56 protein-coding genes (1 of these 56 running past the window's edge) are annotated in these 56,448 nt (G+C 64.2%); 24 read left to right on the forward strand and 32 right to left on the reverse strand.

What is annotated here, in order from left to right; genetic code table 11:
• Positions 1-24 precede the first annotated feature (24 nt).
• The 5 genes from K408_RS0109275 to K408_RS0109295 are packed head-to-tail and all read left to right on the forward strand — an operon-like array spanning position 25 to position 4,235.
• A complete protein-coding gene (locus tag K408_RS0109275) occupies positions 25-312 on the forward strand; it encodes an acyl carrier protein (RefSeq protein WP_007592476.1) in 288 nt (95 codons plus the stop codon).
• A 10-nt stretch (positions 313-322) separates the two neighbouring features.
• The gene (locus tag K408_RS0109280) at positions 323-793 is read left to right on the forward strand and encodes a 3-hydroxyacyl-ACP dehydratase FabZ family protein (RefSeq protein WP_024338322.1); all 471 of its coding nucleotides are present in this window, start codon (positions 323-325) and stop codon (positions 791-793) included.
• Positions 790-1,995: a beta-ketoacyl-ACP synthase gene (locus K408_RS0109285; RefSeq protein WP_024338323.1), complete on the forward strand. Its 1,206-nt coding sequence runs from the start codon at positions 790-792 to the stop codon at positions 1,993-1,995. The genes K408_RS0109280 and K408_RS0109285 overlap by 4 nt, the downstream gene beginning before the upstream one ends.
• A gap of 21 nt (positions 1,996-2,016) precedes the next feature.
• Positions 2,017-3,294 carry a beta-ketoacyl-ACP synthase gene (locus K408_RS0109290; protein WP_024338324.1) on the forward strand — a complete coding sequence of 426 codons (1,278 nt, stop codon included), beginning with the start codon at positions 2,017-2,019 and terminating at the stop codon, positions 3,292-3,294.
• Positions 3,295-3,302: 8 nt separating this feature from the next.
• Positions 3,303-4,235, forward strand: coding sequence for a lipid A biosynthesis lauroyl acyltransferase (locus K408_RS0109295; protein WP_024338325.1), 933 nt, complete (start codon positions 3,303-3,305; stop codon positions 4,233-4,235).
• Between the two features lie 72 nt (positions 4,236-4,307).
• Here K408_RS0109295 and K408_RS0109300 read toward each other — a convergent pair whose 3' ends face one another.
• From K408_RS0109300 to K408_RS0109330, 7 genes are all read right to left on the reverse strand, one after another.
• Positions 4,308-5,426, reverse strand: coding sequence for a polyamine ABC transporter substrate-binding protein (locus tag K408_RS0109300; RefSeq protein WP_024338326.1), 1,119 nt, complete (start codon positions 5,424-5,426; stop codon positions 4,308-4,310).
• A 7-nt stretch (positions 5,427-5,433) separates the two neighbouring features.
• Complete coding sequence (locus tag K408_RS0109305) at positions 5,434-6,612, reverse strand: aminotransferase (protein ID WP_024338327.1); 1,179 nt, start codon at positions 6,610-6,612, stop codon at positions 5,434-5,436.
• An 8-nt stretch (positions 6,613-6,620) separates the two neighbouring features.
• Positions 6,621-6,947 (reverse strand): rhodanese-like domain-containing protein, encoded by a 327-nt coding sequence (locus K408_RS0109310; RefSeq protein WP_024338328.1) that lies wholly within the window; start codon positions 6,945-6,947, stop codon positions 6,621-6,623.
• 157 nt (positions 6,948-7,104) lie between these two features.
• Complete coding sequence (locus tag K408_RS0109315) at positions 7,105-9,036, reverse strand: potassium transporter Kup (RefSeq protein WP_024338329.1); 1,932 nt, start codon at positions 9,034-9,036, stop codon at positions 7,105-7,107.
• A gap of 137 nt (positions 9,037-9,173) precedes the next feature.
• The gene (locus tag K408_RS0109320) at positions 9,174-11,075 is read right to left on the reverse strand and encodes a potassium transporter Kup (RefSeq protein WP_024338330.1); all 1,902 of its coding nucleotides are present in this window, start codon (positions 11,073-11,075) and stop codon (positions 9,174-9,176) included.
• 173 nt (positions 11,076-11,248) lie between these two features.
• The gene (locus K408_RS0109325; protein ID WP_024338331.1) at positions 11,249-12,079 is read right to left on the reverse strand and encodes an OmpA/MotB family protein; all 831 of its coding nucleotides are present in this window, start codon (positions 12,077-12,079) and stop codon (positions 11,249-11,251) included.
• Between the two features lie 22 nt (positions 12,080-12,101).
• The gene (locus K408_RS0109330; RefSeq protein WP_024338332.1) at positions 12,102-12,875 is read right to left on the reverse strand and encodes a motility protein A; all 774 of its coding nucleotides are present in this window, start codon (positions 12,873-12,875) and stop codon (positions 12,102-12,104) included.
• Positions 12,876-13,176: 301 nt separating this feature from the next.
• On the opposite strand from K408_RS0109330, the gene K408_RS0109335 reads away from it, so the two are divergent.
• Positions 13,177-13,470, forward strand: coding sequence for a hypothetical protein (locus K408_RS0109335; protein ID WP_024338333.1), 294 nt, complete (start codon positions 13,177-13,179; stop codon positions 13,468-13,470).
• Positions 13,471-13,555: 85 nt separating this feature from the next.
• Here the strand turns inward: K408_RS0109335 and K408_RS0109340 are convergent, their stop codons facing one another.
• The 4 genes from K408_RS0109340 to K408_RS0109355 all read right to left on the reverse strand — a co-directional run bounded on the left by K408_RS0109340 (position 13,556) and on the right by K408_RS0109355 (position 18,094).
• On the reverse strand, positions 13,556-14,275 hold the full coding sequence (locus tag K408_RS0109340; RefSeq protein WP_024338334.1) for an RraA family protein: 720 nt from the start codon (positions 14,273-14,275) through the stop codon (positions 13,556-13,558).
• Positions 14,276-14,398: 123 nt separating this feature from the next.
• The gene (locus K408_RS0109345) at positions 14,399-15,280 is read right to left on the reverse strand and encodes a CDP-alcohol phosphatidyltransferase family protein (RefSeq protein ID WP_024338335.1); all 882 of its coding nucleotides are present in this window, start codon (positions 15,278-15,280) and stop codon (positions 14,399-14,401) included.
• Positions 15,281-15,359: 79 nt separating this feature from the next.
• A complete protein-coding gene (locus K408_RS0109350) occupies positions 15,360-16,064 on the reverse strand; it encodes a phosphatidylserine decarboxylase (RefSeq protein ID WP_283805266.1) in 705 nt (234 codons plus the stop codon).
• A gap of 71 nt (positions 16,065-16,135) precedes the next feature.
• Positions 16,136-18,094 carry an ABCB family ABC transporter ATP-binding protein/permease gene (locus tag K408_RS0109355; RefSeq protein ID WP_024338337.1) on the reverse strand — a complete coding sequence of 653 codons (1,959 nt, stop codon included), beginning with the start codon at positions 18,092-18,094 and terminating at the stop codon, positions 16,136-16,138.
• Positions 18,095-18,295: 201 nt separating this feature from the next.
• Between K408_RS0109355 and K408_RS0109360 the strand changes: the two genes are divergently transcribed.
• Positions 18,296-18,901 (forward strand): LOG family protein, encoded by a 606-nt coding sequence (locus K408_RS0109360; protein WP_024338338.1) that lies wholly within the window; start codon positions 18,296-18,298, stop codon positions 18,899-18,901.
• A gap of 8 nt (positions 18,902-18,909) precedes the next feature.
• On the opposite strand, the gene K408_RS0109365 is transcribed toward K408_RS0109360, so the two are convergent.
• The 4 genes from K408_RS0109365 to cysS form a co-directional block, all read right to left on the reverse strand.
• The gene (locus K408_RS0109365) at positions 18,910-19,287 is read right to left on the reverse strand and encodes a VOC family protein (RefSeq protein ID WP_024338339.1); all 378 of its coding nucleotides are present in this window, start codon (positions 19,285-19,287) and stop codon (positions 18,910-18,912) included.
• Between the two features lie 130 nt (positions 19,288-19,417).
• Positions 19,418-21,016, reverse strand: a complete 1,599-nt coding sequence (cimA, locus tag K408_RS0109370) for a citramalate synthase (protein WP_024338340.1) — start codon at positions 21,014-21,016, stop codon at positions 19,418-19,420.
• The gene (locus tag K408_RS0109375; protein ID WP_024338341.1) at positions 21,013-21,504 is read right to left on the reverse strand and encodes a GNAT family N-acetyltransferase; all 492 of its coding nucleotides are present in this window, start codon (positions 21,502-21,504) and stop codon (positions 21,013-21,015) included. Before K408_RS0109375 ends, cimA begins: the two co-directional genes overlap by 4 nt.
• Positions 21,505-21,619: 115 nt before the next feature.
• On the reverse strand, positions 21,620-23,002 hold the full coding sequence (gene cysS, locus K408_RS0109385; protein WP_024338342.1) for a cysteine--tRNA ligase: 1,383 nt from the start codon (positions 23,000-23,002) through the stop codon (positions 21,620-21,622).
• 286 nt (positions 23,003-23,288) lie between these two features.
• Here cysS and K408_RS0109390 point away from each other — a divergent pair, with 286 nt between their 5' ends.
• The gene (locus K408_RS0109390) at positions 23,289-23,579 is read left to right on the forward strand and encodes a hypothetical protein (RefSeq protein WP_024338343.1); all 291 of its coding nucleotides are present in this window, start codon (positions 23,289-23,291) and stop codon (positions 23,577-23,579) included.
• Positions 23,580-23,722: 143 nt separating this feature from the next.
• Positions 23,723-24,907: a DUF2865 domain-containing protein gene (locus K408_RS0109395; RefSeq protein WP_024338344.1), complete on the forward strand. Its 1,185-nt coding sequence runs from the start codon at positions 23,723-23,725 to the stop codon at positions 24,905-24,907.
• A gap of 226 nt (positions 24,908-25,133) precedes the next feature.
• On the opposite strand, the gene K408_RS0109400 is transcribed toward K408_RS0109395, so the two are convergent.
• Genes K408_RS0109400 through K408_RS0109410 form a run of 3 tightly spaced genes read right to left on the reverse strand, consistent with a single transcriptional unit; the run spans position 25,134 to position 28,660 of the window.
• On the reverse strand, positions 25,134-26,891 hold the full coding sequence (locus tag K408_RS0109400; RefSeq protein WP_024338345.1) for an NAD+ synthase: 1,758 nt from the start codon (positions 26,889-26,891) through the stop codon (positions 25,134-25,136).
• Positions 26,892-26,913: 22 nt separating this feature from the next.
• The gene (locus tag K408_RS0109405) at positions 26,914-27,267 is read right to left on the reverse strand and encodes a diacylglycerol kinase (protein WP_024338346.1); all 354 of its coding nucleotides are present in this window, start codon (positions 27,265-27,267) and stop codon (positions 26,914-26,916) included.
• A gap of 4 nt (positions 27,268-27,271) precedes the next feature.
• Complete coding sequence (locus K408_RS0109410) at positions 27,272-28,660, reverse strand: class II 3-deoxy-7-phosphoheptulonate synthase (protein ID WP_024338347.1); 1,389 nt, start codon at positions 28,658-28,660, stop codon at positions 27,272-27,274.
• 179 nt (positions 28,661-28,839) lie between these two features.
• Between K408_RS0109410 and K408_RS0109415 the strand changes: the two genes are divergently transcribed.
• Positions 28,840-29,736, forward strand: coding sequence for an alpha/beta hydrolase family protein (locus K408_RS0109415; RefSeq protein ID WP_024338348.1), 897 nt, complete (start codon positions 28,840-28,842; stop codon positions 29,734-29,736).
• A 7-nt stretch (positions 29,737-29,743) separates the two neighbouring features.
• Here K408_RS0109415 and K408_RS0109420 read toward each other — a convergent pair whose 3' ends face one another.
• From K408_RS0109420 to K408_RS0109440, 5 genes are all read right to left on the reverse strand, one after another.
• A complete protein-coding gene (locus K408_RS0109420; RefSeq protein WP_024338349.1) occupies positions 29,744-30,007 on the reverse strand; it encodes a hypothetical protein in 264 nt (87 codons plus the stop codon).
• A gap of 203 nt (positions 30,008-30,210) precedes the next feature.
• The gene (locus tag K408_RS0109425) at positions 30,211-30,792 is read right to left on the reverse strand and encodes a TIGR00645 family protein (protein WP_024338350.1); all 582 of its coding nucleotides are present in this window, start codon (positions 30,790-30,792) and stop codon (positions 30,211-30,213) included.
• 31 nt (positions 30,793-30,823) lie between these two features.
• On the reverse strand, positions 30,824-31,462 hold the full coding sequence (locus K408_RS0109430; protein WP_024338351.1) for a TerC family protein: 639 nt from the start codon (positions 31,460-31,462) through the stop codon (positions 30,824-30,826).
• Positions 31,459-31,818 carry a hypothetical protein gene (locus K408_RS0109435; RefSeq protein WP_024338352.1) on the reverse strand — a complete coding sequence of 120 codons (360 nt, stop codon included), beginning with the start codon at positions 31,816-31,818 and terminating at the stop codon, positions 31,459-31,461. Before K408_RS0109435 ends, K408_RS0109430 begins: the two co-directional genes overlap by 4 nt.
• A 2-nt stretch (positions 31,819-31,820) precedes the next feature.
• Entirely contained in the window at positions 31,821-32,288 is a 468-nt protein-coding gene (locus tag K408_RS0109440) for a tellurite resistance TerB family protein (RefSeq protein ID WP_024338353.1), read from the reverse strand.
• A 416-nt stretch (positions 32,289-32,704) separates the two neighbouring features.
• Between K408_RS0109440 and K408_RS0109445 the strand changes: the two genes are divergently transcribed.
• From K408_RS0109445 to K408_RS0109460, 4 genes are all read left to right on the forward strand, one after another.
• On the forward strand, positions 32,705-33,532 hold the full coding sequence (locus K408_RS0109445) for a class II glutamine amidotransferase (RefSeq protein ID WP_024338354.1): 828 nt from the start codon (positions 32,705-32,707) through the stop codon (positions 33,530-33,532).
• A 20-nt stretch (positions 33,533-33,552) separates the two neighbouring features.
• A complete protein-coding gene (locus K408_RS0109450; protein WP_024338355.1) occupies positions 33,553-34,782 on the forward strand; it encodes a carboxylate-amine ligase in 1,230 nt (409 codons plus the stop codon).
• Between the two features lie 62 nt (positions 34,783-34,844).
• Positions 34,845-35,030, forward strand: coding sequence for a hypothetical protein (locus K408_RS0109455; protein WP_024338356.1), 186 nt, complete (start codon positions 34,845-34,847; stop codon positions 35,028-35,030).
• Between the two features lie 345 nt (positions 35,031-35,375).
• A complete protein-coding gene (locus K408_RS0109460) occupies positions 35,376-36,515 on the forward strand; it encodes a hypothetical protein (RefSeq protein WP_024338357.1) in 1,140 nt (379 codons plus the stop codon).
• Between the two features lie 3 nt (positions 36,516-36,518).
• On the opposite strand, the gene gor is transcribed toward K408_RS0109460, so the two are convergent.
• From gor to rpiA, 3 genes are read right to left on the reverse strand one after another with little or no spacing between them, the layout of a single operon-like run.
• The gene (gor, locus tag K408_RS0109465; RefSeq protein ID WP_024338358.1) at positions 36,519-37,907 is read right to left on the reverse strand and encodes a glutathione-disulfide reductase; all 1,389 of its coding nucleotides are present in this window, start codon (positions 37,905-37,907) and stop codon (positions 36,519-36,521) included.
• 47 nt (positions 37,908-37,954) lie between these two features.
• Positions 37,955-38,500, reverse strand: coding sequence for a DUF2059 domain-containing protein (locus K408_RS0109470; protein ID WP_024338359.1), 546 nt, complete (start codon positions 38,498-38,500; stop codon positions 37,955-37,957).
• Positions 38,497-39,216 (reverse strand): ribose-5-phosphate isomerase RpiA, encoded by a 720-nt coding sequence (gene rpiA, locus K408_RS0109475; protein WP_024338360.1) that lies wholly within the window; start codon positions 39,214-39,216, stop codon positions 38,497-38,499. Before rpiA ends, K408_RS0109470 begins: the two co-directional genes overlap by 4 nt.
• A 150-nt stretch (positions 39,217-39,366) precedes the next feature.
• Here rpiA and K408_RS0109480 point away from each other — a divergent pair, with 150 nt between their 5' ends.
• From K408_RS0109480 to K408_RS0109495, 4 genes are all read left to right on the forward strand, one after another.
• Positions 39,367-40,059, forward strand: coding sequence for an HAD family hydrolase (locus K408_RS0109480; RefSeq protein WP_024338361.1), 693 nt, complete (start codon positions 39,367-39,369; stop codon positions 40,057-40,059).
• A gap of 273 nt (positions 40,060-40,332) precedes the next feature.
• Positions 40,333-41,352: a GTP 3',8-cyclase MoaA gene (moaA, locus tag K408_RS0109485; RefSeq protein ID WP_024338362.1), complete on the forward strand. Its 1,020-nt coding sequence runs from the start codon at positions 40,333-40,335 to the stop codon at positions 41,350-41,352.
• Between the two features lie 182 nt (positions 41,353-41,534).
• Complete coding sequence (locus K408_RS0109490; protein WP_024338363.1) at positions 41,535-42,116, forward strand: TRAP transporter small permease subunit; 582 nt, start codon at positions 41,535-41,537, stop codon at positions 42,114-42,116.
• 28 nt (positions 42,117-42,144) lie between these two features.
• Complete coding sequence (locus tag K408_RS0109495; protein WP_024338364.1) at positions 42,145-43,800, forward strand: TRAP transporter large permease; 1,656 nt, start codon at positions 42,145-42,147, stop codon at positions 43,798-43,800.
• A gap of 189 nt (positions 43,801-43,989) precedes the next feature.
• Here the strand turns inward: K408_RS0109495 and K408_RS0109500 are convergent, their stop codons facing one another.
• Positions 43,990-45,375: a sensor histidine kinase gene (locus K408_RS0109500; RefSeq protein WP_024338365.1), complete on the reverse strand. Its 1,386-nt coding sequence runs from the start codon at positions 45,373-45,375 to the stop codon at positions 43,990-43,992.
• Between the two features lies 1 nt (position 45,376).
• Complete coding sequence (locus K408_RS0109505) at positions 45,377-46,051, reverse strand: response regulator (RefSeq protein WP_024338366.1); 675 nt, start codon at positions 46,049-46,051, stop codon at positions 45,377-45,379.
• Positions 46,052-46,341: 290 nt separating this feature from the next.
• Here K408_RS0109505 and K408_RS0109510 point away from each other — a divergent pair, with 290 nt between their 5' ends.
• Positions 46,342-46,551, forward strand: a complete 210-nt coding sequence (locus tag K408_RS0109510) for a hypothetical protein (RefSeq protein WP_024338367.1) — start codon at positions 46,342-46,344, stop codon at positions 46,549-46,551.
• 551 nt (positions 46,552-47,102) lie between these two features.
• Here K408_RS0109510 and K408_RS0109515 read toward each other — a convergent pair.
• The 4 genes from K408_RS0109515 to K408_RS0109530 form a co-directional block, all read right to left on the reverse strand.
• Entirely contained in the window at positions 47,103-48,191 is a 1,089-nt protein-coding gene (locus K408_RS0109515; RefSeq protein WP_024338368.1) for a TRAP transporter substrate-binding protein, read from the reverse strand.
• Positions 48,192-48,357: 166 nt separating this feature from the next.
• Positions 48,358-49,446: a TRAP transporter substrate-binding protein gene (locus K408_RS0109520; protein ID WP_024338369.1), complete on the reverse strand. Its 1,089-nt coding sequence runs from the start codon at positions 49,444-49,446 to the stop codon at positions 48,358-48,360.
• Positions 49,447-49,651: 205 nt separating this feature from the next.
• Positions 49,652-50,788, reverse strand: a complete 1,137-nt coding sequence (locus K408_RS0109525; RefSeq protein WP_024338370.1) for an Mrp/NBP35 family ATP-binding protein — start codon at positions 50,786-50,788, stop codon at positions 49,652-49,654.
• Positions 50,789-50,841: 53 nt separating this feature from the next.
• Positions 50,842-51,279 (reverse strand): VOC family protein, encoded by a 438-nt coding sequence (locus K408_RS0109530; RefSeq protein WP_024338371.1) that lies wholly within the window; start codon positions 51,277-51,279, stop codon positions 50,842-50,844.
• A 184-nt stretch (positions 51,280-51,463) separates the two neighbouring features.
• On the opposite strand from K408_RS0109530, the gene K408_RS0109535 reads away from it, so the two are divergent.
• From K408_RS0109535 to K408_RS0109555, 5 genes are all read left to right on the forward strand, one after another.
• Complete coding sequence (locus tag K408_RS0109535; RefSeq protein ID WP_024338372.1) at positions 51,464-52,336, forward strand: NAD(P)-dependent oxidoreductase; 873 nt, start codon at positions 51,464-51,466, stop codon at positions 52,334-52,336.
• Between the two features lie 207 nt (positions 52,337-52,543).
• Positions 52,544-53,968 carry a sodium:proton antiporter gene (locus K408_RS0109540; protein ID WP_155248354.1) on the forward strand — a complete coding sequence of 475 codons (1,425 nt, stop codon included), beginning with the start codon at positions 52,544-52,546 and terminating at the stop codon, positions 53,966-53,968.
• Positions 53,969-54,129: 161 nt separating this feature from the next.
• A complete protein-coding gene (locus K408_RS0109545) occupies positions 54,130-55,725 on the forward strand; it encodes a sensor histidine kinase (RefSeq protein WP_024338374.1) in 1,596 nt (531 codons plus the stop codon).
• A gap of 44 nt (positions 55,726-55,769) precedes the next feature.
• Positions 55,770-55,973 (forward strand): DUF1289 domain-containing protein, encoded by a 204-nt coding sequence (locus tag K408_RS0109550; RefSeq protein ID WP_024338375.1) that lies wholly within the window; start codon positions 55,770-55,772, stop codon positions 55,971-55,973.
• A 28-nt stretch (positions 55,974-56,001) separates the two neighbouring features.
• On the forward strand, positions 56,002-56,448 hold the 5' portion of the coding sequence (locus K408_RS0109555) for a TIGR02281 family clan AA aspartic protease (RefSeq protein WP_024338376.1). The gene runs 108 nt beyond the window's last position; the window shows 447 of its 555 coding nt (coding positions 1-447); it begins with the start codon at positions 56,002-56,004; its stop codon lies beyond the right edge, outside the window.

Genomic DNA, 56,448 nt, shown 5'->3' on the forward strand with positions numbered 1-56,448 from the left:
CCACAATCTATCAAAGGCTTAGTGATGTCCTCCACATTCGATCAGGTCGCTACGATCATCGCTGAAACCTGCGACATCCCGCGCGACACGATCACGCCGGATAGCCACGCCATCGATGACCTCGGCATCGACAGCCTCGATTTCCTCGATATCGCCTTCGCGATCGACAAGCAGTTCGGCATCAAGCTGCCGCTGGAAAAGTGGACCCAGGAGGTCAACGACGGCAAGGCGACCACCGAGCAATATTTCGTCCTGAAGAACCTGTGCGCCCGCATCGACGAACTGGTTGCGGCCAAGGGTGCGAGCGCCTAAGGGCGCAGTCATGCAACTCGAATACTTCCACATGATCGATCGCATCGTCGACCTCAAGGTCGACGAGAAGACGATCGTCGTCGAAGCCCAGGTCCCGAAGGAAAGCACCGTATTCGAGGGGCACTTCCCGGGCTATCCCTTGATGCCCGGCGTGCTTCTGATCGAATCGATGGCGCAGGCCTCCGGCTGGCTTCAGCTCGGCGTGTTCAAGTTCGAACGTATGCCGATCCTGGCTGCCGTGAAGGAGGCCAAGGTGCGCGGCTCGGTGTTCCCCGGCGATCTCATGAGCATCGAGGCGAGCCTCACCCACGAAGGCTCCGGCTATGCCATGACCGAGGCCAAGATCAAGGTTGGCGGCAAGCTGCGCGCGAATTCGGCGCTCACCTTCACGCTGATTCCCTTCCCCAATGCGGACATGCGCTCCCACATGGACGCGATCGCCAAGCGCGTCGGGTTTCCGCAACAGGCCGTATCGCCATGACTGACACTTCCGTTTCGAAGCCGGGCCAGACCGAAGTCTGGATCACGGGCATTGGGCTCGCCACCTCGCTTGGCGAGGGCCTGGATGCCAACTGGGCCGCGCTTCAGGAGAAGCGCATCAATGTCGACGAGAAGGGCTTTGCCCCCTACATCGTGCATCCGCTGATGCCGGTCAGCTTCGACAGCCAGATTCCCAAGAAGGGCGACCAGCGCCAGATGGAGGCCTGGCAGCGCATCGGCACCTATGCCGCCGGTCTTGCACTCGATTCCGCCGGCATCAAGGGCAACAAGGATATCCTGTCGAAGATCGACATGGTGGTCGCCGCCGGCGGCGGAGAGCGCGATCTCAACGTCGACACCGGCATTCTCACCGCCGAGGCCAAGGGCGCCAACGCGCCGGGCTTCCTGAACGAGCGGCTGATGAGCGATCTCAGGCCGACGCTGTTCCTGGCCCAGCTCTCCAACCTGCTCGCCGGCAACATCGCCATCGTGCACGGCTTGGGAGGTACCTCGCGCACCTTCATGGGTGAAGAGGTCGCCGGCGCCGATGCCGCGCGCATTGCGCTCGCGCGCATCGCCTCGGGCGAAAGCGACATCGCGCTGGTCGGCGGCTCGCACAACGGCGAACGCAAGGACCTGCTCGTCCTCTACGAATTCGGCGACTTCAACTTGAAGGACAAGTTCGCTCCCGTCTGGGCGCGCAAGGACCATCCCGGCTTCGCGCTCGGCTCGGCCGGCGCTTTCCTGGTGCTGGAATCGAAGGCGCATGCGGAAGCGCGCGGCGCGAAGCCGTTCGCAAAGCTGTCGAGCGTGGTCGCCGACCTCGCCAAGCGCAAGCAGCCCGGCGACATGGCTGCGACCCTGGAGAAGCTGTGGACCCAGTTGCCGAAGCGCGATGGCAAGGGCGCGATCATATCCGGCGCGACCGGTGCCGAGCCCGCGACCTCGGAAGAGCGCAATTTCCTGAAGAACCATGCCGAGTTCCCGGTGCGCTCGACCGGCACGATGTTCGGCCACGCCATGGAGACGCAATTCCCGCTCGGCATCGCGCTGGCCGCACTGTCCATCTCGCGCGGCGCGCTGTTCCCGCCGCATGATTCCACGGGGACCGAGATTGAAATGCAGGGCGCACCCACCCAGATTGTCGTGGTGGGGGCCGGACATTGGCGCGGCGAAGGCATGGCGCTGGTCGAGGCAGTTTAGCTAGCTCAAGCGGGGATCGACATGACTGCACCACGCGACAAACTCGGGCGTCCCGTCGTCGTCGTCACCGGCATGGGCATCATGACCTCGCTCGGCGCCGGCAAGGCCGACAATTGGGCGAAGCTCGTCGCCGGCGAATCCGGCATCCGCACCATCACGCGTTTTCCGGTCGACGGCCTGAAGACCACCATGGCCGGCACGGTCGATTTCGTCAGCGTCGATCCGTTCTCCTCGACCGCCCTGTCCGAGCGGATGGCCGAGTTGGTGACGCAGGAAGCCTTGGAGCAGTCCGGCATCGGCGCCAAGGCCGACTTCCCGGGTCCCCTCTTCCTCGCGGTTGCGCCGGTCGAGGTCGAATGGCCGCAGCGTCGCGAGCTTGGTCGCGCAGTCGGCCAGCAGGACATCACCTATGATGATCTGCTCCGCATTTCCGGCGGCGGCAAGTACAGCGCCTATCATCATCGCTTCATGTTCGGCTCGGTCGCCGCCTACCTCGCCGAGACCTTCGGCACCAAGGGCTCCCCGATCTCGCTGTCGACGGCCTGCGCGTCCGGAGCCACCTCGATCCAGCTCGGCGTCGAAGCGATCCGCCGCGGAGAGACCGATGCCGCGCTGTGCGTCGCGACCGACGGCACGGTCAATCCCGAGGCCATGGTGCGCTTCTCTCTGCTCTCGGCCCTGTCGACCCAGAACGATCCGCCGCAGGCGGCCTCCCGCCCCTTCTCGAAGAACCGCGACGGCTTCGTCATGGCCGAGGGCGCCGGCGCGCTGGTGCTCGAAAGCTATGAGGCGGCGACTGCACGCGGCGCAAAGATCCTCGGCGTGATCGCCGGTTGCGGCGAGCTCACCGATTCCTTCCACCGCACCCGCTCCTCGCCTGACGGCAAGCCGATCATCGGCTGCATGAACAAGACGCTGGCCGACGCCGGCATGACGCCGGACCAGATCGATCACATCAACGCGCACGGCACCGCGACGCCCGAGAACGACAAGATGGAGTACAACACGACATCGGCCGTGTTCGGCGAGCTTCTGCGGAAGATTCCGGTCACGTCGAACAAATCCATGGTCGGCCACACCATCTCGGCCGCCGGCGCAGTCGAGGCGATCTTCTCGCTGCTCACGCTCGAGCATCAGCGCATTCCGCCGACGATCAACTACGACACCCCGGACCCGACGATCCTGTTCGACGTCGTCGGCAACAAGGCGCGCGATGCCCGCGTCACCGCGGTGATGTCGAACTCGTTCGGTTTCGGCGGCCAGAACGCTTCGCTGATCCTGACCCGCGAACCGGCCTGACCGGACGCATGGCGCTGCTGACTGCGAGCACGAAGGCCCGCGCGCGCGAGGCTGCCAAATCGCTCGGCGGAAGCCTGATTGGCGCCGCGACCGTCGGCCTGCTGCGCACCACGCGCTATTTCGATCCGGTCAAGACCTCCGACTTCTTCGCGCGCGTCGTGAAGACGATCGGCCCGCGCCTGCGCGAGCATCGGATCGGCCGCGCCAATCTCGCCGCTGCCTTTCCGGAGAAATCGCCGGAGGAGATCGAGCAGATCCTGATGGGCGTGTGGGACAATCTCGGCCGCGTCGGCGCCGAATTCGCCCATATGGACAAGGTCTGGGACTACGACCGCGACCATCCCGAGAACAGCCGGATCGAATTGTCGCCGCGCAGCATCGAGCTGTTCGACCGGATCCGCGATGACGGCAAGCCGGCGCTGATCTTCGCTGCGCATCTCGCCAATTGGGAATTGCCGGCGCTCGCCGCCGTCGCGCATGGACTGGAGACCGCGATCCTCTATCGCCGCCCGAACATCGCCTCGGCCGACCGCATCATCCAGGAGATGCGACAGGTCAACATGGGCACGCTGATCCCGGCGGGCCGTGACGCCCCGCTCCGGCTCGCCCAGGCGCTGAAGGACGGCAAGCACGTCGCGATGCTGATCGACCAGTATCTCACCGGCGGCGTCGAGGTCACATTCTTCGGCCGCAAGACCCGCGCCAATCCGATGCTGGCGCGCCTGCTCCGCCAGGTCGAATGCCCGATCCACGGCGTCCGCATCATCCGCCTGCCCGGTGGCCGTTTCCGCGGCGAACTGACCGAAGAGGTCAAGCCGGTGCGCGATGCGGAGGGCAGGATCGACATCCAAGGCACGACGCAGGCGATCACCAGCGTGGTGGAAAGCTGGGTGCGCGAGCATCCCGAGCAGTGGCTTTGGCTGCATCGAAGGTGGCGTTAGTTACGTCGCCGTCGCGAGCAGCGAAGCCACGAAGCAATCCAGAGTTTTCGCTCGCTATGACGGCAATCCAGCTCAGCGCCCCGTCTTCACCTTGGTCCAGAGCCGGTTGATGATCCTCTGCGTGGCCGGCTCGCGCGCGGTGATGACGAACAACTTCGAGAGCGTCGCCTCGTCCGGATAGATGTTCTTGTCGTTCAGGATCTTCGGATCGACCAGCTTCTGGCTGGCGAGATTGCCGCTGGCGTAGGACAGGAAGTCGGCGTTCTTCGCCGCGACCTCGGGGCGGTAGAGATAGTTGATCAGCTCGTATGCTTCATTGACGTTCTTGGCATCGGCGGGGATCGCGAGATTGTCGAAGAACATCTGCGCGCCTTCCTTCGGGATGGCGTAGCCGATCTCGACGCCGCTGCTGTTCTTGGCTTCGGCTGCGCGGGCGCGTGCCTGCATGATGTCGCCGGACCAGCCGACCACGAAGCAGATCTCGCCGGTGGCGAGTGCGCTCAGATATTCGGACGAGTGAAACTTGCGTACGGAGGGCCGGACTTTTGCCACGGCCTCCGCTGCTTTCTCGAGGTCGGCCTGCTTGGTCGAGTTCGGATCGAGCCCGAGCCAGTTCAGCGCCGCCGGAAAGATGTCGTCGGCGGAGTCCAGCAAGTGCACGCCGCAATCTTTGAATTTTGCCAGGTTCTCCGGCTTGAAGACGATGTCCCAGCTGTCGATCTTGGCGTCGGGCCCGAGGATCTGCTTCACCTTGGCGACATTGTAACCGATGCCGGTCGTGCCCCACATGTAGTTGGCGGCGTAGACGTTGCCGGGGTCGTAGGTCGCAAGGTGCTTGGTCACCATCGGCCAGGCATTGGCGAGGTTCGGCAGTTTCGACTTGTCGAGCTTCTGGAAGATGTTGGCCTTGATCTGGCGCTGCAGGAAATAGGCGGTGGGCACCACCACATCATAGCCGGACTTGCCGGCCATCAGGCGCGTCTCCAGCGTCTCGTTGGCATCGAAGGTGTCATAGACCACCTTGATGCCGGTCTCCTTGGTGAAGGCTTCGAGGACGCCAGGCGCTATGTAATTGGACCAGTTGTAGAAGTTGACGACGCGCTCCTCGGCGGCGGCCGCCTGGGAAAGGAACGACACCGCCGCGGTGATTGCGAGACCGAGGCGAAACCCCGAGCGGCCGACCTTCGTCATCTCGTTCCTACCTCTTGCGCCCGCGCACCGCATCCGAGAGCCGCTCCAGCGCGGTATCGAGCGTCTGGTCCTTCTTGGCAAAACAGAAGCGCACCACTGAGGTCACCGGGTCCTGCTCGTAGAATGCCGAGACCGGGATCGCCGCGACCTTGTAATCCTTCACGATCCGCCAGCAGAACTCGGTGTCGCTCTCGTTGAGCCCTAGCGGCGACAGGTCGACGGTGAGGAAGTACGTGCCCTGCGACTTCAGCACGGGGAAGCCGAGGCTCTCGAGGCCCTTGGTCAGGCGGTCCCTGCTCCGGGTCAGATCCTTGCGCATCGACAGGAAATAGTCGTCGGATTTGCCGAGGCCGTAGGCGACGGCCACTTGCAGGTTCGGCGCGGTGGTGAAGGTCAGGAACTGGTGCACCTTGGCGGCGACGCGGAGCAGCGGCGGCGCGGCGCAGACGAAGCCGATCTTCCACCCCGTCAGCGAGAAGATCTTGCCGGCCGAGCCGACCTTGATGGTGCGCTCGCGCATGCCGGGGATGGTGATCAGCGGGATATGCTTGTGCTCGTCGAAGGTGACGTGCTCCCACACCTCGTCGCAGATCGCGATCACGTCGAACTCCTGGCAGTAGCGCGCCAGCAGCTCGAGGTCCTCGCGCGGATAGACCACCGCGCTAGGGTTCAGCGGGTTGTTGAACAGGACCGCCTTGGTCTTTGAATTGAACACGCTCTTCAGCATGTCCTCGTTCAGGCGCCAGTGCGGCGGCTCGAGCCGGACGAGGCGCGGAATGCCGCCGGCCTGGCGGATGATCGGCAAATAGGAATCATAGACCGGCTGGAAGCAGACCACCTCGTCGCCGGGCTGCACCACCGCGAGGATCGCCGAGGTCAATGCCTCGGTGCCGCCGGAGGTCACCATGACCTCGCTCATCGGGTCGAGCTTGAGGCCGTGCCAGTGGCCATAATGGGTCGCGATCGCCTGGCGCAGCTCCGGCAGACCCATCATCGACGGGTACTGGTTGTAGCCGTTCAGCGAGGCCTCGGCTGCGGCGCGGCGAATGTCCTCGGGGCCGGGATCGTCGGGAAAGCCCTGGCCGAGATTGATGGCCTCGTTGTCGCGCGCGGCCTGCGACATCGCCTCGAAGATGGTGACGGGAAGATCGGCGAAGACCTTGTTCAGGGACGAGCTTTTGGACATCGGGCCGATCAGCCGCCGAGCCTGGTCGGGAGTCCGGCCGCCTTCCAGGCCAGCATGCCGCCGGCCAGATGCCTGTCGTAAGGCAGGCCCGCCGCCTGCGCCGCCAGCGAGGCCGTCACCGAGCGCTTGCCCGAACGGCAGGCGAACACGACCTCCTTGCCTGCGGGATCGGGGATGGCCTTGGGATCGAAGGTCGAGAGCGGCACCACGACGCCGAAAGGATAGGCCTCGGCCTGAACCTCGTTCGGCTCGCGAACGTCGACGAGCAGATAGCGTCCTTCCGCGACACCTTTGGAGACCTCGTCCGGGGTCAGATCCTGCACTTGATTTGCCACATCATCCTCCAACGTCGCGGCCGCGCACCGGGGCGATCCCGGCTGGCGGCAACCTCGCCTCTCGGGAGACGAAAATCAAGCGCTACAAAGGCTTGAGCCGCGCGGCGCAAGTTAAAGCTAAATCGCAGCGACTTGAAGTCCGCTTTGAATCCGGGCCCTAGATCGCCACCTGCGTACCGACCTCCACGACGCGGCCGCTCGGGATCTGAAAATAATCGGTGGCGTCGTTGGCGGAGCGGCTCAGCGAGATGAACAGCCGGTCCTGCCAGCGCGGCATGTCGGAATGGGCCGCGGGCTTGAGCGCTCTGCGTGACAGGAAGAAGGAGGTCGACATGATGTCGAACTGCCAGCCCAGCTTGCGGGCGATCGCGAGCGCCTTCGGCACGTTGGGCGATTCCATGAAGCCGAACTTCAGCGTCACCTTGGAGAAGGTCGGCGAGATCTGCTCCAGCCTCACGCGGTCGGCCGGATCGATCCGCGGGGTCTGCGCGGTCTCGATGGTAAGAATGACATTCTTCTCGTGGAGCACCTTGTAGTGCTTCAAGCTATGCATCAGCGCGGTCGGCGCGCTGAGCGGGTCCGAGGTCAGGAACACCGCGGTGCCTGGGACTCGTTGCGGCGGCCGTTTCTCCAGCATGGCCACGAGGTCCGCGAGCGGGAATTCGAGCTTGCGCGACTTCTCGAACAGCAGACGGCTGCCGCGCCGCCACGTATACATCAGGATGACCATGAGCGCGCCGAGCGCCAGCGGCATCCAGCCGCCCTCGAACACCTTCAGGAGGTTCGCGGTCAGGAAGGTCAGATCCAGGAACAAGAACGGTGCGATCAGCACCCCGGCGGCGAGCGGCGGCCATCGCCAGCCCTTCCAGATCACGACGAAGCCCATCATTGCCGTGACCACCATGGTGCCGGTGACCGAGATGCCGTAGGCGGAAGCCAGGGCGCTGGACGAGCGGAACAAGAGCACCAGCAGCACCACTGCGACGAGCAGCAACTGGTTGATGCGGGGGATGAAGATCTGGCCGGAATGAGCTTCCGACGTATGGCGAATTTCGAAGCGCGGCAATAGGCCGAGCTGGATCGCCTGCCGCGTCAGCGAATAGGCGCCGGTGATGACGGCCTGGCTCGCGATGACCGTGGCGGCGGTGGCCAGCACGACCATGCTGCCGCGGAAAAAGCCTTGCGGAAAGAGCTGGAAGAACGGGCTCACGATCGCGCCGGGGTCGCTGAGGACAAGCGCCCCTTGCCCTAGATAGTTGAGCGCCAGCGACGGCAGCACGATGGAGAGCCAGGCAAACTGGATCGGCCGCTTGCCGAAATGGCCGAGGTCGGCATAGAGCGCCTCGGCGCCGGTGACTGCCAGGAACACGGCGCCCAGGGTCACGAAGCCGATGATGCCATGGTGCAGCATGAAGGACACCGCATGGAGCGGGTTGAGCGCAAGCAGCACCTGCGGCTGCTGGATGATCGGATGGACCGCCGCTGCCGCGATGACTGCGAACCACACGCACATGATCGGGCCAAAGAACGCTGCGACGCGCGCCGTGCCGCGGGACTGCACAGCGAACAGACAGACGAGGATCACGATGGTCAGCGGAACGATATAGGGCTCGAATGTCAGGGTGACGTCCTTCATGCCCTCGATTGCGGACAGCACCGACAGGGCCGGCGTGATCACGGCATCGCCATAGAACAGGGCTCCGGAAATGATGCCGAGCAGGACGATGGTTCCCCCGCCGGTGCCAACCGCCCGTTGGGCCAGCGCCATCAGCGCCAGGGTGCCGCCCTCACCGTTGTTGTCGGCCCGGAGAAGGATCACGACGTATTTGAGCGTCACCACGATGATGAGCGCCCATAGGATCAGGGAGAGCACACCGAGCACGGCTGCCGGCGTCGGCAATCCCTCCGCACCCGAGGCCGCCATCACGGCCTCGCGGAACGCGTAGAGCGGGCTGGTGCCGATGTCGCCATAGACGACGCCGATGCTGCCGAGGGTCAGTGCACCGAAACGGGCCGTTGTGTGGGCCTCGCCATGCCCATTGGCCACCGCCGTTTCCGGGGCAGGAACTGCTGCTACGTCGGTTGTCATGGGAGAGCCCAGTGGCCTCAAAATGCTTCACGGCACAACGGCGGAAGAGCGCGCGGCTTATAGTCTTGCGCCAGCGGCATGGCCTAGCCTGTTTGCGGGCCGGAGCCATGCAGATATGCATGGCTTTGCCGATGCACTTAGATGGTGACCTGGGTTCCGACTTCAACCACCCGCCCGGTGGGAATCTGGAAGTAGTCGGTGGCATCGTTGGCGGACCGGCTCAGCGCGATGAACAAATGGTCCTGCCACAGCGGCATGCCCGACTGCGCCGATGCCTTCAGCGACCTTCGCGACACGAAGAAGGATGTCGACATGATGTCGAATTGCCAGCCCTGCTTGCGCGCGATCGCAAGCGCCTTGGGCACGTTCGGCTGCTCCATATAGCCGAAGCGCAGACGGACCTTGGAGAACTTGTCGCTGATCTTCTCCATCCGGAACCGCTCCGACAGATCGACCCTCGGCGTGTGCGCGGTCTCGATGGTCAGGATCACGTTGTGCTCGTGCAGCACCTTGTTGTGCTTGAGATTGTGCAGAAGCGCGGTCGGTACGAAGGCGGGATCGCTGGTCAGGAACACCGCCGTGCCCTTGACGATATGCGGCGGCCGCTTCTCCAGGCTGCCGACCAGATCGTCCAGCGGCACCTCGATCCGTCGCGTCTTCTGGATCAGGATTCCGGACCCCTTGCGCCAAGTCCAGATCGTCCCTGCCATGACGACGCCGAACAGCAGCGGCACCCAGGCGCCGTCGAGCAGCTTGAGCAGGTTGGCGCTGAAGAAGCTCAAATCGACGATCACGAAGGGCACGATCACGGCTGCGGCCGTTGCCGCGCGCCAGTTCCACAGCTTCCAGATCACGACGAAACCCATGATGCCGTCGACGACCATGGTGGTGGAGACGGCAATGCCGTAGGCCGAGGCCAGATTGCTGGGGGTGTGGAACAGCAGCACCAGCAGCATCACGCCGATCAGCAACAGGCGGTTGACGCGGGGCAGATAGATCTGGCCGGCGTGGGATTCGGAGGTGTAACGCACCTCGAAACGCGGCAAGAGACCGAGCTGCACGGCCTGATAGACCAGCGAATAGGCGCCCGTGATCACCGCTTGGCTCGCGATCACGGTTGCCGCCGTCGCAAGTCCGACCAGCGGCAGCACCAGGCTGTCGGGCACCATGCGGTAGAAGGAATGTTCGATCGCGCTGGGATCGGACAGCACGAGCGCCCCCTGCCCGAAATAGTTGATCAAGAGGGCCGGCAGCACGAAGAACATCCACGCCGACTGGATCGGCTTGCGCCCGAAATGGCCGAGATCGGCATAAAGCGCCTCGCCGCCGGTCACCGCCAGAAACACGGCGCCAAGCGTGACGAGGCCGATGATGCCGTGCGACAGCACGAATTGCACCGCGTAATAGGGATTGATTGCCGCGAGCACGGTGGGGTCGTCGGCAATGTGCACTGCCCCCATCACCGCAATCACGGCGAACCAGACGACCATCACCGGCCCGAAGGCCGATGCGACCAGGGCGGTTCCCTTGCTCTGGACCGCGAACAGCAGCACCAGGATGAGGACGGTCAGCGGCACCACATAGTGCTCGAGCGCGGGCGTTGCCAGCTTGAGGCCCTGCACTGCCGACAGCACCGAGATCGCCGGCGTGATCATGGAATCGCCGATGAACATGGAAGCGCCGACCACACCGAGCGCGAGCAGAACCCAGCTTCGTCGCCCGAGCGCGCGCTGGCCGAGCGCCATCAGCGACAGCGTGCCGCCCTCCCCGTTATTGTCGGCGCGCAGCAGCAGCAGCACGTATTTGGCGGTGACGACGATCAGCAGCGCCCACAGAATCAGCGAGAGCACGCCCAGCACGATGACCCGCGACACCGGCTCGCCATGGGCCGCGCCCTTGACCGCCTCGTGGAATGCATAGAGCGGCGAGGTGCCGATATCCCCGAAGACGACGCCGATGCTCCCGAGCGTAAGGGCCCAAAAGCCTGTTTTGACCGGTTGCCCGTCCTGGGTCTCGGTCGATGTGATGCTCGCCGTCATGGGGGTGAAAAACGCTTCCGTCCCTGAATTGATCCGGCGCCTTTTGACGCTTCCCGCGCGCGTGTCAATCGGCCCCCCACCTTAGCAGGCCTTGAGACGGATGCTGTGACGGTGCGGCCACGCTTGTCGCCCGCGCGACGACATGTCTCAGGTATAATCGTAGTGCAAGAGGGTCACGGCTTCAGATTGGGCGGCAGCGGCGGATCTTCACGCATCAGGGTGATGGTCACCCGACGGTTGGCAGCGAGCGAGGGATCGTCCGGAAACAGCGGCTGCGTATCCGCCTTGCCCGAGACGGCGAAGATGTGCGACGGCGGCAGGCCTTCGCGTTCGAGGATCTGTCGCACGGCGTTGGCGCGGTCTGCCGACAGGTCGAAGGCGCCGTAGTCGCTGCGGGTCGGCACGAATCCGGCCGCGGTGTGGCCGGTGATGGAAACCCGCAGCGGGGTGGCCTTGAGTGGGATCGCTAGCTTCTCGACCAGGCGCCGCGTGCGGTCGTAAGGCACCTTGGAGCCGTCGGCGAACATCGAGCGGCCGTCCTGGTCGACGATCTCGAGATTGAGGCCCTGCTTGGTTTCCTCGAACATGATGTGCTTGGACATCTCGGTCAGCTCCGGCATGTCCTGCAACGCCTGGCGCAGCGAGGCTGCGGCCAGGGCGAAATTGCGGTCGACCTTGATCTTGGCGCCGGAGGTCTTCTCGCGATCCTCCTGATCCGGCGTCGGCGTGTTGGACGAATCTTCGGGCTGGATGTGGTCGACGTTCTTGAGCCGCGGACGCGTCGGCAGGCCGTCGGATTCGACGATGCCCGAGTAGCGCGCTTCGGTCTGCACGCCGAACGCCTCGCGCATCGAGCCCGCGACGATCTTGAGCTTGTTGGCATCCTGTGTCGAGAACGCGACCAGCATCACGAAGAACGCCAGCAGCAGCGCCATCAGGTCGGCGAAGGTTACGAACCAGCCGTGGCCGCCGCCGTGAGCATCGCCGCGCTTTTTCTTGGCCATCTCTCAAATCCCGGCGGCGGCCTCAAGCCGGCACCGGCTCGCCTTCGGTGTGACGATGCTTCTCCGGCAGATAGGCCAGCAGCATTTCGCGCACGAGCGTTGGGCTCTTGGAGTCGCGGATCATCAGGATGCCGTCGATGATCAGGGTGCGGTTCGTCTCTTCGTCCAGCAGCTTGCCGTGCAGCTTGTCTGCGATCGGCAAGCAGATCAGGTTGGCGACGACGGCGCCGTAGAGCGTCGCCAGCAACGCGGTGGCCATGAACGGACCGAGCTTGGAAGGATCCGACATGTTGGAGAACATCTGCACCATGCCAAGCAGCGTGCCGATCATGCCGAACGCCGGAGCGCAGTCACCGACGGCGCGATAGATCTTGCTGCCTTCGTCGAGGTGCATCAGGAAGTTGTCGCGGTCGCGCTCCAGATTGTCGCGAATGAAATCGAGATCGTAGCCGTCGGCGACGTAGCGGATGCCCTTGGCGAGGAACGGCTCGTCCGTCTCGACCTTTTCCAGTCCGACCGGGCCCTGCTTGCGGGCGATTTCGGCGATGCGGGCGAGCTCGTCGACGAGGTCGTGGGCCGAAAGGCGGCTCAGGGTAAAGGCAAACTTCGCGCCGAGCGGCACGCCGTGGATCATCGCAGACAGTGGAAAGCGGATCATTGTTGCGGCGAACGAGCCGCCGAAGATGACGATGACGGCGTGGATGTCGTAAAACATCCCGAAGCTGCCGCCCATCAAGATCAGGGTCGACACCACAGTGGCGCCCGCCACCAAGCCGACAAGTGTTGCGATATCCATTACTGACTCCAACACGTACGCAACAACGGCTGTCCTGGCCGCTGACGCGGCCCAACCCGAACCGCATCGCAGGACCCTAGAGCCCCGCCCTTAAAGCCGCGTAAAGGTTAAGTCCGGACAGCGCGGCATCCGCCGCTGCGAACACCGCAATTGCCGTCCAGCGACAGGAATCTCAACACTTCGCTAACCATGCAGATAGCGTCGGCCCACGGTTCGGCTGCGGCCCTGCGCCACATCCGGAACGGGGGATGAATTGCTATTCTGAAGGCCGGTCGCATGCTGGATCGCCGGAGCCGTCGCGATGTTGACGCTGTTCAGTGTTCTTACTGCGCTGCCGGCGGTGCTGGCACTTCACCTGCTCGAACCGGAGCTCGTCCTGCCGGTCTTCAGCCTCGTGCTCTTTGCAGAGGCGGCTTTCGCCGTGATCTTGGCGCGCCTGATTCCCATCCCGGACAATGCGGACAGCATCACCCTGTTGGACCTCGCCGGCGGGTTCACCCTGATTGGATGCGCCGCAGCGATGTTCGGCGAGCCGGACCAGGCGGTCCTGTTTCTGACGGAACAAGGCGACCCGCGGCCGGCGTCGCGGCCGTAGGTCGTCCCTGCCTGGAGCCTGATCTGAAAGAATGTGCAGCGGTTTCCGTTCCGACACACCCGATCGATCCTGATCTCATCACGCTTCAATGGATCTCCGCCGAGCGCTTCAGCGCGGCCTTCAGCTTCTCCAGAGAGAAGTCGGGGCTGCGGGCAATCTCCAGGATCGGCGTTTCACGGCGGCCGCAGAGCTCGGCAGCCTCGGGCAGCTTTGCCGCGACCTCGAGCGGGATCACGATGGCGCCGTGCTGGTCGGCATGGATCAGGTCGTCCGACCTCACGGTCATGCCGGCAACGCGCACCTCCCCGCCAAAATTCTCGGCATGCACCCAGGCGTGCGACGGGCCGATCGAGCCGGCCAGTGCCTGGAAGCCGGGCGCCCATTGCGGGATGTCTCGGATCGAGCCGTCGGTGATGACGCCGAGGCAGCCGAGCGCCTTGTGCACGTTGCTCTGCACCTCGCCCCAGAACGCGCCATAGCCGACATCAGGACCGTCGATGTCCTGGATCACCGAGATGCGCGGACCGTGCCCGGTGCCGACATACTCGTAATACTGGATGCGGCGCTTGGACTGCTCCTCGGCGGGAAGCGAGGATTTCAACACCGAACGGATGGTCACCGTGCGGGCATATCCGACGATCGGCGGCAAATCGGGGAACGGACAGACCAGTTGCTTGGTGGTGTAGCCGATCAACCGTCGCTCGGGCGCCACGATCTCCATGGCATTGCAGATCGTCGGCGTATCGTAGCGGCCCAGTGCCTCGAGGACGGAAGCGGGCAGCGGCCCGGTCGCGGTATCAGTCACGGCGTTCTCTCCCAGATTGGCGGCGATTGATTGCGCGATGCCGCCGTCACACGGGCGATATAGCCGAGATCGGGCTCCGACCCAACTCAGGCAGGCCTCATGGCAGATATCCGCGAAGAACGCTCAGTGCAGCCGACCGGGCCGGTCGTCATCCTGCGGCGGCTCCGACAGGTTCGACAGCGTCGGCGCAGAAGGAGGTGACGAGACTTCCCCTTCCGCAGGCGCGGCGGCTTGCAGCGCGCGCGCCTGGTCGCGGTAGGATTTGTAGCCGAGCGGCAGGCAGAGCAGATAAAGCACCGTGCCAATCGACAGCACATGCCAGGGATAGGCAATCAGGAGCGCGATGAAAACGATCACGGCGACGAACGCGGGCAGCACCAGCTCCGGCGGCACGCGCATGCGCTTGGTCTTGCCGGAGAATACCGGCAGGCGCGACACCATCAGAAAGGCGATCAGAAGCGTATAGGCCGCCGTCACCGCCACAGGGGTGCGGCCGAGATCGAGGAACGCGATGTAGATCGGCAGAAGCACCGTGATTGCGCCGGCCGGCGCCGGCACGCCGGTAAAGAAATTGGCCGCGAAGGCCGGCTTGTTCGGATCATCCATGGTGGCGTTGAAGCGCGCGAGACGCAGGCCGCCGGAGATTGCGAATACCATCGCAGCGATCCAGCCGGCATTGCCGAGCTCGTGCAGCTGCCAGAAATACAGCATCAGGCCGGGCGCCACGCCGAAATTGACGAAATCCGCGAGGCTGTCGAGTTCGGCGCCGAACTTGGACTGCCCCTTGATCATGCGGGCGATGCGGCCGTCGATGCCGTCGAGCGCCGCGGCGAACACGATGGCGTAGACGGCGAGCGACATCCGCCCCTCGATCGACAGGCGGATCGAGGTCAGGCCGGCGCAAATCGCCAGCAGGGTGATGACGTTGGGGACCAGCATCCGCACCGGGATCGGTCGGAACCGCCGGCGGCGTGCATCGGGATATTTGAAGTCATAGGGCGTCATTGCTCACCTCGAGCGAGATATAGCAAGTCACGCCTCCCTCCGCCATTGCGGCGGAAGGCCTGCAAGCACCGACTATCGGTCAATTGGTGCGGTAGACCCGGCTCGGGTCGTCGCCGGCAAGGTCGGCCAGGATCGTCTCTCCGGCAATCGCGGTCTGCCCTTCCGAGACCAGCGCCTTGGTGCCCACGGGCAAATAGACGTCGAGGCGCGAGCCGAAGCGGATCAGGCCGAAGCGCTCGCCGGCGCCGATCGACTGTCCCTCCTTGACGAAGCAGACGATGCGCTTGGCGACGAGGCCGGCGATCTGGACAACGCCGATCCGCGCCGTCGGCGTCGTGATCACCAGCGAGTTGCGCTCATTATCCTCGCTCGCCTTGTCGAGCTCGGCGTTGATGAAGAGACCCGGACGGTACGCGATGCGGTCCACCCTGCCAGCTACGGGCGCGCGATTGACGTGGCAATTGAACACGCTCATGAACACCGAAATGCGCGGCAACGGCCGGTCGCCGAGGCCGAGTTCGGCCGGCGGCAGCGCCATGGTGATCATCGAGACGCGGCCGTCGGCGGGCGAAACAACCAGCCCTTCACGGACGGGTGTCACGCGGACGGGGTCGCGGAAGAACAGCGCGCACCAAACGGTGAGGATCGTGCCGATCCACCCCAATGGCGACCACAGCCAGAACAGGAGCAGGCTTGCCAGCGCAAAGCCACCGATGAAGGGATAGCCCTCCTTGTGGATCGGCGGGATCTGACGCTGGATCGAATCGAGAATGGACATCGCTATCTGCCGGTCGGAGTTTAATGGCGGGTCGTCGCGCGCGCTTGTTTAGGCCAGACTTGGGACCCGAGACAAGATCACTCCACCGCCGCAGGCCTCGTCAGGACATCATCGACCGGCGGCGGCTGCCGGTTGGGTGCCTCGCTGCTGTCAGCCATCCTGGCCAGCTTCTCGCGCGCCGCCTCGGCCTCGCGCTGCCTGTTCCACATGCTCGCATAGAGACCGCCCTGCGCCAGCAGCTTCGCGTGGGTGCCGCGCTCGGCGATGCGTCCCTGATCCAACACGATGATCTCGTCGGCGCCGACGATGGTCGAAAGACGGTGCGCGATCACCAGCGAGGTGCGGTTCTTTGCCACGCGGTCGAGCGCACCCTGGATCTCGTGCTCGGTGTGGGTGTCGAGCGCCGATGTCGCCTCGTCCAGCACCAGGATCGGCGGCGCCTTGAGCACCGTGCGCGCGATCGCGACGCGCTGCTTCTCGCCGCCTGACAGCTTCAGGCCGCGCTCGCCCACCTGGGTCTCGTAACCCTTCGGCGCCATGCGGATGAAATGATCGATCTGCGCCAGCCGCGCCGCTTCCTCGACTTCGGCATCGCTGGCGTCCCAGCGACCGTAGCGGATGTTGTAGCGGATGGTGTCGTTGAACAGCACGGTGTCCTGCGGCACCATGCCGATCGATGCGCGCAGGCTCGCCTGCGTGACGTCGCGGATGTCCTGGCCGTCAATCAGGATCTTGCCGCCGGAGACGTCATACAGCCGGAACAGGAGGCGCGAGATCGTCGACTTGCCCGCACCGGACGGGCCGACGATCGCGATCGTCTTGCCGGCCGGCACCTCGAAGCTGATCCCTTTCAGGATCGGCCGCGACGGCTCATAGGCAAAGCGCACGTCCTCGAAGCGCACCGTGCCGGCGGAGATGACCAGCGGCTTCGCGTCAGGCGCATCCTTGATCTCGGCCTCGCGCCCCAGCACACTGAACATCTTCTCGATGTCGATGATCGCCTGCTTGATCTCGCGATAGACCATGCCCATGAAGTTGAGGGGCTGGTAGAGCTGGATCATCATGGCGTTGACCAGCACGAAATCGCCGACCGTGTTGGTACCATTGCGCACGCCCATCGCGCACATCAGCATGGTCGCGGTCAGGCCCAGCGTGAAGATCACTGCCTGCCCGGTATTGAGCACCGCGAGCGAAGTATAGGTGCGGACGCTCGCCTCTTCGTAGCGCTCGACCGATTTGTCATAGCGTTGCGCCTCGCGCGCCTCGGCGCTGAAATACTTCACGGTCTCGTAGTTGAGCAGCGAGTCGATCGCCTTGGTGTTCGCCTCGGTGTCGGAATCGTTCATCTTGCGGCGGATGCCGATCCGCCACTCGGTCGCGATGTAGGTGTAGTACATATAGAGCGTGACCGTGATCAGCGTGGCGACCACGTAACGCCAGTCGAATTGCCAGAGCAGCACGGCCAGCAGCAGCGAGACCTCGACGATGGTCGGGATCAGTTGCAGGATCACCATGCGCACGATGACCTCGATGCCCTCGCGGCCGCGCTCCAGCACGCGCGTCAGGCCGCCGGTCTTGCGTTCGAGGTGGAAGCGCAGCGACAGCTCGTGCATGTGGATGAAGGTGAGGGTCGCAAGCTTGCGCACAGCATGCATGGCGACACGGGCGAAGATGCCGTCGCGCCATTGCGTCAGCACGGCCATCAGGATGCGCATCACGCCGTAGCTCGCGGTGAGCAGCAGCGGCGAGGCAATCACCCAGAGATGCCAGTTGTCGGCCGCGACCGGCGCGGTATTGGCGCCGGTCAGCGCATCCGTCGCCCACTTGAAGCTGAATGGCACCGCGAGCGTGATCAGCTTGGCGGCGAGCAGCAGCACCAGCGACCAGACCACCCGCATCTTCAGATCGACGCGATCGCCCGGCCAGATATAGGGCCACAGATGCGCCAGCGTGCCCATTAGCGTGCCTCCGGCCTGCGGTCCTCCGGCAGGAGGATCAGGAACGTTGGCGCCGTCGAACGATTGAGGTTGGTCCATCAAGATGCCTGACAGCCCGCCGGGTGCGGGCGCAACTGCGATTTGCGATTTTCGTCCGTCATATAGAGCCTTCCTGATGCCAACGCACCCCGCCAGATGGCGAATTCTCGATTGTTCATCGTCATTTACCGGTAGGTTTCCGGGAGTATCGAATCACCGATTGGGCTTGACGCCTCTTCGCTGCAATGCATCATGGTATCAATGAGCACGATCAAAACCGTCTGCGTCTATTGCGGCTCCGGCCCTGGAACCAATCCCAACTTCATCGAAGCGGCGAAGGCGCTCGGCAAAGCGCTGGCGGAAAGCAAGATCCGCCTCGTTTATGGCGGCGGCTCGCTGGGCCTGATGGGTGCGGTCGCAACCTCCGTGCTGGATCACGGCGGCACCGTTACCGGCATCATTCCCGACTTTCTGCGGATGCGGGAGAACGCGCTGACTCGCGTGCAGGAAATGGTCGTCACGCCCGACATGCACGAACGCAAGCGGTTGATGTTCGAGCGCTCGGATGCCTTCGTCGCTTTGCCCGGCGGGCTCGGCACGCTGGAGGAGCTGGTCGAGCAGCTGACCTGGCAGCAGCTCGGCCGTCACGCCAAGCCCGTGCTGCTCGCCAATGTCGACGGCTTCTGGGAGCCGTTATTCTCCCTGGTCGCGCACATGCGCGAAACCCAGTTCATCCGGGCCGGCCTGTCCGTCGATATCCTGAAGGCGGACAAGATCGAGGAGATCATTCCGCGGCTGCGCGCCGCGGCTGCACAGATTCCCGACAGCGAGCAGGATCTCGCACCCGACGTGGCGCGGCGGCTGTAGCTCGCCTGCTATTCCTGCGGAAAAGTCACCGCTTCGATGCGGTTGCCATCGGGATCGAGGACGAAGGCCGCGTAGTAACGCACGCGGTCGTGGGGGCGGACGCCGGGCGAGCCATCGGAGGCGCCGCCCGCGGACAACGCCGCTGCGTGAAACGCATCCACTTCGCTGGTCGTCTTCGCCCGCAGGCAGATGTGCACGCCGCTCTCCGGCGCGACACGCGCCATGCCTTCGCGCAAGTTGATCCAGAACTCCGGATAGGTCTTGCCGAACCCGATCGTCCGCGGCCGCGTCACGAGGCGCGAAAGGCCCAGCGCGGCGAGCGTCGCCTCGTAGAATTTCGCGGCGCGATCGAGATCGCTGACACCTACGGAGATGTGGTCGATCATGGCCGTGCTCCCTCCCCCGCCGTCATTCCGTGGCACGCGAAGCGTGAACCCGGAATTTCGAGATTCTCAGGTGCGCAACTGCGCACCATGGTTCGGTCCTGCGGACCGCCCCGGAATGCCCCCGCTATACTTACGCCGGCGCCCCCGACTTCACCAGTTTGTAGATCACCGAATCCATCAGCGCCTGGAAGGAGGCGTCGATGATGTTCGGGGACACGCCCACTGTGGTCCAGCGGTCGCCGTTCTCGTCCTCGCTCTCGATCAGCACGCGCGTGACCGCACCGGTGCCGCCGTTGAGGATACGCACGCGATAGTCGATCAGCCTCAGGCCCTCGATGTATTTCTGGTACTTGCCGAGGTCCTTGCGCAGGGCGACGTCCAGCGCGTTGACGGGGCCATTGCCTTCGGCGGCCGAGATCAGATGCTCGCCTGCGACGTCGACCTTGACGACCGCGAGCGCAACGGTGACCCGCTCTCCCAGCGCGTTGTAGCGCTGCTCGACGTTGACGTCGAATTGCTCGACCTCGAAATATTGCGGTACCTTGCCGAGCGTGCGGCGCGCCAGCAGCTCGAACGAAGCGTTGGCCGACTCATAGGCGTAGCCTTGTGCCTCGCGCTCCTTCAATTCCTCGACGAGGCGCGTCAGCTTGGGATCGCTCTTGTCGTAAGCAATGCCGGCACGATCGAGCTCGGCGATGACGTTGGAGCGGCCGGCCTGATCGGACACCAGCACCTTGCGATGATTGCCGACGAGTTCCGGCAGCACGTGCTCGTAGGTCTGCGGATCCTTCAGCACGGCGGAGGCGTGGATGCCGGTCTTGGTGACGAAGGCGCTCTCGCCGACGTAAGGAGCATGCCGGTTCGGCGCGCGGTTGAGCATGTCGTCGAGCGTGCGCGAGACTTTTACGAGGGTCGCCAGCTTCTCCGTCGTGACGCCGATCTCGAAGGATTCGGCAAAACCCTTCTTGAGCTTCAGCGTCGGGATCAGCGAGCAGAGATTGGCGTTGCCGCAGCGCTCGCCGAGACCGTTGAGGGTGCCCTGGATCTGCCGCGCGCCGGCGCGCACCGCGGCGAGCGAGTTGGCTACCGCCTGCTCCGTGTCGTTATGGGCGTGGATGCCGACATGATCCCCCGGGATGTGCGTCGTCACCTCTCTGACGATGGCCTCGACCTCATCAGGCATGGTGCCGCCATTGGTGTCGCAGAGCACCACCCAGCGCGCACCAGCCTCATAGGCCGCTTTGGCGCAGGCCAGCGCGAATCCCGGGTCTTCCTTGTAGCCGTCGAAAAAGTGCTCGCAGTCGAGCATCACCTCGCGGCCGGCGGCCTTCGCGGCCGCGACGCTGTCGCGGATCGAGGCGAGGTTCTCCTCTTTCGTCGTCTCCAGCGCGACGCGAACCTGATAGGCCGACGACTTCGCCACGAAGCAGATCGCATCCGCCTTGGCCTCCAGGAGGCCGGCGACACCGGGGTCGTTGGAGACGGAGCGCCCTGCCCGCCGCGTCATGCCGAACGCGGCAAAGCGCGCATGATTGAGCTTCGGCTTGGTCGCGAAGAATTCGCTGTCCAGCGGATTGGCGCCGGGATAGCCGCCCTCGACATAGTCGATGCCGAGATCGTCGAGCATCGCCGCGATGACCTGCTTGTCGGCCAGCGTGAAATCGACGCCGTTGGTCTGCGCCCCGTCGCGCAGCGTGGTGTCGAACAGGTAGAGCCGCTCCTTGCTCATTGCCCCGCTCCGAGCGCCTTCTTCATCGTGGTGTTGGCGAGCCACTCGTCGTTGATGGTGACGCTGTTGCGCTGCTGGGCAGTGTAGCCTCGCTTGGCGAAGAAGCCCTGCGCGGTGTCGCTGGCATCGACCGAAAGGCTTTGCGCGCCGCGGCCGCCCGCAAGCTTCTCCAGCGCGTCGACCAGCATGGTCGCGATGCCCTGCCCGGCCACGGCCGGATGCACATAGAGCATGTGAATGTGATCGTTGCCGCGCAGCGAGGCGAAGCCGACGGGCGAGCCCTCGAGCGTCGCGATCAGCGTGAGGTCGGCCGCAAGCCGCTTCCCAAACTCCTCGTCCTCGGCCGCCGCCATCCAGGCTTCCTGCTGCGCCTCGCTGTAGTCATCGCCGGTCAATTCCGCGATGCTGGCGGCGAAGATCGCGGCAAGCACCGGCACGTCAGCAGGCAGGAAGGGCCGCAAGCCGGGCTTGGGATGCGCTTGTGCCATCGTGTTCACCACATTCCGTAGAGCTTGAGCACCAGCGCCACGGCGCCGGCCAGCAGCGCGATCTTCAGCGCGATGTAATAGAGCCAGTGCCGCGGGAAAGGCGTATCGGGCCGCTTCATCGTGCGATCTCCCATGTCGTACCTTCCTTTGAGTCCTTGATCGCAACGCCCATCGCGGCGAGCAGATCGCGAATACGGTCGGACTCGCCAAAATCCTTGCGGCTGCGGGCAGCCGTCCGCTCCGCAATCAAGCGCTCGACCTCGTTGGCATCGACCCCGCTCGCCTGCTGCTTTCGTCCTTCCCACTGCGCCGCGCTTTCGGAGAGGAAGCCAAGCAGCCGCAACGAGCCAGCCAACGCGCTCACGTCGTTGCCGCGCAGGCCGTGCAGCGCCGCGATCGCCAGCGGCGTATTGAGGTCATCGAGCAGCGGCTCGATCACGGAAGCTGCGGGTTTCCCGGGCGCGGCGTCGGCTGCGAGGCGGTACCAGTCGTCGAGCGTCTTGGCGCTCTCCTCCAGCGACTTCATGGTCCAGTCGATCGGCGAGCGGTAGTGCGTCTTGAGCATGTTCAGCCGAAGCACCTCGCCCGGCCAGTCCGCGAGCAGCTCATGGATGGTGATGAAGTTGCCGAGCGACTTCGACATCTTCTCGCTCTCGACCTGCAGGAAGCCGTTATGCATCCAGTAATTGGCCATGCGCTCCCGGTGGAAGGCGCAGCAACTCTGCGCGACCTCGTTCTCGTGATGCGGGAACACGAGATCGATGCCGCCGCCATGGATGTCGAAATGCTCGCCGAGATGCTTCCAGGCCATGGCCGAGCACTCGACATGCCAGCCCGGACGGCCCTCGGCCTTGATGCCGGCCGGCGACGGCCATGACGGCTCGCCCGGTTTCGACGGCTTCCACAGCACGAAGTCGGTCGCATCCCGCTTGTAAGGCGCGACGTCGACACGGGCGCCTGCGATCATCTCGTCGAGCGAACGCTTCGACAGCGCGCCATAGCGCGGCAGCGAGGAATTCGCCGCGTTCATCGCCTGCGGCGAGAACAGCACGTGGTCCTCGGCGACGTAGGCAAAGCCGCCGGCGATCAGCCTCTCGATGATCTCGCGCATCTCGCCGATATGCTCGGTCGCACGGGGCTCGACGGTCGGCCGCAAGCAGCCGAGCGCATCGACGTCAGCGTGAAACTGCCTTCCGGTCTGCTCGGTGACCTTGCGAATGGCCTCGTTCAGCGGCAGGCCGGGGAAATCGCGCGCCGCGCGGTCGTTGATCTTGTCATCGACGTCGGTGATGTTGCGGACATATTTGACATGCGCTTCGCCGTAAATGTGGCGCAGCAGGCGAAACAGCACGTCGAACACGATCACCGGCCGCGCGTTGCCGATATGGGCGAAGTCATAGACGGTCGGTCCGCAGACATACATGCGGACGTTGTTCGCATCGAGCGGCAGGAAGGTGCGCTTTTCCCGGCTCAGCGTATCGTAAAGACGCAATTCCATGACAACCCATCCCTCTCGGCCGGGCGTCCAGGGCTCTCAGTGTGATTGAGAAAAGACGGCTCCAGCCAGCGAATCGCTAGCTCGTAATCTCGCGGCAAATGGCGCAAATGGCGAGGAGACCGTGCATGCGTCACATATGGGCCACCACCGGCCCCGGCGTCAAGAGCCGCGAAAATGCCGCTTTTGGCTCCGCAAAGCGCGGACCCACCCCGATGGTTCATGATCCCCTAACCATTTGAGGCCATTCTGGAACCCGCAGTTCCTTCGTTTTTGCCCCGGTATTTTCATGCGATCCCTGCTCGCGCTCATTTTCAGCGCTTCCGTCCTTGCGATCTCCTGCGCTTCCGCCGAGACCCGCCTCTTCATCATCGCCGACCGGTTCGACCAGTGCCTCGCCAAGGGCGACAAGTGCGGCGCATCCGCCGCCCGCACCTATTGCCAATCACGAGATTTTGCCCAGGCATCAAGCTACCGCCGGGTCGATCCCGACGAAATTACCGGCTCCGTCCCCAAATCCGGCGCAAACTGCTCCCATGGCCATTGCGACGAATATGTCGCAATCACTTGCCAGCGCTGAATTCGCGCGGAGCTGGCGGACCTTAGGCCCCATCTTTGGCCCTTGAAACGACGTGACGATGCCGCAGGAAGCGGCTATGGGAGGACGCGCTTGGGCCCCTCAGAGTCACGTGGAAAGTCACATTGGGCCGTGACCTCGCTAGAATGGCGGATATGCCTGAATTCTTGTCTCTCTCCCGTGCCCGCTTCCTCCTTGCCTGCACCGTGCTCCTGAGCACGATCGTGCTTGCCACCGGCGCTTTCGCGCAGGCCGGACCACCCGGCCCGCCGCCTCAGCCCGGCCAGAACGGGCTGGGACCGAACCCGATGTGCGTGCGATTGGAAGGCCAGCTCGCCGCGCTCGATCGCGGCGGCGGTGATCCAGCCCGCGAAGAGCAGATCCGCCGCTATCAGGATTCCCAGGCCAAGCAGCAGGCCGAGCTCGACCGGGTCACCATGCAGGCCAAACGCATGGGCTGCGATTCCTCCGGCTTCTTCTCCCTGTTCAACGGTCAGTCGGCGCAGTGCGGCCCGGTCAACAGTCAGATCCAGCAGATGCGCGCCAATCTGGACCAGATCACCGCCAGTCTCGAGCGCCTGCGCGCCGGCAGCGGCGGCTTCAGCCCGGAGCGCGACAGCCAGCGCCGCTCGGTGCTGACGGCACTGGCGCAGAACAATTGCGGCCCGCAATATGCCAATGCCGCGCAGCCGCAAGGCGGCGGCAACTTCCTGAGCAATCTGTTCGGCGGCAACAATGCGGGCAATCCGCAAGCCATGCCGCCGTCCGATCTCGGCCCGCAATCCGGCACCTTCCGCACCGTCTGCGTGCGGACCTGCGACGGCGCCTATTTCCCGATCTCGTTTGCCACGGTGCCGGCACGCTTTCCCGACGACGAGAAGACCTGCAAGGCGCTGTGCCCGGCGGCGGAAGCCGTGCTCTACACCCATCGCAATCCCGGCGAGGACATGAACTCGGCGGTCTCCATCGGTGGCCAGCCCTACACGGCGCTGCCGACTGCGTTCAAATTCCGCAGCGAGTTCAACCCGTCCTGCTCCTGCAAGGCGGCGGGACAGACCTGGGCGGATGCGCTGAAATCGGCCGACGACAAGGCCGCGGCCGAGCAGCAGGGCGACATCATCGTCACCGAGGAGAGCGCCAGGAAGATGCAGCAGCAGCGGCTCAACAAGGGCACGCCTGCGAATGCCAGGAAGGGGGCAACCCCCGCGCCGACGACGGCGAGTGCGCCGGCCGCACCGCCGCCCGCCGACACCGGCGCGCCGGCGTCGGGTTCGGAGAACAAGCCGATCCGCTCGGTCGGCCCGACCTTCCTGCCGCAGCAGCAGAAGTAGGTCTTGCTCGACAGCATGAGCTGTGTCGGGCTCTTGCCTTCTCCGCTTGTGGGAGAACGTGGCGCGAAGCGCCGTATGAGGGGTTCTGTCCGTGCTCACCGATGCGATGAGCATCGGGAGACAACCCCCTCACCCGAATGAGCTTGCTGTAGCTGCGGAGCTGCCCTCGCCCGCAAGGGCACGATAATTCACATCTCGCTCGCAGCCATTATGGTCAAGCCGTCGCCTACCCCTCGAACGCGTCGATCGACGCCCGGCTCCCGCGCGAGACCAGCGTCTCGTCCGGCGCGGCAAGCGCCTCGCCCTTGTCGCGAAAACGGTTGGTGATGGGATAGCGGCGGTCGCGGCCGAAGTTCCTGGCGGTCACCTTGACGCCGGGCGCGGCCTGGCGGCGCTTGTATTCGGCGACGTTGAGCAGGTGGTCGATGCGGGTAACCACCCCACGATCGAAGCCGGCGGCGATGATCTGATCCAGCGGCTGTTCACGTTCGACCAGACGTTCAAGGATGGCGTCGAGCACGTCATAGGGCGGCAATGAATCCTCATCACGCTGGTTCTCCCGCAGCTCCGCACTCGGTGGGCGCGTGATGATATCGGGTGGAATCACCTCGCCCGCCGGCCCGAGCGCGCCTTCCGGCTTCCAGCTGTTGCGCAGCGCCGCCAGCCGAAACACCTGCGTCTTGTAGATGTCCTTGATCGGGTTGAAGCCGCCGTTCATGTCGCCATAAAGCGTGGCATAGCCGACCGACATCTCCGACTTGTTGCCCGTCGTCACCACCATCAGGCCGGTCTTGTTGGAGATCGCCATCAGCAGCGTACCGCGGGTGCGCGCCTGCAAGTTTTCCTCGGTGATGTCGGGCGGCATATTCTTGAAGATGTCGGACAGGATGGTCTCGAACCCGTTCACGGCCTCCGCGATCGGCAGCACCTCGTAGCGGATGCCGAGATGGCCGGCGAGCTCGCCGGCGTCCGCAATCGAGTGTGGTGCGGTGTAGCGATAAGGCAGCATGACGCCGTGCACCTGGTCGGCGCCGAGCGCATCGACCGCGATCGCCGCGCACAGTGCGGAATCGATGCCGCCGGAGATGCCGAGCAGCACGCCGGGAAAGCCGTTCTTGACGACGTAGTCGCGCAGGCCCAGCACGCAGGCGGCGTAGTCGGCCTTGTCGCCCTCCGGCAGTTCGGCCATTGGCCCGGTGCAGCGCCAGTCGTCCCCGCTTCTGGTGAAGCGCAGGGTGACGACGTTCTCCTCGAAAGCCGGCAGTTGCGCCGCAAGCGAGAGATCGCCATTGAGCGCGAAGGATGCACCGTCGAACACGAGCTCGTCCTGGCCGCAGACCTGGTTGAGATAGACCAGCGGCAGCCCGCTCTCCGTCACCCGCGCCACCGCGACGGACAGGCGCACGTCGTTCTTGTCCCGTGCGTAAGGCGAGCCGTTCGGCACGACAATGATCTCGGCGCCGGTCTCCGCCAGCGTCTCGACCACGTTCTCGTAATCCTCGGATTCCTCAAGCCAGATGTCCTCGCAGATCGGCACGCCGATGCGCACACCGCGAACGGTGACCGGACCGGCGGCAGGGCCTTGCGAGAACAGCCGCTTCTCGTCGAACACGCCGTAGTTCGGCAGGTTGCATTTGAATCGCAAGCTCGCAATGCGGCCGCCGTCGAGCAATGCGCAGGCATTGTAGAGCCTGCCCTCCTCGAGCCAGGGCGTGCCGACCAGCATCGCGGGCCCACCATCGGCGGTCTCGCGCGCGAGGCTCTCGATCGCGGCCCGGCAGGCGGCCTGGAAGGCCGGCTTCTGCACCAGGTCCTCCGGCGGATAGCCGGCGATGAACAATTCCGGAAACAGCACGAGATCGGCCTTGTCCGCAGCAGCTCGCGCACGCGCCGCACGCACTTTCGCCGCGTTGCCCTCGATATCGCCCATGGTCGGATTGAGCTGGGCGAGCGTGACCGCGAATGTGTCGAGACGTTCGGTCATGGCCGCCCCTGTTCGATTCCCGTCAGACGAAGCCCAGTCGCTCGACGATCGCAAAGATCCAGAACGCGCCGGCCATCAACAGCGCGACGCCGACCGCGGCCGAGCCCATGTCCTTGACGCGGCCGATCTGCTTGTCGTGGTCCATCGTCAGCCGATCGGCAAGCTTCTCGATCGCGGTGTTGAGCAGCTCGACCGTCAACACGAACGCGACCGAACAGACCAATTCGACCGTGCGCATCGCCGTCGCGCCGATGAACCAGGCAAGCGGCACCGACAACAGGAGCGCAAAGATCTCCTCGCGGACGGCCTGCTCCGATTGGAATGCAAAGGCCAGACCGTTCCGGGAATTGATCGTGGCCTTCCAGATCCGCAGCAAGGTTTTAGAGCCCCGCAGCGGCCGGCATCGGCTGGGCCTTGCCGACGCGCTCCTGCTTGAGCAGTTCCGCGACCAGGAAGGCCATATCGATGGATTGCTCGGCATTGAGGCGCGGATCGCAGACCGTGTGATAGCGGTCGTTGAGATCCTCGTCCGTGATCGCGCGGGCGCCGCCGAGACACTCAGTGACGTCCTGGCCGGTCATCTCCAGATGCACGCCCCCGGCATGGGTCCCTTCGGCGGCGTGGATCGCGAAGAACGACTTCACCTCGGACAGGATGCGGTCGAACGGCCGCGTCTTGTAACCCGACGTCGAGGTGATGGTGTTGCCGTGCATCGGATCGCACGACCAGACCACCACGCGGCCCTCGCGCTTCACGGCACGGACCATGCTCGGCAGATGCTCGCCGATCTTGTCCGAGCCGAAGCGGCCGATCAGCGTCAACCGGCCCGGCTCATTGTCGGGATTGAGCACGTCGATCAGCTTCAGGAGCTCGTCGGCCTTGAGCGAGGGGCCGCACTTCAGCCCGATCGGATTCTTGATGCCGCGGAAATATTCGACATGGCCGTGGTCGAGCTGACGGGTGCGGTCGCCGATCCAGAGCATGTGGCCCGAGGTGGCGTACCAGTCCCCGGTGGTGGAATCGACGCGGGTCATGGCCTGCTCGTAGCCGAGCAGGAGCGCCTCGTGGCTGGTGTAGAAATCCGTGGCGCGTAGTTCGGGATGCGCCTCGAGATCGAGGCCGCAGGCGCGCATGAAGTTCAGCGCGTCGGAGATCCGGTCGGCAAGTTCCTTGTAGCGGCGGGATTGCGGAGAATCCTTGAGGAAGCCCAGCATCCATTGGTGCACGCTGCCGAGATTGGCGTAGCCGCCGGTGGCGAAGGCGCGCAGCAGGTTCAGTGTCGCCGCCGACTGGCGATAGGCCATCAGCTGGCGCTGCGGATCCGGCACGCGCGCTTCCTTGGTGAAGGCGATGTCGTTGACGATGTCGCCGCGATAGCTCGGCAGCTCGACGCCGTTCACCTTCTCGGTCGGCGAGGAGCGCGGCTTTGCGAATTGGCCGGCGACGCGGCCGACCTTCACCACGGGAACGGCGCCGGCATACGTCAGCACCACCGCCATCTGCAGCAGCACGCGGAAGAAGTCGCGGATGTTGTTGGCGCCATGCTCGGCAAAGCTCTCGGCGCAGTCGCCGCCCTGGAGCAGGAAGGCCTCGCCGGCCGCGACGCGGCCGAGCGCCTTCTTCAGGTTGCGTGCCTCGCCTGCGAACACCAGCGGCGGAAACGTCGCAAGCTGCGCCTCGACGTCGGCCAGGGCCTTGGCATCTGGATAATCGGGCACCTGGAGCACCGGCTTGCTGCGCCAGGACTCGGGCGTCCACCGCTCGGACATCGCACTCTCTCCGTGAAGCGAAAAGTACAACCTGATCTGTGGGTTGCGAGGGCCGCCTTATACACAGGCTGACCGGCGCCCGCCAGTTGTAAATCCATTTCGCACCGCAAGCCCTTGCGAGCAAAGCCGAATTCGCATTTGTTGGCGGCGGCAAGAAACCGAGGGGACACAGACCGCCCATGGACGCGGCCCTGGACGATGTTTTCATCGACGAGATCAGCTTTCCGGCGACCGACGGCTATGCGCTGACCGGCACCCTGTTCCTGCCGCGCGGGGCCAAGCGCCACGCCGTCCTGATCAACTCGGCGACCGCCGTGCCGCGCAAGATCTATCGGGGCTTTGCCTCCTATCTCGCCCATCGCGGCTGCGCGGTGCTGACCTACGACTATCGTGGTATCGGCGATTCCCGGCTGCCGGCGATGGTCGGCTACAACCGACCGAAATCGCTGGTCGGCTTCAAGGCCTCTATGTCGGACTGGGCCGCGCTCGACGTCACTGCCGCGGTCAGCTGGATGCGCGAGCGGTATAATAGCCTGCCGCTTGCCTATGTCGGCCACTCCTTCGGCGGCCAGGCGCTCGGGCTGATCGCGAACAACACGGAGATCTCGCGCGCCGCCTTCGTGGCCTCGCAGGCGGCGACCTGGCGGCTGATGACCGCGCCGGAGAAATACCGGGTTTTCGCCTTCATGAACCTGATTGGCGTACCGCTCGCCCACGCGCTCGGCTATGCGCCGGGCTGGGCCGGCATCGGTGAGGATCTGCCCAAGGGCGTCTTCCTGCAATGGGCCGAGTGGGTCTCGAGCCCCCGCTACCTCTTCGATTCACGACTGCCGGAGCTGGAGAATTTCGCGAGGTTCAAGGGCGAGTTGCGGGCGCTGTGCTTCTCCGACGATCCCTGGGCGACGCGCCCCTCCGTCGAACTGCTCGCCCGCGGCTTCACGGCGGTCACGCCGGAGGTACTGACCGTGCAGCCATCCGACGTCGGGGCCAAGGCCATCGGCCATTTCGGCTTTTTCCGCCCCGCGCACCGCGACACGTTGTGGCGCGGCGTCGCGGAGTGGATCCAGGGGGAATGAGGCTGCGTCAGCGGATGATCGTGGTCAGTGACGAGTAGCGCCTGTTCGGCTTGGCTTCACCCGGCGCAAACTGTGCGAAGGCGTCGCTGACGCGGACTGCCGGCGGCGTATCGCCGGCGAAGCGGAATTCCTGCGGCCGCGGCGCGTAGAAGCTGGCGCGGTAATAGGCGTCGTCGAAGCGTGCCTCGCCGACCCCGAACAATGCGTCGCAGACGAACAGGAGCGCATAGACTCCCGCGACTGATGCGACGATCTCCCTGAGAATTGACATGTTGATGCCCTGCCCTGTTGCGGGCAGGATGCAGATCGGTTCCAAAGCTCAGGTTTAAGGCGCTGCGCTTTCTGTCCGTAGCGTTTGCTTCCGCCGAACGGATTACAGACAAATTTATCGATCTCGAAAAAGAGCCCGCCCGACAGGGACGTCGGGCGGGCCCAGGATTGGCCGCTCGGGAGGTGCTCAGGCGACCGGATTGGTCAGTGATGACCGGCTTCCTGTCGATGTCCGCTATCGCTGAGACGATCGACCCAGGCGATGCCGATGGCCGAGACGATGAAGGTCATGTGGATCAGCACCTGCCACATCACGGCGCTCTCGGTGAAATTGGCCCGCGCGGTGCCGAGATTGCCGGCCTCGATGAAGGTCCTGAGCAGCGAGATCGAGGAGATGCCGATGATCGCCATGGCGAGCTTGATCTTGAGCACGCTGGCGTTGACGTGGCTGAGCCATTCCGGCTCGTCGGGATGCCCGGTCAGGTTCAGCCGGGACACGAACGTCTCGTAGCCGCCGACGATCACCATGATCAAAAGGTTCGAGATCATGACGACGTCGATCAGTCCGAGCACGACCAGCATGATCTGCTGCTCGGTGGCCTCGAACGAGTGCGCGACCAAGTGCCAAAGCTCTTTGAGGAACAGCAGGACATAGACGCCCTGAGCTACGATCAGGCCGATATAAAGTGGAAATTGCAGCCAGCGCGAGCCAAATATGAGCTGAGCGAGCAGGCCGAGCCGCGGCGGCACGGGCTGTGCCAAAGGTGCTTTGGGTTCAGACGTCATTGATCACTCCGGATTGCTGACACGCAGCACCTCAAAGACTGGCAATAACGGGTGCGAGTTCCAGCGTGCCCCGATAGATCATCTCGAACGCGACGTAAAGGATGATGGCGAGGCCGACATAGGCAACCCAGCGCTGCTTCTGGAGCAAGCGGCCAAGCAAGTCCGCGGCGACGCCCATCAGCGCAACCGACAGCAACAGGCCGAAGGCCATGATGTAGGGATGCTCGCGCGCGGCGCCCGCGACCGCCAGCACGTTGTCGAGCGACATCGAGACGTCGGCGGCAATAATCTGCATCGCCGCCTGGCCGAAGGTCTTTCGCTGCGCCGGCGCAGCGTCCCCTCCGCCGCCATTGCTGAACGCGAGCTGCTCGGCATGCGTAGCCTGCTCACGCAGCTCGCGCCACATCTTCCAGCACACCCAGAGCAGCAGCACGCCGCCGGCGAGCAACAGACCGATCACCTGCAGAAGCTGGGTCGCAACGCCGGCGAAGAGGATGCGCAGTGCAGTGGCGGCGGCGATGCCGACGATGATGGCGCGGCGGCGCTGATCGGGAGCCAGGCCCGCTGCGGCAAGGCCGATGACGACCGCGTTGTCGCCAGCGAGCACGAGGTCGATCAGGACGACTTGAAACAGCGCGGTCAGCGCTTCCGCAGTGATGAATTCAGTCATTTTTCATCATTCCCCGATGCCGAGGGATCGAGCCAGTGCGGCTTCTTCCTCTCGATCCAGTCCAGAACCTTCGCGCGCGAGGAGCGCAGCGACGGCACGTCTTCCGCCAGCAACGCGAGGCCGAGCGGCAGCATCCAGACGCCGAGCAACGGCAGAATCGAGAGCACGCCGCCGGCGATCAGCAGCGTGCCCGAGGGGATTCTCAACCAGCGGCTGGACGGTTTGAGAAGATAGGTGACAGTGTCACCCATGCGCGGCGGCAGCCGATCGACGAGCTTGTCGAGCCGCGGATCGCCACCAGCCATCTGGCTGGTGGCGCTCTTGGTGTCCGTGCGCTCGTCCAGAGCTGCGCTCATGCTTACTCCTTCAGGGCGGGCTGAGGCTCGGCGCCGGCTGCGCTCGGCACGAGCGGCTTCGCGCGAGGCAGCACCAGGGTCAGCAAGCGCAACAATTTGATTGCCTGCATTTCGTGGGGATCTACGTCCTCATCCGCTGCAGCAACGCGTTCAGACAGCTCCACCAGATGGGTCGAGAGCGGCAGATCCGAAACCGGCCGCAGCGTGTCGATCACGACATTGGCGAAATCGGGCTCCTCGAGCCGTTCGGCGAGTTCATCGAACATCGCATAGAGCCGTTCGTCCGAAACGTGCGGCGCCAGCTTGCGATCCCGGATGAAGCTGATCACCTCGTCCCGCTCCACGGACGACACGCGCCGGTCGGCAACCGCAACCAGCGCGCCCACGATCACCAGCGCGGCCGCAGCCTGCTCGTTCTGGCCGGGCGGCTCCGTGATCTCGACCGGATGTGAGGTTTTGGCGTCAGACATCGTTGCTCCCTTAACTCGCGAAATGGCCGCGCGGAGCTACGATGGAGACAAATTGTCGGAGAAAAATCACAGAAGGCCCGACGATCGGCCGATCCATCGCAATCGCGCGGGACAGGTCATCCGACATCACGAGGTTGACCGACGTTGTCGGTGTCCTCGCCAGAGGGGCCCGGATTCTTGTTCCACACAGAGATAAAGGTAGGTCAGTAGGAATCAAGGCGAAAAGACTGCGACCAGCCGCCGCATCGGTTCCATTGATCGTGGACGCGCGGCAACGCCGGCCCGTTGCGACGCGCGACGAAGCCAGAGAACCGTTGGCTTTCTGCACGACGACTGCGGCTCGGCAGCGCCGGGAACCATGAGGGTGCGAGAACCGTTGGCCAATCTCGTAACGATGTCCCCCGACAGGAACTCTCATGTGCCGCTGGATCGCATACCGGGGCGAGACGACGTCCTTTGAGCCGTACGTCACCGAGCCCGAACATTCGCTCGTGGCGCAAAGCATCCGCTCCCTCCAGTCCACGGCGGGCTCGAACGGCGACGGGTTTGGTCTCGGCTGGTATGGCGAGCATCCGGAGCCCGGCCTTTATCGCGAGACGCGGCCGGCATGGTCGGACGAGAACCTCCGCTATCTCTGCCGCCATCTGCGCTCGCACCTGTTCTTCGCCCATGTGCGCGCGGCCACCGGCACGGCGGTGACGCGGCAGAATTGCCATCCCTTTGCCTGCGGACACTGGCTGTTCATGCACAACGGATTCGTCGGGAGCTGGAATCGGCTGCGGCGAAAAGTCGAGGCGCTGATTCCCGACGCCTATTATCCGTCGCGGCTCGGCACGACCGATTCGGAAGCCGTGTTCCTGGCGATGATGGGTGCCGGCCTCGAGGAGGATCCGCTCGGCGCAACGCGGCGCGTGCTTCAAGCCCTCTTCTCCTTCGTCAATGAGGGCCAACTCCGCGAACGGCTGCGCTTCACCAGCGCGATTGCCAACGGTCGCGACCTCTACGCCTTCAGGGTTGCGGTCAACGACGACGCGAACACGCTCTATTTCCGCGAGGACGGCGACCAAGTCGTGGTGGTGTCCGAGCCGTTCGACAGGGAAGAGGATTGGGCAGAGGTACCGCCAAATCACGCCCTGATCGCGCGCGCATCGGAAAGCGTGAAGATTGTTCCGTTCGACGCGACAATTTGCAGTGGCACCGGGCAGGAACCCGCTGTTACCAGAAGGATTATCGCCCGCAGGTAATGCCTTTGCCGGGTGGGGATATGCCATTTGCTTCAGACGTTTTGAAACGGCTGCGCCTCGATTCCTCCGATGGCAAGCAGCACGTCGTGATCCGTTCTGCCGGCGGAGGCGGCAAGGTCACCGAATATTCCTTCGGCATCGAGGAGGAATACTTCCTGGCCGACCGCCGCAGCTTCGAGGTCGCGATCGAGACTCCCAATGAACTGTTCGAATCGGCGAATTGGTCGACCGGCGGCCAGGCCATGCGGGAGATGCTGCAATCCCAGCTGGAGGTCGCGACCAATGTCCACGTCGACGTCAACGACGCACGCGAAGAGCTGCGCTTCCTGCGCCGCGAGGTTGCGGGGGTCGCTGCGCAGTACGGCTTCGTGATCATGGCCTGCGGAACGCATCCGGCCGCGGTCTGGCGCATGTCGCAGCCGAGTCCGAAGCCGCGCTACGAGGAGATGATCGAGGACCTGCGGAGCATCGGTCACCGCAACATGATGTGCGGCATGCACGTGCACGTCCAGCTGCCCGATCCCGAGAAGCGGATGGCGGTGATGCGGGCGATGCTGCCGCATCTGCCGCTCTTCATCGCGCTCTCGGCGTCCTCGCCGTTCTGGAATTCGCACAAGACCGGCCTGAAGGGCTACCGCCTCGCCGCCTATTCCGAGCTGCCGCGCACCGGCCTGCCCGAATTGTTCGAAGGCAAGCAGGACTTCGACGACTATGTCGGCGCCCTGCAGCGCTCCGGCGTGATTCCCGATGAAAGCCACATCTGGTGGGCGATGCGCCCCTCCATGCGCCACCCCACCCTCGAGCTTCGCGCGCCCGACACCTGCACCTTCATCGACGACGCCGTCGCCATTGCCTCGCTCTACCGCTGCCTGACGCGGCACCTCTACCTGAGACCTCATCTGTCGAAGGAGGTCACCGCCGTCGAGCGCGCGATTGCGGTCGAGAACAAATGGCGGGCCCAGCGCTACGGCACCGATTGCATCTTCGCCTCCACTGCCGGGCCGGTGACGATCTCGGAGCTGCTCACTCGCGTGATCGACGACGTTGGCGAGGACGCAGCCGCGCTGAACTGCGCTGCCGAGGTCGAGCATTGCCGGACCATCGTGGAGCGCGGCAGCTCGGCCGAATTCCAGCTCCGGACCTATCGCGAAAGCGGCGAAGACATCACAGCCGTGTCACGATGGATCGCTACATCTACGCTCTCCGGAACGAGCCTGCCTGCCCAACGCAGCGCTCCTGCGCCGTCATAGCGCCCGCGCAAGCTTCGGCGAGGAAAGTGGCTTTCCTGAATTCGACGATCGTGGAGAAGGGCGTGAATCGCATCACATTCTGTACCGGCTGCGGCCATGCGCTCGTCCCGATGCTGACGACCGAAGGTCGCGCGGAGCCGAGCTGCCTCTGGTGCGAAGGCTTCGACGCCCGCGCGTTGGACATGGCGAAGTGGGCCGAGAGCCCGTTCGGGAAGCCGGAGCCAGCCCGCCGTCAATCGTTGGATTGACCGGCCTCGAGCGCCGAGCCGCCGGCGTTTGCCGGTCGCCGCGATCTGCACGGATGCACGCCCTTTGCCGGACGTGCCGACAAATTAGACAAGACAAGTTGCTCAACCGGGTTGCGGGCTGCGCGCTCAGGCCAGGCAGGGGGGCGGCCGCTGCCGGTTAAGCTCAGGTTCGATCTCGATTATTTGCGAACCCCGTGCAGCCGCCGAACCCTGCGCGCCGCACCGCGCCCGACTGGCCTGGAATTCGCAAGACGGCATCGGGCCCAATTCCCTGCCCTTTCACACCAAGGAGCGGCAAGTTGCGTGCGCCCAGCTCCGGGATGAGGCTTCAGATCGGAGAATGCCATGAACGTGCATGCTGCCGGAGATCTCAAGTTCACCGGCCTCACCCATCCGAACGGCGCGCGGCTCCGCCTCAGCGAGCAGGATTTCGTTGCGATCGATCGCGACCGGGATGCGAAGTTCGAGGCGACGTACCGACCGCAGGCGCTCTACAATCGCGCCAATGAGGGATTTCACGCCAACAACGAAACCTTCCTCCTGCACGAGGTCGCGACCAATCTGCCGATCTACCGGGCGGACACCGGCCCGACCGATTTCCATCTTCATCTTCCGCCGGGCGGGTTTCAGCTCGTGCTGGTCACTTCGGGCGCGTTCACCTTCGACTATGATGGGCGCTTCTACAATGTCGGTCCCGGCGCGGTGATGCTGCAAAGCGCGATCGTGCACCGCCAGCTGTTCTACACATGGTCGGGATTGTCGACCGAAGAGAATCTGAAGACGCCGCAGACGGTGGTGCCCGACCCGATCTCGATGGGCTTTTCAGGCAAATTCCTCGAGGCTTTCATCACCGACCCGACAACCTTTCCGAACCCGACCATCGTCGGTCCGGACCAGATCGACGAGGCAGAGACGCCCCGTGTGGCTTGGCGCCATCCCCTGCACGACCGGCCGGCCGGCGCCGGCTTCTGGCTGCAGGATCCCCTGGCATTGGATGCGCTGTACAAGCCGCTCGGCGAAAGTTCGATCAAATCGGCCATGCCGGTCCACGTGCGCGATATCGGCATCGAGATTCCGAGCGGCCATCTCGTCACCGGCCACGTCATCGCGACCGATCCGCGCGGTCAGTCGCTGCTGCCGAAGAGCACGTCTGTCGCCGCGGACGCGACCTTCTTCGCCAGGGGCGAGGTCGTGATCTACCGCGTCATTCGCGGAACCGCCGAATTTCAGAGGAAGGGCGGCGGGAGCTTCGAACTTTGCGCCGGCGACGTGGTGACGGCGGGCAAAGATTCCATCAGCCTCGCAGGCGTCGGCGAAAACACCCAGATCCTGCGGCTCGGCCTGCTCAAGGGCGTGAACGAGCTGCGCAGCTGGACGCCGACCCAGCGTGACGAGATCGACGGCCTCGCCGGCCAGATCATCACGCAAAGGGACCTACGCCCCCTGCGCACCGAAGGCGAGCCGGTCGGATATCTGTACGGCTGAAGGCTACCCCGTCGCCTGACGCACGTGGCGTGCGGTCGGCGTGCGCATCGTGACGAGCTCTTCGGCCGCGGTCGGATGCAGCGCGATCGTTGCGTCGAAATCGGCCTTGGTCGCCTTCATCTTCACGGCGATCGCGACCGCTTGCGTGATCTCGGCCGCGGCATCGCCGACGATGTGGCAGCCGAGCACGCGATCGGTCGCGCCGTCGACGACGAGCTTCATCAGCACGCGGGTGTCGCGGCCCGACATCGTCGCCTTGATCGGGCGAAACGTCGTCTTGTAAATGTCGACGTGGCTGAATTGCGCGCGCGCCTCGGTTTCGGTGAGGCCGACGGTGCCGACTTCCGGCTGCGAGAACACCGCGGTCGCGATGTTGGCGTGATCGACCCTGACCTCGCGCTTGCCGAACACGGTGTCGGCGAAGGCATGGCCCTCGCGGATCGCCACCGGCGTCAGGTTGAAGCGGTGGGTGACGTCGCCGATCGCGTAGATGCTGTCGACCGAGCTTCTGGAGAAATGGTCGACGGCGATACCGCCGTTTGCGGGATTGATGGCGACGCCGGCATTCTCCAGGCCGAGATTGGCGACGTTGGGATGACGGCCGATCGCGAACATCACCTGATCGGAGGCGACGCTCGAGCCGTTCGACAGATGCGTGGTGAATTCCTCGCCGTGGCGATCGACCTTGGTCACGGTGCAGCCGGTGAGGATGGTGATGCCCTGCTTCTCCATCTCGCTGCGGACATGGACTCGAACGTCCTCGTCGAACCCGCGAAGGATGTTGTCGCCGCGATAGATCACGGTGACGTCGGAGCCGAAACCCGCGAATATGCCGGCGAATTCCAGCGCGATGTAGCCGCCGCCCTGGATCACGATCCGTTTCGGCAGCTTCTCGATATGAAACGCCTCGTTGGAGGAGATCACATGCTCGATGCCGGGAATCGCTGCGCCGTGGTTGGGCGCGCCGCCGGTGGCGATCAGGATGTACTTCGCGGTGATCTTCCTGTCGTTCTCGATCAGGCGGACGGTGTGCTTGTCCTCGATCACCGCGCGGCTCTTGACGATCTGCGCGCCCGACTTCTCGACGTTGGCCGTGTAGGCCGCCTCCAGCCGCGCGATCTCCTTGTCCTTGTTGGCGATCAGCGTCGGCCAGTCGAAGCTGGCCGGCGGGACGGTCCAGCCGAAGCCCGCGGCGTCTTCCAGCTCCTGGCGAAAGTGCGAGCCGATCACGAACAGCTTCTTCGGCACGCAGCCGCGGATCACGCAGGTCCCGCCCATGCGATACTCTTCCGCGATCATCACGCGGGCGCCGTAGCCGGCCGCGATCCGGGCGGCACGCACGCCGCCCGAGCCGCCACCGATGACGAAGAGGTCGACGTCGAATTCAGCCATTGTCCACTCCGACCCCTTTCAAGAACGACCTTTTCAGATAGGTGCGCTCAGATCTCCTTGCCACGCTTGCGCATCTCGGCGCGGAAAGCGCCCATCACCGTCTCGGAGAAGTTCTGGGCCCAGGAGTTCATGAAGGCCATGCTGAGGCCGATGGCGCGCGGCTCGGCCTCGATCAGCTTCTTGCCCAGCGGCGACTTGTAGAAGGTGGCGAGGTCCTTCAGCTCCTGCTCGGTGAACTCGCTGGCATAGATCTGCGCCATGCCTTCGCCGATCTCGTTCTGGCGGCCGGCGAGTTGCTGGGCCACGACCGGCGCAACCTCGTTGAGCTCCTTCTGATAATTCAGGTTCTGCTGAATCAGCGCGATCTTGGTCTTCTCGACGACGCCGGGCACCGCGCCGGCATACATCGCGGTCGCGTTCTTCATCTGCAGAATCTCCTTCGCCGCCGCGATCGCGGCCGGCGACGCCTTCGGCTGGGCCGGGGCGGCGGCAGCCTTGGGCTGGGCCGGCTGCTGGGCGACGGCCGGGGCGGCCGAGACGGCCAGTCCCACAGCGAGAGTCGCGGCCGGCAAGAGTTTCAACACGTTCTTCATTCCTGGTCTCCTTTCGGCTTGCGCCGTTCAATCACGCGAATTCCTTCGCCGCCCGCCAAAACGGCCGAGCTGGCCAAGCCGATGAACAAACCATGCTCGACCACCCCGGGGATGGCGCTCAACGCCTTGGCAAGACCGGGGGGATCCACAATACTTCCGAGCTGGGCATCGACGATCCAGTGGCCACCATCGGTGACGAAAACGTGGCCGTCCTTGTCCTTGCGGACCGCCATTTGCCCGGAAAGGCCGCATTCGGCAAATGCCTTTTCGATCGCCCGGCGGGTTGCGCCGAGCCCGAACGGAATCACCTCGACCGGCAGGGGAAACTTGCCGAGCGTCGGTACCCATTTGCTGTCGTCGGCAATCACGATCATGCGATCCGAGGCGGCGGCCACGATCTTCTCGCGCAAAAGCGCGCCGCCGCCGCCCTTGATCAGATTGAGCTCGGCGTCGATTTCGTCGGCGCCGTCGACCGTCAGGTCGAGATGGTCGATCTCGTCCAGCGTCGTCAGCGGCACGCCGCAACGCTCCGCATCAGCGCGCGTGGCCTCCGAGGTCGGCACGCCCACCACCTTGAGCCCGGCGGCGACACGCTCACCGAGCAGCTCGACGAAATGTTTGGCGGTGGAGCCGGTGCCGAGCCCGAGCTGCATGCCGTCGCGCACCGCCTCGAGGGCGCGCGCCGCCGCCTGCCGCTTCAACTGGTCCATGTTCACGTCTGCGCCCGCCCCTGAATTCGTGAGCCGCCGACAGCGGCCGCTTTCGGCGGCCTATGTAGCCTCGTTTTTCTGGCGGGAACAGGCCTATAAGGTGATCTTATGGGCCCGCCCCTTGCGTCGATCCGGCCGGCCCGATAGCGCTTGGTCATGACCTCCCCTCACACCATCGTCTTCGATCTCGACGGCACGCTTGTGGATACGGCGCCCGACCTGATCACCGCCTTGAACTACGTGCTCGACCGCGAAGGGCTGCCGCCCGTGCCGATGGCCTCGGCCCGCAACATGATCGGCGCCGGCGCCCGCAAGCTGATCGAGCGGGGGCTGGAGGCCGAGGGCCGTACGGTCACCCCCGCGGACATGGACCGGATGACGGCGGATTTCATCGCCTATTATGCCGACCATATCGCCGTCGAATCCCGGCCATTCGAGGGACTTGAGGCCGCGCTCGACCACTTTGCGGCGCAGGGCCATCGTCTCGCGGTCTGCACCAACAAGCTCGAATGGCTGTCCAGGCGGCTCCTCGACCAGCTCGACCTCAGCGGTCGCTTCGCGGCGATCTGCGGCGCGGACACGTTTGGCGTTCAGAAGCCGGATCCGACCATCTTCCGCCAGACCGTGGCGCGCGCTGGCGGGGAGATGAAGGCCAGCATCATGGTCGGCGACGCCGGAACCGACGTGGGCGTCGCGCGGCGGGCCGGCGTCCCCGTGATCGGGGTCAGCTTCGGCTACACGGACGTCCCGATCGCCGATCTGAAGCCGGACCGGCTGATCCATCACATGCGCGATCTGCCGGAGGCCGTCACCAGCCTGACGACGACAAAACTCGCAGCAAGCCACTGAGGCCGTTGAGGTTTTTGTCAACATCCACAAGGCTCCGCGCAGCAGGCTGCGTTCACAGCGACGGGAGCGCATGACGGTTCGCCGTTTTGCGTCGGAACCGGGTTGGCAATACGCACCGAGCGAGCCGACGCAACATCCGAGGACGAGGCTGCACTGCCCGAGGACTGAACCCACGTATACCACCCGATTGTCCTTGCCGCGTCCGATGCTTAGATTGCCTTAACTGCACCGCTGAAACAGAGGTGCGCCCGTCACATTGACAAGGCCTCTCGCATGAACGGATCCGCCGCATTGTCGAGCCCGATGACCGATCCGTTCGGGCGGACCATCAGCTATCTGCGTGTCTCGGTCACAGACCGCTGCGACTTGCGTTGCTTCTACTGCATGTCCGAAGACATGACGTTCCTGCCGAAGGCCGACCTGCTGACGCTGGAGGAGCTTGACCGGCTCTGCACCGCCTTCATCGCCAAGGGCGTGAAGAAGCTGCGACTCACCGGCGGCGAACCCCTGGTCCGCCGCAATGTCATGACGCTGGTGCGCTCACTGTCGCGGCATCTTTCCAGCGGCGCCTTGAACGAGCTGACCCTGACCACCAACGGCACCCAGCTCGCCAGGCACGCACGGGAGCTCGCCGATTGCGGCGTGCGTCGCATCAACGTTTCGCTCGACACGCTGGATCCCGGTAAGTTTCGCGAGATCACCCGCTGGGGCGAGATCGACAAGGTGTTGGAAGGCATCGAGGCCGCGCGCGCCGCGGGGCTCGGCGTCAAGATCAACGCCGTGGCCCTGAAGAACCTCAACGAAGACGAGCTGCCCTCGTTGATGCGCTGGGCCCACGGCAAGGGCATGGGTCTGACGCTGATCGAAGTCATGCCCATGGGCGAGATCGGGTCGGGACGGATCGACCAGTACCTGCCGCTGTCGCTGGTGCGGGCCCGCCTCGCCCAGCAATTCACGCTGACGGACTTGGCCGAGAGCACGGGCGGACCGGCCCGCTATGTCAGCGTCGCCGAAACCGGCGGCAAGCTCGGCTTCATCACGCCGATGACCCATAATTTCTGTGAATCCTGCAATCGGGTACGCATCACCTGCACCGGAACGCTGCACACCTGCCTCGGCCACGAGGATGCCTCCGACCTGCGTAAACCTCTGCGTGCATCGAGCGACGATCTATTGCTTGCGGATGCGATCGACCGCGCCATCGGACTGAAGCCGAAGGGCCACGATTTCATCATCGACCGCCGCCACGACCGCCCCAGCGTCTCCAGGCACATGAGCGTCACCGGCGGTTAGAAGCCGGCCGCCACACGGGTTTATACGGGGCTTATTCCCCTTAACTATCAACAAACTTCCGATTGACTGGCGGCACGCCCGCTGGTTTGGTGCGGCTGCCTCATGCCTGCGCGGCGAGACAAGCCACGCGCCATCTCGGCGCAGTCAAGACGGCCGGGGCACAATCGGGGGAGGACCTATCGTTGCAAGCGCTCCTTAAGCTGAGCAGCAGGATCGACGCGTTCACGCGCTGGACCGGCAAGCGCATTGCGTGGCTGATCGTGCTCGCCGTGATCATCTCTGCAGTCAACGCGATCATCCGCAAGACGTTCGACACCTCGTCCAATTCCTGGCTCGAACTGCAATGGGTGCTGTTCAGCATCGTCTTCCTGCTCTGTGCGCCCTGGACGCTGCTCGACAATGAGCACATCCGCATCGACATCGTGAACAACACGCTGCCGAAGAAAGCGCGCAACGTGATCGACCTGGTCGGTCACGTGTTCTTCCTCATGCCGATCTGCATCATCATGATCATTACCGGCGTGCCGTTCTTCCTGCGCTCCTTCGAGATCAACGAGCAATCGGGCAATGCAGGCGGTCTTCCGCAATGGCCCGCCAAAGCCCTGATCATGATCGGGTTCGCTTTCCTGCTCGTCCAAGGCATCTCCGAGCTGATCAAGCGGATTGCGGTGATGCGCGGATTGATACCCGATCCGCACGAATCCCAGGTGTCGGCGCTGGAGGCCGAAGTCGAACATCTCGTCGAAGCGATCGAGAAGAAGTAGCCGTTGGCGACGGTGTAGGGGGGAATTCATGACCGCATTCATCATCGCCAATATGGCGCCAATCATGTTCGTGTCGCTGGTCGTCATGCTGCTGCTTGGCTACCCGGCGGCATTCTCGCTCGGCGCCGTCGGCCTGTTCTTCGCCATCATCGGCGTCGAGCTCGGTCAGTTCCACCCCGACTTCCTCCAGGCCTTGCCGGAGCGTGTCTACGGCGTGATGAACAACGACACACTGCTCGCGATCCCCTTCTTCACCTTCATGGGGCTGGTGCTGGAGCGGTCTGGCATGGCCGAGGATCTGCTGGATACCATCGGCCAGCTGTTCGGCACGATCCGCGGCGGCCTCGCCTATGCCGTGATCTTCGTAGGCGCCCTGCTCGCCGCGACCACCGGCGTGGTCGCCGCCTCCGTGATCTCGATGGGTCTGATCTCGCTGCCCATCATGCTGCGCTATGGCTATGATCGCCGCGTCGCGGCCGGCGTCATCGCCGCCTCCGGCACACTGGCGCAGATCATTCCGCCCTCGCTCGTCCTCATCGTGATGGCCGACCAGCTCGGCAAATCCGTCGGTGACATGTACGAAGGCGCCTTCATCCCGGGCCTCGTGCTCGCCGGCCTCTATGCCGGCTACGCCTTCCTCGTCAGCATGATCTTCCCGGCGGCCGCGCCGGGCCTGCCGAAGGAGGCCATCGGCTTCCGTGAGGACAATGGCGACCGCGGCCTGGTCTCGCTCGGCTTCCTGTTCCTTGCGAGCTGCGTGTTCGGATGGTTCATGATGCGAAATTCGACCGTGCACGGAGCCGATTACGTCGTGCTCAGCATGTTCTATGGCATCATCTTCGCGTTTGCGATCGCCGTGCTGAACTGGGCCGTCGATAAGCTGACCGGCTTCCGTTTCCTCTCCAAGATGGCGCAGCAGACCACATTCGTGATGGTGCCGCCGCTGTTCCTGATCTTCCTGGTGCTGGGCACGATCTTCATCGGTATCGCGACGCCGACCGAAGGCGGTGCGATGGGTGCTGCCGGCGCCCTCCTCCTGGGCGCGGCGAAGCGGCGGCTGAGCTGGGACCTGATACGTCAGGCCACGGAATCGACCGCCAAGCTGTCGGCTTTCGTCGTGTTCATCCTGGTTGGCGCCCGCATCTTTTCGCTCACCTTTTACGGCGTCAACGGGCACGTCTGGGTCGAGCACCTGCTCACCTCGTTGCCCGGCGGCCAGGTCGGCTTCCTGATCTTCGTCAACGTGCTCGTGTTCATCCTGGCTTTCTTCCTCGACTTCTTCGAGCTGGCTTTCATTGTGATCCCGCTGCTCGGGCCGGCCGCCGAAAAGCTCGGCATCGACCTGATCTGGTTCGGCGTCATTCTCGGCGTCAACATGCAGACCTCGTTCATGCACCCGCCGTTCGGCTTCGCCCTGTTCTATCTGCGGTCCGTCGCGCCGAAGGAGCGCTACACGGATCGCATCACGGGCAAGCGGATGGACCCTGTCACGACCGGCCAGATCTATTGGGGTGCGGTGCCATTCGTCGTCATCCAGATCATCATGGTCGGCCTGGTCATCGCGTTCCCGGCGATGGTGATGCACTACAAGGGCGTCCAGACCAACATCGATCCCAGCACGATCAAGATCGAGGTGCCGCAGATCGAGCTGCCGCCACTGGATTTCGGACCGCCGCAAAAGTAGCGAGGCGGGAGTACAGTCGCGCTCTTGCCCTCCCTGCAGGGAGGGTAGCGTATATGCACACTCGGCAGAGATCGTGATGCCCGGGCTTGTCCCGGACATCCATGTTCTTGGGCCCGCGAATGAAGGCGTGGATGGCCGGGACACGTGTCTGGCCCGGCCATGACGCTGTGGAAGCAGCGTTGACACACCTCAGGCGCGACTGCCCTCCCCTCCCGGGGAGGGCGAAGATACCGTTTGGTCTGCCAACCTGAACCGCACCGTGAACTCCGCGCCGCCACCGGGGAGATTTGTCACTGCGATCGTGGCGGCGTGATCGTCCGCCACCGCGCGCACGATCGAGAGCCCCAGCCCCGCGCCGTCGCTGCGCCGGCGGTCGGCGCGCCAGAAGCGTTGGAAAATCAACTCGCGATCGGCTTCCGGGACGCCCGGACCGTAATCGCGTACGCGCACCGAACCGTCGTCATGCACCTCAATCTCAACGGAGGTGTGTACCGCGGTAAACTTGATGGCATTTTCGGCGAGGTTGAAGATCGCGCGCTGGAGCATCTCCGAATTGCCATGGATCAGGACGGGCGAGTCGGCGCCCTTCAGCGCGATGTCCTTGTTCTGCGCGATCGCTAACGGAGCGATCGAGCCGACCACCTCGGCGCAGACGGCGCGCAAATCCGCGGTCTCGCCGGGATCGAGCACCAATGTGTCGAGTTCGGCGATCTCCAGCAACTGGGCGACAATCCGGCTCATGGCTTCGATGTCCGCATGCAGCGCCCGGCGGGCCACCCTGTCGCCGAGCGTCTCGATCCGCGTGCGCAGGATCGCGAGCGGCGTGCGCAACTGATGCGCGGCGTCCGCCGTGAACTGCCGCTGCACGCGAAACCCGCCCTCGAGGCGATCGAGCGCCTGGTTCACGGCGGTGACCAGCGGCATGATCTCGCTCGGGATCTGCGCGGTCGGCAGACGAATGTCGGTGCGGGCCGGGCCGATATTGCTGGCTTCCTGAGAGGCCTTCCACAATGGCGCAATCGCGCGGCGGAAGATGATGATGTCGATGGCGAGCAGGACCAGGAGGATCGGGATGGTGATCCACCCTACCCGCCGGAAAAAGTTCGAAACGATATCGTCGATAATGACGTCCCGGTGCGCCAGATCCTCGGCAACCTGGATGCGCACCGTCTTGCCGGCGACCTCCCGAGTGACGCTGGCGCCGGAGATGGTTTCGGAGAAACGGGAGAGCGCCGTCGCCGCTGAGCGTCGGTGGGAGGAGAACAGCAACCGGCCGTCGGCATCGCGAATGTCGAACTGGTAGCGTCCGTAGGCGTCCGAATAGAGTCCCTTGAGGCTGTCCGGCAGGTTGAAGCTCAACGTGCCGTCCGGCTGCGCGACGACGCGCTCCGCCAGCACCTCGGCCTGCGCACGCATGGCATCGCGATGCAATTGGTCGATCTCGGAGTTGAGCAGCCAGAACAGAACCAGGGGCAGGAAGATCGCGACCACGGCGACCGCGACGATGTGCAGGAACACGATCCGCGAGATCAGCGATTTGAACGCGAGCGATCTGACATAGCCCCCGGCGGGCACGCTATCTCTCCTCGGTCATGAGATAGCCGACGCCGCGGACGGTGTGGATCGCGACTTTCGCACCGTGCTCTGCAAGCTGCTTGCGCAGCCGCGAGACATAGACTTCCACTGCATTGGATGCGACCTCGCCGTCGAGCCCGAAGATGTGGTCTTCGACGTTCTTCTTCGGCACCACCCGCCCCTGCCGGCGCAGCAGGATCTCGAGCACCGAGGCCTCGCGCGCAGAGATGATGCGCGGCTGGTCGTCGACGAAGATCTGGCGGCTCTCGGTGTCGTAGACGAGGTTGGCGAGATTGAGGGAGCGGCCGAGCAACTGGCCTGGCCGGCGCAGGATGGCCTCGAGCCGCGCCACCAGCTCCTCCATCGCAAACGGCTTTGACAGATAATCGTCGGCCCCGCTGCGCAGACCGGTGACGCGGTCCTGCAGGCCCCCGCGCGCAGTCAGCACCAGCACCGGCAGCGGCTCCATCTCGAGGCGCAGTTCGCGCAGCACCGACATGCCGTCGCCGTCAGGCAGACCGAGGTCGAGGATCATCGCGGCATAGCCGACGCTGCTCACCGCCTCGCGCGCCTCGGCCGCGCTCCCGACGATATCGCTCTGGTAGCCGGCCGCAGCCAGCCCCCCGGCAACGAGCCGTGACAGCTCGACATTGTCCTCGACGATCAGAAGGCGCATCGTAGGCTCGCCGGATGCTCCGGAATTGACGCACGGCTCGCGCCGCGTCCGCGCTCTTTTCCAGCATTCGGACCGCCGCGGCCAGAGAAAAAAGCACTGGTTGGCCTTTTGCTCTGTCAGGTCCATGTAAGCCACGCCGCGCATCGCCCAAGAAATGGCTGGGCCCACGCAGCCGATTCAAAGACCTGGTGTGGTCGTCATCGCCCCGCCGGTTGAAGAATTGGTCCGCGGAACGTATTATTTTTGCTTGGTTGAGTCCAAGGCTCAGGATCAACGCCGGGAGAAGCCCGATGCCTTACTTCCCACCGAACGAGAACCAGGACTTCCGCGTCTGCAAGGTACTTGCCGATATCTTTTGTGCAATCTTGATCGGGACCTTCTCGGTGGCCTTCTTCGGCTGGCTCGGCGGTCTCGTCGCATTTGTCATCGTCGAAGCAAGCCTCCTGGCGCTCGATTGGCTCATTCCAACCAAGGATGATGCCGCCGGCGTTGTTCGCTAAAGCATGATGAGCTGAGGCTTGCTCGCTGCGATGACGGAGGTGCACTCCGTCCCGCCGCGTCGCGCCGACCTCTGCGCAGGCGGGCGAGTTGAACACCCTCGCATTCGAATCAACCTCGAGCGGCGTTGGATCGGCCATGGCTGCTGCCAGAGCACGATCAGGAAGGTCGCGCAGCGGCTTATTGGAAAGATTATGCAAAGCGACAAGCTAAAGCTGGATCGATTGTAGAAGCAGCCACCAACCGTCAGAAGGCCTTGAGCAAGTCACCACCGAAACGTTCTTGTCGGGATCGAAGCGCATCGCGATCTCAGTCCAATGACGCAATTTCGGATTTGCCGATCATGCATGTCTACCACTGTTTTGCCCGACGGGTCAAAAAATTCGGCTATTCTGGATCAACTTCGCCGCGATCCCGCCAAGCTGTTGATAATTCTCGCGCCGTCTACTGTGCATGGGGTTGTTTTCGAAGTTCTTGTTTGTCCCCCCCATGGATGCGCACGCCAACGCCCCGGAGCCTTGCTCCGGGGCGCCGCATCCGACCGAAAACGCGCTCAGCTCTGCGAGCGGCGCGCCATGAAGATGTCGTAGCCGACCTCGGCCACCTGGAACCAGGAGTAGCCGTCGCTCGTGAACTTGGCGAGCGAGTCGTGCACCTTCTTGAAGTTGGGGTTGGTCGCTGCGACTTCGGCGTGCAGCTCCTTGGCGGCCTTGTGGCAGGCATCCATGATCGACGGCGAGAAGGCGTGCAGCTTGGTGCCGCCCGCCAGCAGCTTTCTCAGCGCCAGTGGATTGGCGTTGTCGTAGCGAGCCATCATGTAGTTGTTGGCGTAGTGGCCGGCCTGCTCCAGCACGCTCTGGTAATATTTCGGCAGTGCGTTCCACTTGTCGAGGTTGACGAAGGCCATCAGCATCGGCCCGCCTTCCCACCAGCCGGGATAGTAGTAGTGCGGCGCAATCTTGTAGAAGCCGAGCTTCTCGTCGTCGTAGGGGCCGACCCATTCGGCGGCGTCGATGGTGCCCTTCTCCAGCGCCGGATAGATATCGCCGCCGGCGAGCTGCTGCGGCACCACGCCGAGCTTCTGGAGCACGCGGCCGGCGAAGCCGCCGATGCGGAATTTCATGCCCTTCAGGTCCTCGGGCGTATTGACCTCTTTCCTGAACCAGCCGCCCATCTGGCAGCCGGTGTTGCCCGCGAGCAGCGATATGACGTTGTAGCTCTTGTAGAACTCGTTGAGCACGTCGCGCCCGCCGCCCAGCATGTACCAGGCCTGGTTAATGCGCATGTTGGGACCGAACGGCACGGCTGAGCCGAAGGTGAAGGTCGGGTCCTTGCCGAAATAATAGTAGGACGCGGTGTGGCCGATCTCGCAGGTGCCGTTCTGCACGGCGTCGAGCACCTGGAGACCCGGGACGATTTCCCCTGCCGCGAAGATCTGTATCTGGAATTTGTTGTCGGTCGCTTCAGCAACCATCTTGCACATCATCTCGGCGCCGCCAAACAGCGTGTCGAGCGATTTCGGCCAGCTCGTCGGCATGCGCCATTTAATTTCCGGCAGCGACTGCGCGATCGCGGGAGCCGCGAGCGTGGCGGCACCGGCCGCACCAAGCCCTGTGACCTTGATGAAGTCTCTTCTCTTCATGATTTCCTACCCTGATGGATCTGATTGTGGAGCCTTCTTGCCGAGGCTTTGAGGGCAGCATGGAACATCGCGGGGCCGAATGCCACCCCGATCGCACCGCGGCCAAAGAAAAAGCCCGGCCTCCCTGAGGAGGCCGGGCTCATGGTCTTGCGATGTGAGCCGTAGATCAGCCGCGGGTGCGCGAGCGGATCATGAAGCTGTCGTAGGTGTATTCGGCAACCTGCCACCACAGATATTCGTCGGAGCGGTAGGCCTGCATGGCGTCGATCGCCTTCTTGAACTCGGCGTTCTTGCCCGAGATCTCTGCCCACAATTCGTTGGTCGACTTGAGGCAGGCTTCCAGCACCTCGTTGGTGAAGGGCCGAAGCTGGGTGCCGCCGGCGACCAGACGCTTCAGTGCCGCCGGGTTCTGCATGTCGTAGCGCGCGGCCATCCAGGTATTGGCATGGGCGGTCGCGTTGGTGAGGATCGCCTGGTAGTTCTTCGGCAGCGCATTGAATTTATCCAGGTTGGCGAAGGCGTGAACGGTCGGACCGCCTTCCCAGAAGCCCGGATAATAGTAGTACTTGGCGACCTTGGCGAAGCCGAGCTTCTCGTCATCGTAGGGGCCGACCCACTCGGCCGCGTCGATGGTGCCCTTCTCCAGCGCCGGATAGATGTCGCCGCCGGCGAGCTGCTGCGGCACCACGCCGACTTTCTGCAGCACCTGGCCGGCGATGCCGCCGATGCGCATCTTGAGGCCGGACAGGTCGGCAACGGTCTTGATCTCCTTGCGGAACCAGCCGCCCATCTGCGTTCCGGTGTTGCCGCAGGGGAAGCCGATCACGTTCGACTTCTTGAAGAACTCGTTGGCGAGCTCGTTGCCGCCGCCCTGATAGAGCCACGAGTTCTGCTGGCGCGCATTGAGGCCGAACGGCACCGAGGCGAAGATCGCGAAAGTGGGGTCTTTGCCGACATAGTAGTAGGACACGGTGTGGCACATATCGACCGTGCCGTTCGTGGTCGCATCGAGCGCCTGGAGGCCGGGGACGATTTCGCCGGCGGCGAACACCTGGATCTGGAACTTGTTGTCAGTCATCTCGGCGACGTACTTCGCCACCTGCTCGGCGCCGCCATAGATGGTGTCGAGCGACTTCGGGAAGCTCGAAGTCAGGCGCCACTTCACCTCGGGCGAGGACTGCGCGATCGCCGGTGAAGCCACTGCGGTCGCCGCCGCGCCTGCTGCCGACACTTTGAGAAAATCACGACGCTTCATCTTCAGGTCTCTCCTTGCTGGGGCGTTTCCCCTTAACTTCTCTTATGCCGCCGCTCATTCCGGCGACGCGGTAAGCTCGCGTCGAACCGAAGGGGCTTGACTGCGGTGCGCCTTTAACACGGCCGGCCCGGTTTCGGAACGCGACAATGGCATGGCGGGGCTCTACGAAAGTCGCATGTCCCCGGAGGTTGGCGGGGCAACCGGTTCAGGCCACGGCAATGACGCCCTTCAGCTGGTCCCGGACCCGGCCCGCAATGGCGCGGTAGATCGCCGCATGAGGGCCGTCCGGCTCGCTGTCAACCACGGGATTTCCGGCATCCGAGGTGGCGCGAATCGCCATGTGCAGGGGGATCTCGCCCAGGAACGGTACCCCGAGCTTCTCAGCCTCGTGCCGGGCCCCACCATGGCCGAAAATGTCCGAGCGCGTCCCGCAATGCGGGCACTGGAAGTAGCTCATGTTCTCCACGATCCCGAGCACCGGCACGTTGACTTTCTTGAACATGGCAAGCCCCCGCCGCGCGTCGATCAAGGACAGGTCCTGCGGGGTCGAGACGATCACGGCGCCCTTGAGCGGCACGTTCTGCGCCAGCGTCAGCTGGGCATCGCCGGTACCCGGCGGCATGTCGACCACCAGCACGTCGAGCTTGCCCCACTCGACGTCGCGCAGCATCTGCGTCACCGCCGACATCACCATGGGACCACGCCAGATCATCGCGGTCTCCTCCTCGACCAGGAAGCCGATCGACATGATGGCGAGCCCGAAACGCCGGAGCGGAATCATCTTGCGCTCCTCGTTCAGCTCCGGCTTGTCGCGCAGGCCCGTCAGGCGCGGCACCGAGGGGCCGTAGATATCGGCATCAAGCAACCCGACCTTGAGGCCGAGGTCGCGCAAGCCAAGCGCCAGATTCAGCGCGGTGGTCGACTTACCGACGCCGCCCTTGCCGGAGGCGACCGCAATTACGGCGGCAACGCCCGGGATTTCCGATTGCCGCGCCATCGGCGATTGGCCTCCCTGCGGCGGCTTGTGGGCATGCGCCGGCTGCACGCCGGGCGTGCCGCGGCTCGGCTGCGGAGGTGGCGGCGGCGCGGAGCCCGGCTTGCGCTCGGCCGTCAGCGCCACCATGACGGTGGTGACGCCTGGAATGGCGCGCACGGCGGCCTCCGCTTCGGCCCGGACCGATTCCCAGGCCCTCGCCTCGGCGGCATCGACATTGATCGAGAAGAACACCTTTCCGTCGGCCGCGCTGATTGCGCTCAGCACATTGGCATGGGTGAGCGCGACCCCGCGGGGCGACTTGACCCTGGTGAGGCTGTCGAGAACCTGTTGCTGCGTCACGCTCAAAGCGCATCTCCTAGAGTTGAGGATGCCCCATTAGAGCGGAAACGCCCAAAAGGCTACTGCCGGCCGATATCGTCGGCCTTTTCGATGGGCGCTCCCCCCTGCTCCCTGGCAGCCTCGTAGTTCAGCTCGATCATGACGCCGTTTGGGTCGTGGACGAATATCTGCCAGAGCTCACCGCCGGGCACCTGACGGGCCTCGAACTTCATCCCCTTTGACGCCAGCCGCTGTTTCATGCCGTCAAAGCCGCGACTGACAAAGGCGACGTGGTGGACAACGCCTGAATCCGGCTTTTGTGGCTCAGCGGTAGGGGAAATATCGACGAGATGCACCACGGGCTTGCCCTCGCTATACATCCAGGCGCCCGGGAAGGCGAAGTTCGGCCGAGCGCCTTTTTCCAGGCCCAGCACGTCCTCGTAGAAGCGAACGGTCTCGGCCAGATTCCGGGTCCGGATGTTGAAATGATCGAGGACGCCAACACTCACGCCGCCCATGCTCTCGCTCCCTCATTTTGAAGTCCTTGGGTCCGCCATCCTAGCACAGGGGGCGGCCAAACGAAGCCGTTGCCCTCTGGCCTCAAGGGTTTATGGTGCGCGTCCAGTCCGCCCTCACCGCGGAACCCAGGCATCCCTTGCTTGGCAAGAACCGTAAAACCCAAACTACGGACAAGGTACCACAATGGCTAAAGTCGCTTTCCTCGGCCTCGGCGTGATGGGCTTCCCCATGGCCGGACACCTCGTGAAGAAAGGGGGCCATGAGGTCACCGTCTATAACCGCACCGCGGCCAAGGCGAAGGAATGGGCGGACAAGTTCGGCGGCAAGACAGCACCGACCCCGAAGGCCGCCGCGGAGGGCCAGGACTTCGTGATGTGCTGCGTCGGCAACGACAATGACCTGCGCGCAGTCACGATCGGACCCGACGGCGCGTTCGCCGGCATGCGGAAGGGTGCGACCTTCGTCGACCATACCACTGCCTCCGCCGAGGTTGCGCGAGAGCTGGATGCAGCCGCCACCAAGGCCGGGTTCAAATTCGTCGACGCGCCGGTCTCCGGCGGCCAGGCCGGCGCCGAGAACGGCGTCCTGACCGTGATGTGCGGTGGCGCGGAGGACGCGTATTCCGGCGCCGAGCCGATCATCACAGGCGCCTACGCGCGGATGTGCAAACTGCTCGGGCCCGCTGGCTCCGGTCAGCTGACGAAGATGGTCAACCAGATCTGCATCGCCGGTCTGGTGCAGGGTCTCTCCGAGGGGATCCACTTCGCCAAGAAGAGCGGCCTCGACGTGGCCGCGGTCATAGAGACTATCTCGAAGGGGGCCGCACAATCCTGGCAGATGGAAAATCGCTACAAGACAATGAACGAGGGCAAGTACGATTTCGGCTTCGCGGTCGAATGGATGCGCAAGGATCTCTCGATCGCGATCGCCGAGGCCCGCCGCAACGGCGCCAACCTGCCCGTTACCGCGCTGGTCGATCAGTTCTATTCTGAGGTCGAGAAAATGGGCGGCAAGCGCTGGGATACGTCGAGCCTGCTCGCACGCCTGCAACGCTGACGCTCGGTTACGGCCCGGTCCAGGGTCGCGCAGCTTCGACTTCGTCGCGGCCTCGGCCGCGACGAAGCTTCAGCTAGGCGGGCGAACGGAAAACCATAATCTTCGGGGGGAGTCTTGCTTAGCGTGATCGCCGCCATTCTCGTCGTTGCCTGTGTCGGCCTAGCGCTGGAGCGTCGACGGGGACACCCCGAGGTCGCCAGGCGTGGAATCTATCGACGGCTCTCCCGCCTCATCACCAGCCCGCTCATCGTTGCTATCCTGATCCTGACTGCATCACCTTCGCAGACTCTGGCCGCATCGCTCGATGGCGCCAGCATTGGCCCGCAATGGGCGCTTCCATTTGCGGGCATGCTGCTGTCCATCGCAATATTTCCGCTAGCAGCACCTCACTTCTGGGAGCATCATCAAGGCAAGATTGCCGCGATGTGGGCCGCCCTGATCGTGCTGCCGCTTGCAATCTGGTACGGTCCGCTTCCAACCATCCAGGCACTCGCTCATACCGCGCTGCTCGAATACGTCCCGTTCATTCTGCTGCTACTTGCCCTGTTCACGGTCGCCGGCGGAATCGTGGTGCGCGGCAATCTCCACGGCTCCCCGGTCCTGAATACGCTGCTGCTCGCGCTAGGCACTCTGATCGCGAGCGTCATCGGCACGACCGGCGCGTCGATGGTCATGATCCGGCCGGTGATCCGCGCCAACGACGACCGTCGGCACAACGCCCACGTCGTGATCTTCTTCATCTTTCTTGTGTCCAACATCGGCGGCTCGCTTTCACCCTTAGGAGACCCGCCGCTGTTTCTGGGCTTTCTGCGCGGCGTGGACTTCTTCTGGACGACGACGCACCTGTTCCCCCAGACCACGTTCGCTGCCTGGATTCTGCTTGTCCTGTTCTTTTGCATCGATGCTTATCTTTACCGCAAGGAAGGCCGCGTCAAACCGGACCCAACTCCGGACAATCCCCTGCGGATCAGCGGCGGCCTCAACTTCGCTTTGATGGGAGTGATCATCACTGCGATCCTCTTGAGTGCCAAGCTCGACCTCGGCGGATTTGAAGTTCTGGGCACGCACCTCCAGCTGCAGAATCTTCTGCGCGATGCCGTGATGATCGGCGTCGTGTTCGCATCTCTCGCCGTCACCTCGAAGGAGGACCACGACGCGAACGGCTTCTCCTGGGGCCCCATAGTCGAGGTGGCAAAGCTGTTCGCCGGCATCTTCATCACCATCATCCCCGTGCTTGCAATTCTCAACGCGGGCAAATCCGGCGCGTTTGCCTCCGTCGTGAACATGGTCACCAACGCCGACGGGACGCCGAACAATGCCGCCTATTTCTGGTTGACCGGCGTGCTCTCATCCTTTCTCGACAATGCGCCAACCTATCTCGTCTTCTTCGAGCTTGCCGGAGGCGACGCCAAGCAGCTGATGACAAACGGCGCCGTCACCCTTGCGGCGATTTCCGCAGGTGCGGTGTTCATGGGCGCAAACTCCTACATCGGCAACGCGCCCAACTTCATGGTGTACGCGATCGCGCGAGCGGGCGGCGTCGCGATGCCGGGCTTCTTCGGATACATGGCCTGGACCTCCGTCCTGCTGCTGCCCGTGTTCGCATTGGTCACGCTCGTTTTCTTCAAATGAAGGCGCCGGCGCCTTTCCGCGGACTGAGACCCGGACGACGGTGGATTAACGCCCGGTTAAGGTAATTCTTTAGCTCCTTAAGTCACCTCTTAAGGATTTCTTGCCAGAGATAGACAATGCAGAAGGCCCGCGTCCGGCGTGGGCAGGAATCGTGTTGCTTGATGAGTAACCCCGCTGAAAAGCCCGAGGTCGTGCAGCTTCCGGCCGAGCCGGTGAGCGCTCCATCGGCGAGCAGCCGAAGGGCTGCGGCGCAGCGGGTGCGTGAGGCACGGGACAAGTTAACGTCGACCAGTGGAACCCGTCCGGCTTTCGACGCCGAGATGCTGCGACAATACGCGCAAACGCGGCTGTCGGCCTCCTACGTCGTCATGCTGCTGGTGGTGGCCACCGGCGTGCTGTTCGGGCTGTGGATGCAGCCGATCCCGGCCGCGGCCTGGACAGTCGGCATGCTCTGCATCCACGCGGCGATGATCCGGAGCTGCCGGCGCTTCCTGAGCGAGCCCGCCTCTCCGACTGCGACGCGCGCCTGGCGGACGCGCTTCGTCGTGATCGATCTGCTCTATGGCCTGTGTTGGATGGCGATCCTGATCCATCCCGTGCTCGACATGGTCACGGAATCCCTGATGATGTTCCTGATGCTGCTCGTGATCGCAGTATCGAGCATGCTCGCCGCCAATCTGCCGATCGCCGCCCTTGCCGCCACCGCGCCGGTCGCGGTCGCAATGGCACTTAGCCTGGCGATGACCGGCTCGCTGGACAACTACATCCTGGCCGCGCTCGCCCTCGCCGCCGAAGGCTACTTCGTGTTGCTGGCGCACCGCCTGCACTCCTCGACCTTCGCCACGCTGGAAGCGCGCGCCGAGAAAGACGCGCTGATCGGCGAGCTCGAACAGGCCAAGGCGATCTCGGACGAAGCGCGCCACCGCGCCGAAGCCGCCAACGTCGCCAAGTCGCGCTTCCTGGCACAGATGAGCCATGAGCTACGAACGCCGCTGAATGCGATCCTCGGCTTTTCCGAGGTGATGAAGAGCGAAATATTCGGGGCGCATGCGGTGCCGGTCTACAAGGAATATTCCGCCGATATTCACAATTCGGGCGTACACCTGCTCAACCTCATCAACGAGATCCTCGATCTGTCGCGGATCGAGGCCGGTCGCTACGAACTCAACGAGGAAGCGGTGTCGCTGGTCGGTATCGTCGCCGACTGCCATCATTTGATGAAGCTGCGCGCATCGAGCCGCGGCATCACCATCCACGAAGTATTCGAGCAGGGCATGCCGAGGCTCTGGGCTGACGAGCGCGCGATCCGCCAGGTCGTGCTCAATCTGCTATCCAACTCGATCAAGTTCACACCTCAAGGCGGCGAGATCTGGCTCAAGGCGGGATGGACCGCCTCGGGCGGACAATATCTCTCGGTGAAGGACTCCGGCTCCGGCATCCCCGAAGACGAGATTCCGGTTGTGCTCGCCTCGTTCGGCCAGGGCTCCAACTCGATCAAGTCGGCCGAACAGGGCGCTGGCCTCGGTCTGCCCATCGCCAAGAATCTGATCGACCTGCATGGCGGCACGTTCACACTGAAATCGAAACTGCGCATCGGCACCGAGGTGATCGTCACCTTCCCGCCGGAGCGCGTGATGAGTGCGCTTGCGCCGCTATCGGATGATGCTCCGCCGCTCCAGCCGGAGAGTTCCCCTCTGCCGGACGAGAAACGCCGGCCGCGGCACAAGCCCATCATGAGCGCCGGCACAGGCTCCTAACGAGATGCTTGCAGAAATGTCCGACGATCCATCACTATGTCCGAATGAGCAAAGAAACGCCGTGCGTTGCCGTCTGCATGATCGATCCCAAGACCAAGCTATGCTTCGGCTGCGGCCGAACCTTGCCCGAGATCGCGCGCTGGCACGCCATGGAAAGCGCGGAGCGGCTCGCGACCATGGCCCTCTTGCCGGCGCGGATGGCGGAAGCCGGACTTACGCCGACCGGGGGATCGCCGAAACGCATCTGACCCGCCGGCTTGTGTTCGGAGGCGCGCGATGATCCGCTTCCTGCTCGTTTTCGTCCTGCTCGCCGGCACGGCAGGTGCCGTCGTCGCCTATGGCGACGCCGGTCAGATCGCACGCGCCAGCCACAAGGTTTCACACATTTTTCGTGCCCAGGCGGCGGCACCGGCCCCTGCCGTGCAGATCCCGCGCGGCCAGGGCGGCGAATTCGCGCTGCGTGCGAAGATCAATGGCGTCACCGCGCCAATGGTGATCGATACCGGCGCGACGTCGGTCGTGCTGACCTGGGAAACCGCAAAAGCAATCGGGCTGCCGCTCGAGATGCTTGAATATGACGTCGACCTGGAAACTGCCGGCGGCCGCACCAAGGCAGCCCGCCTCACGCTCGATCGTCTCTCCGTCGGTCAGCTCGTGGAAAAATCGGTGCCCGCTCTCGTCGTTCCACGCGGACAGATGAAAACCAATCTGCTCGGCATGAGC

The organism is Bradyrhizobium sp. in8p8 (genome assembly GCF_000426845.1).
In the GTDB taxonomy this organism is placed as follows: Bacteria; Pseudomonadota; Alphaproteobacteria; order Rhizobiales; family Xanthobacteraceae; genus Bradyrhizobium; species Bradyrhizobium japonicum_C.

Bases quoted from the DNA above. Each gene is read 5' to 3' on its own strand.
- K408_RS0109325 (WP_024338331.1), bottom strand. From the start codon at position 12,079: ATGGCCAAGAAAAAGCGCGGCGATGCTCACGGCGGCGGCCACGGCTGG.
- K408_RS0109360 (WP_024338338.1), top strand. From the start codon at position 18,296: ATGAGCACGATCAAAACCGTCTGCGTCTATTGCGGCTCCGGCCCTGGA.
- K408_RS0109290 (WP_024338324.1), top strand. From the start codon at position 2,017: ATGACTGCACCACGCGACAAACTCGGGCGTCCCGTCGTCGTCGTCACC.
- K408_RS0109395 (WP_024338344.1), top strand. From the start codon at position 23,723: ATGGCGGATATGCCTGAATTCTTGTCTCTCTCCCGTGCCCGCTTCCTC.
- K408_RS0109315 (WP_024338329.1), bottom strand. From the start codon at position 9,036: ATGACAACCGACGTAGCAGCAGTTCCTGCCCCGGAAACGGCGGTGGCC.
- K408_RS0109420 (WP_024338349.1), bottom strand. From the start codon at position 30,007: ATGTCAATTCTCAGGGAGATCGTCGCATCAGTCGCGGGAGTCTATGCG.
- K408_RS0109495 (WP_024338364.1), top strand. From the start codon at position 42,145: ATGACCGCATTCATCATCGCCAATATGGCGCCAATCATGTTCGTGTCG.
- cimA (WP_024338340.1), bottom strand. From the start codon at position 21,016: ATGAGCAAGGAGCGGCTCTACCTGTTCGACACCACGCTGCGCGACGGG.
- K408_RS0109280 (WP_024338322.1), top strand. From the start codon at position 323: ATGCAACTCGAATACTTCCACATGATCGATCGCATCGTCGACCTCAAG.
- K408_RS0109535 (WP_024338372.1), top strand. From the start codon at position 51,464: ATGGCTAAAGTCGCTTTCCTCGGCCTCGGCGTGATGGGCTTCCCCATG.
- K408_RS0109515 (WP_024338368.1), bottom strand. From the start codon at position 48,191: ATGAAGAGAAGAGACTTCATCAAGGTCACAGGGCTTGGTGCGGCCGGT.
- K408_RS0109295 (WP_024338325.1), top strand. From the start codon at position 3,303: ATGGCGCTGCTGACTGCGAGCACGAAGGCCCGCGCGCGCGAGGCTGCC.
- K408_RS0109375 (WP_024338341.1), bottom strand. From the start codon at position 21,504: ATGGCACAAGCGCATCCCAAGCCCGGCTTGCGGCCCTTCCTGCCTGCT.
- K408_RS0109440 (WP_024338353.1), bottom strand. From the start codon at position 32,288: ATGTCTGACGCCAAAACCTCACATCCGGTCGAGATCACGGAGCCGCCC.
- K408_RS0109460 (WP_024338357.1), top strand. From the start codon at position 35,376: ATGAACGTGCATGCTGCCGGAGATCTCAAGTTCACCGGCCTCACCCAT.
- K408_RS0109335 (WP_024338333.1), top strand. From the start codon at position 13,177: ATGTTGACGCTGTTCAGTGTTCTTACTGCGCTGCCGGCGGTGCTGGCA.
- K408_RS0109410 (WP_024338347.1), bottom strand. From the start codon at position 28,660: ATGTCCGAGCGGTGGACGCCCGAGTCCTGGCGCAGCAAGCCGGTGCTC.
- K408_RS0109305 (WP_024338327.1), bottom strand. From the start codon at position 6,612: ATGTCCAAAAGCTCGTCCCTGAACAAGGTCTTCGCCGATCTTCCCGTC.
- K408_RS0109480 (WP_024338361.1), top strand. From the start codon at position 39,367: ATGACCTCCCCTCACACCATCGTCTTCGATCTCGACGGCACGCTTGTG.
- K408_RS0109430 (WP_024338351.1), bottom strand. From the start codon at position 31,462: ATGACTGAATTCATCACTGCGGAAGCGCTGACCGCGCTGTTTCAAGTC.
- K408_RS0109285 (WP_024338323.1), top strand. From the start codon at position 790: ATGACTGACACTTCCGTTTCGAAGCCGGGCCAGACCGAAGTCTGGATC.
- K408_RS0109425 (WP_024338350.1), bottom strand. From the start codon at position 30,792: ATGACGTCTGAACCCAAAGCACCTTTGGCACAGCCCGTGCCGCCGCGG.
- K408_RS0109300 (WP_024338326.1), bottom strand. From the start codon at position 5,426: ATGACGAAGGTCGGCCGCTCGGGGTTTCGCCTCGGTCTCGCAATCACC.
- K408_RS0109520 (WP_024338369.1), bottom strand. From the start codon at position 49,446: ATGAAGCGTCGTGATTTTCTCAAAGTGTCGGCAGCAGGCGCGGCGGCG.
- K408_RS0109400 (WP_024338345.1), bottom strand. From the start codon at position 26,891: ATGACCGAACGTCTCGACACATTCGCGGTCACGCTCGCCCAGCTCAAT.
- K408_RS0109510 (WP_024338367.1), top strand. From the start codon at position 46,342: ATGCCTTACTTCCCACCGAACGAGAACCAGGACTTCCGCGTCTGCAAG.
- K408_RS0109415 (WP_024338348.1), top strand. From the start codon at position 28,840: ATGGACGCGGCCCTGGACGATGTTTTCATCGACGAGATCAGCTTTCCG.
- K408_RS0109450 (WP_024338355.1), top strand. From the start codon at position 33,553: ATGCCATTTGCTTCAGACGTTTTGAAACGGCTGCGCCTCGATTCCTCC.
- K408_RS0109365 (WP_024338339.1), bottom strand. From the start codon at position 19,287: ATGATCGACCACATCTCCGTAGGTGTCAGCGATCTCGATCGCGCCGCG.
- K408_RS0109505 (WP_024338366.1), bottom strand. From the start codon at position 46,051: ATGCGCCTTCTGATCGTCGAGGACAATGTCGAGCTGTCACGGCTCGTT.
- moaA (WP_024338362.1), top strand. From the start codon at position 40,333: ATGAACGGATCCGCCGCATTGTCGAGCCCGATGACCGATCCGTTCGGG.
- K408_RS0109470 (WP_024338359.1), bottom strand. From the start codon at position 38,500: ATGAAGAACGTGTTGAAACTCTTGCCGGCCGCGACTCTCGCTGTGGGA.
- K408_RS0109275 (WP_007592476.1), top strand. From the start codon at position 25: ATGTCCTCCACATTCGATCAGGTCGCTACGATCATCGCTGAAACCTGC.
- K408_RS0109550 (WP_024338375.1), top strand. From the start codon at position 55,770: ATGAGCAAAGAAACGCCGTGCGTTGCCGTCTGCATGATCGATCCCAAG.
- K408_RS0109355 (WP_024338337.1), bottom strand. From the start codon at position 18,094: ATGGACCAACCTCAATCGTTCGACGGCGCCAACGTTCCTGATCCTCCT.
- K408_RS0109320 (WP_024338330.1), bottom strand. From the start codon at position 11,075: ATGACGGCGAGCATCACATCGACCGAGACCCAGGACGGGCAACCGGTC.
- K408_RS0109445 (WP_024338354.1), top strand. From the start codon at position 32,705: ATGTGCCGCTGGATCGCATACCGGGGCGAGACGACGTCCTTTGAGCCG.
- K408_RS0109530 (WP_024338371.1), bottom strand. From the start codon at position 51,279: ATGGGCGGCGTGAGTGTTGGCGTCCTCGATCATTTCAACATCCGGACC.
- cysS (WP_024338342.1), bottom strand. From the start codon at position 23,002: ATGGAATTGCGTCTTTACGATACGCTGAGCCGGGAAAAGCGCACCTTC.
- K408_RS0109390 (WP_024338343.1), top strand. From the start codon at position 23,289: ATGCGATCCCTGCTCGCGCTCATTTTCAGCGCTTCCGTCCTTGCGATC.
- gor (WP_024338358.1), bottom strand. From the start codon at position 37,907: ATGGCTGAATTCGACGTCGACCTCTTCGTCATCGGTGGCGGCTCGGGC.
- K408_RS0109345 (WP_024338335.1), bottom strand. From the start codon at position 15,280: ATGACGCCCTATGACTTCAAATATCCCGATGCACGCCGCCGGCGGTTC.
- K408_RS0109330 (WP_024338332.1), bottom strand. From the start codon at position 12,875: ATGGATATCGCAACACTTGTCGGCTTGGTGGCGGGCGCCACTGTGGTG.
- K408_RS0109545 (WP_024338374.1), top strand. From the start codon at position 54,130: ATGAGTAACCCCGCTGAAAAGCCCGAGGTCGTGCAGCTTCCGGCCGAG.
- K408_RS0109435 (WP_024338352.1), bottom strand. From the start codon at position 31,818: ATGAGCGCAGCTCTGGACGAGCGCACGGACACCAAGAGCGCCACCAGC.